The sequence below is a fragment of the Mycobacterium sp. NGS41 genome (assembly GCF_059812725.1).
Genome location: NZ_JCALDF010000009.1, coordinates 1 through 55,649, shown reverse-complemented (window position 1 = coordinate 55,649; position 55,649 = coordinate 1). Strand labels below are relative to the sequence as shown.

Annotated in this window: 54 protein-coding genes, 5 tRNA genes and 4 pseudogenes; 33 read left to right on the top strand and 30 right to left on the bottom strand. The window is 64.3% G+C overall.

Going from position 1 to position 55,649, the window contains the following annotated elements; genetic code table 11:
* Nucleotides 1-39: 39 nt before the first annotated feature.
* Together AC5Y21_RS10995 and AC5Y21_RS10990 are read right to left on the bottom strand one after the other, a co-directional pair.
* The gene (locus AC5Y21_RS10995; RefSeq protein ID WP_499912167.1) at nucleotides 40-930 is read right to left on the bottom strand and encodes an ArgK/MeaB family GTPase; all 891 of its coding nucleotides are present in this window, start codon (nucleotides 928-930) and stop codon (nucleotides 40-42) included.
* 20 nt (nucleotides 931-950) lie between these two features.
* Entirely contained in the window at nucleotides 951-2,090 is a 1,140-nt protein-coding gene (locus AC5Y21_RS10990) for a thiolase family protein (protein ID WP_499912165.1), read from the bottom strand.
* A gap of 205 nt (nucleotides 2,091-2,295) precedes the next feature.
* Here AC5Y21_RS10990 and AC5Y21_RS10985 point away from each other — a divergent pair, with 205 nt between their 5' ends.
* Nucleotides 2,296-3,159, top strand: coding sequence for a proline iminopeptidase-family hydrolase (locus AC5Y21_RS10985; RefSeq protein ID WP_499912164.1), 864 nt, complete (start codon nucleotides 2,296-2,298; stop codon nucleotides 3,157-3,159).
* Nucleotides 3,160-3,163: 4 nt separating this feature from the next.
* Here the strand turns inward: AC5Y21_RS10985 and AC5Y21_RS10980 are convergent, their stop codons facing one another.
* The 6 genes from AC5Y21_RS10980 to AC5Y21_RS10955 all read right to left on the bottom strand — a co-directional run bounded on the left by AC5Y21_RS10980 (nucleotide 3,164) and on the right by AC5Y21_RS10955 (nucleotide 7,995).
* Complete coding sequence (locus AC5Y21_RS10980; RefSeq protein ID WP_499912162.1) at nucleotides 3,164-3,511, bottom strand: class I SAM-dependent methyltransferase; 348 nt, start codon at nucleotides 3,509-3,511, stop codon at nucleotides 3,164-3,166.
* Nucleotides 3,508-3,771, bottom strand: a complete 264-nt coding sequence (locus tag AC5Y21_RS10975) for a class I SAM-dependent methyltransferase (protein ID WP_499912160.1) — start codon at nucleotides 3,769-3,771, stop codon at nucleotides 3,508-3,510. The genes AC5Y21_RS10980 and AC5Y21_RS10975 overlap by 4 nt, the downstream gene beginning before the upstream one ends.
* Before the next feature lie 78 nt (nucleotides 3,772-3,849).
* Nucleotides 3,850-4,617: an enoyl-CoA hydratase/isomerase family protein gene (locus AC5Y21_RS10970; RefSeq protein WP_499912159.1), complete on the bottom strand. Its 768-nt coding sequence runs from the start codon at nucleotides 4,615-4,617 to the stop codon at nucleotides 3,850-3,852.
* Between the two features lies 1 nt (nucleotide 4,618).
* Nucleotides 4,619-5,716, bottom strand: a complete 1,098-nt coding sequence (locus tag AC5Y21_RS10965; protein WP_499912157.1) for an acyl-CoA dehydrogenase family protein — start codon at nucleotides 5,714-5,716, stop codon at nucleotides 4,619-4,621.
* Nucleotides 5,703-6,614: an acyl-CoA dehydrogenase family protein gene (locus AC5Y21_RS10960; protein ID WP_499912155.1), complete on the bottom strand. Its 912-nt coding sequence runs from the start codon at nucleotides 6,612-6,614 to the stop codon at nucleotides 5,703-5,705. Before AC5Y21_RS10960 ends, AC5Y21_RS10965 begins: the two co-directional genes overlap by 14 nt.
* Nucleotides 6,592-7,995, bottom strand: a complete 1,404-nt coding sequence (locus AC5Y21_RS10955) for a class I adenylate-forming enzyme family protein (protein ID WP_499912152.1) — start codon at nucleotides 7,993-7,995, stop codon at nucleotides 6,592-6,594. The genes AC5Y21_RS10960 and AC5Y21_RS10955 overlap by 23 nt, the downstream gene beginning before the upstream one ends.
* Before the next feature lie 119 nt (nucleotides 7,996-8,114).
* Here AC5Y21_RS10955 and AC5Y21_RS10950 point away from each other — a divergent pair, with 119 nt between their 5' ends.
* The gene (locus tag AC5Y21_RS10950) at nucleotides 8,115-8,441 is read left to right on the top strand and encodes a 2Fe-2S iron-sulfur cluster-binding protein (protein WP_499912150.1); all 327 of its coding nucleotides are present in this window, start codon (nucleotides 8,115-8,117) and stop codon (nucleotides 8,439-8,441) included.
* Nucleotides 8,442-8,459: 18 nt separating this feature from the next.
* Entirely contained in the window at nucleotides 8,460-8,780 is a 321-nt protein-coding gene (locus AC5Y21_RS10945) for a hypothetical protein (RefSeq protein WP_499912148.1), read from the top strand.
* Between the two features lie 44 nt (nucleotides 8,781-8,824).
* On the opposite strand, the gene AC5Y21_RS10940 is transcribed toward AC5Y21_RS10945, so the two are convergent.
* Genes AC5Y21_RS10940 through AC5Y21_RS10925 form a run of 4 tightly spaced genes read right to left on the bottom strand, consistent with a single transcriptional unit; the run spans nucleotide 8,825 to nucleotide 12,814 of the window.
* On the bottom strand, nucleotides 8,825-9,817 hold the full coding sequence (locus tag AC5Y21_RS10940; protein ID WP_499912377.1) for a CaiB/BaiF CoA transferase family protein: 993 nt from the start codon (nucleotides 9,815-9,817) through the stop codon (nucleotides 8,825-8,827).
* Between the two features lie 47 nt (nucleotides 9,818-9,864).
* Nucleotides 9,865-10,821, bottom strand: a complete 957-nt coding sequence (locus AC5Y21_RS10935; protein WP_499912147.1) for an LLM class F420-dependent oxidoreductase — start codon at nucleotides 10,819-10,821, stop codon at nucleotides 9,865-9,867.
* Nucleotides 10,806-11,237, bottom strand: a complete 432-nt coding sequence (locus AC5Y21_RS10930) for a cobalamin-dependent protein (RefSeq protein ID WP_499912145.1) — start codon at nucleotides 11,235-11,237, stop codon at nucleotides 10,806-10,808. The genes AC5Y21_RS10935 and AC5Y21_RS10930 overlap by 16 nt, the downstream gene beginning before the upstream one ends.
* Nucleotides 11,237-12,814, bottom strand: a complete 1,578-nt coding sequence (locus AC5Y21_RS10925) for a methylmalonyl-CoA mutase family protein (RefSeq protein ID WP_499912143.1) — start codon at nucleotides 12,812-12,814, stop codon at nucleotides 11,237-11,239. The genes AC5Y21_RS10930 and AC5Y21_RS10925 overlap by 1 nt, the downstream gene beginning before the upstream one ends.
* Nucleotides 12,815-12,948: 134 nt before the next feature.
* Between AC5Y21_RS10925 and AC5Y21_RS10920 the strand changes: the two genes are divergently transcribed.
* The gene (locus AC5Y21_RS10920; protein ID WP_499912142.1) at nucleotides 12,949-14,481 is read left to right on the top strand and encodes an amidase; all 1,533 of its coding nucleotides are present in this window, start codon (nucleotides 12,949-12,951) and stop codon (nucleotides 14,479-14,481) included.
* 26 nt (nucleotides 14,482-14,507) lie between these two features.
* Here the strand turns inward: AC5Y21_RS10920 and AC5Y21_RS10915 are convergent, their stop codons facing one another.
* Together AC5Y21_RS10915 and AC5Y21_RS10910 are read right to left on the bottom strand one after the other, a co-directional pair.
* Nucleotides 14,508-15,314, bottom strand: coding sequence for a class I SAM-dependent methyltransferase (locus AC5Y21_RS10915; protein WP_499912141.1), 807 nt, complete (start codon nucleotides 15,312-15,314; stop codon nucleotides 14,508-14,510).
* A 61-nt stretch (nucleotides 15,315-15,375) separates the two neighbouring features.
* Nucleotides 15,376-16,089 (bottom strand): M15 family metallopeptidase, encoded by a 714-nt coding sequence (locus AC5Y21_RS10910; RefSeq protein ID WP_499912139.1) that lies wholly within the window; start codon nucleotides 16,087-16,089, stop codon nucleotides 15,376-15,378.
* A 106-nt stretch (nucleotides 16,090-16,195) separates the two neighbouring features.
* Here AC5Y21_RS10910 and AC5Y21_RS10905 point away from each other — a divergent pair, with 106 nt between their 5' ends.
* The 4 genes from AC5Y21_RS10905 (at nucleotide 16,196) to AC5Y21_RS10890 (ending at nucleotide 21,162) form a co-directional block, all read left to right on the top strand.
* On the top strand, nucleotides 16,196-17,122 hold the full coding sequence (locus AC5Y21_RS10905; RefSeq protein WP_499912138.1) for a TIGR03564 family F420-dependent LLM class oxidoreductase: 927 nt from the start codon (nucleotides 16,196-16,198) through the stop codon (nucleotides 17,120-17,122).
* Nucleotides 17,123-17,264: 142 nt separating this feature from the next.
* Nucleotides 17,265-18,362, top strand: coding sequence for an FAD-dependent oxidoreductase (locus AC5Y21_RS10900; RefSeq protein ID WP_499912137.1), 1,098 nt, complete (start codon nucleotides 17,265-17,267; stop codon nucleotides 18,360-18,362).
* Nucleotides 18,363-18,902: 540 nt separating this feature from the next.
* A complete protein-coding gene (locus AC5Y21_RS10895) occupies nucleotides 18,903-20,564 on the top strand; it encodes a pyruvate, phosphate dikinase (protein WP_499912135.1) in 1,662 nt (553 codons plus the stop codon).
* Nucleotides 20,557-21,162, top strand: coding sequence for a MarR family transcriptional regulator (locus AC5Y21_RS10890; RefSeq protein ID WP_499912134.1), 606 nt, complete (start codon nucleotides 20,557-20,559; stop codon nucleotides 21,160-21,162). The genes AC5Y21_RS10895 and AC5Y21_RS10890 overlap by 8 nt, the downstream gene beginning before the upstream one ends.
* A gap of 38 nt (nucleotides 21,163-21,200) precedes the next feature.
* Here AC5Y21_RS10890 and AC5Y21_RS10885 read toward each other — a convergent pair.
* Nucleotides 21,201-21,268, bottom strand: a tRNA-Phe gene (locus AC5Y21_RS10885).
* A 173-nt stretch (nucleotides 21,269-21,441) separates the two neighbouring features.
* Between AC5Y21_RS10885 and AC5Y21_RS10880 the strand changes: the two genes are divergently transcribed.
* Entirely contained in the window at nucleotides 21,442-22,983 is a 1,542-nt protein-coding gene (locus AC5Y21_RS10880; protein WP_499912133.1) for a rolling circle replication-associated protein, read from the top strand.
* Here the strand turns inward: AC5Y21_RS10880 and AC5Y21_RS10875 are convergent.
* Entirely contained in the window at nucleotides 22,935-23,249 is a 315-nt protein-coding gene (locus tag AC5Y21_RS10875; protein WP_080677204.1) for a hypothetical protein, read from the bottom strand. The two genes, AC5Y21_RS10880 and AC5Y21_RS10875, sit on opposite strands and share 49 nt — an antisense overlap.
* A 215-nt stretch (nucleotides 23,250-23,464) precedes the next feature.
* Nucleotides 23,465-24,046, bottom strand: coding sequence for a TetR/AcrR family transcriptional regulator (locus AC5Y21_RS10870; protein WP_499912131.1), 582 nt, complete (start codon nucleotides 24,044-24,046; stop codon nucleotides 23,465-23,467).
* Nucleotides 24,047-24,112: 66 nt separating this feature from the next.
* Here AC5Y21_RS10870 and AC5Y21_RS10865 point away from each other — a divergent pair, with 66 nt between their 5' ends.
* A complete protein-coding gene (locus AC5Y21_RS10865; protein WP_499912129.1) occupies nucleotides 24,113-25,306 on the top strand; it encodes a cytochrome P450 in 1,194 nt (397 codons plus the stop codon).
* A 12-nt stretch (nucleotides 25,307-25,318) separates the two neighbouring features.
* On the opposite strand, the gene AC5Y21_RS10860 is transcribed toward AC5Y21_RS10865, so the two are convergent.
* On the bottom strand, nucleotides 25,319-26,005 hold the full coding sequence (locus AC5Y21_RS10860; RefSeq protein WP_499912128.1) for a TetR/AcrR family transcriptional regulator: 687 nt from the start codon (nucleotides 26,003-26,005) through the stop codon (nucleotides 25,319-25,321).
* 798 nt (nucleotides 26,006-26,803) lie between these two features.
* Here AC5Y21_RS10860 and AC5Y21_RS10855 point away from each other — a divergent pair.
* Both AC5Y21_RS10855 and AC5Y21_RS10850 read left to right on the top strand, forming a co-directional pair.
* A complete protein-coding gene (locus tag AC5Y21_RS10855; protein ID WP_499912126.1) occupies nucleotides 26,804-29,872 on the top strand; it encodes an MMPL/RND family transporter in 3,069 nt (1,022 codons plus the stop codon).
* 14 nt (nucleotides 29,873-29,886) lie between these two features.
* Nucleotides 29,887-30,780: an alpha/beta fold hydrolase gene (locus tag AC5Y21_RS10850; protein WP_499912125.1), complete on the top strand. Its 894-nt coding sequence runs from the start codon at nucleotides 29,887-29,889 to the stop codon at nucleotides 30,778-30,780.
* 115 nt (nucleotides 30,781-30,895) lie between these two features.
* Here the strand turns inward: AC5Y21_RS10850 and AC5Y21_RS10845 are convergent, their stop codons facing one another.
* Both AC5Y21_RS10845 and AC5Y21_RS10840 read right to left on the bottom strand, forming a co-directional pair.
* A complete protein-coding gene (locus tag AC5Y21_RS10845; RefSeq protein ID WP_499912123.1) occupies nucleotides 30,896-31,318 on the bottom strand; it encodes a DUF6188 family protein in 423 nt (140 codons plus the stop codon).
* A 45-nt stretch (nucleotides 31,319-31,363) separates the two neighbouring features.
* Nucleotides 31,364-31,975 carry a TetR/AcrR family transcriptional regulator gene (locus AC5Y21_RS10840; RefSeq protein WP_499912121.1) on the bottom strand — a complete coding sequence of 204 codons (612 nt, stop codon included), beginning with the start codon at nucleotides 31,973-31,975 and terminating at the stop codon, nucleotides 31,364-31,366.
* A 404-nt stretch (nucleotides 31,976-32,379) separates the two neighbouring features.
* Here AC5Y21_RS10840 and AC5Y21_RS10835 point away from each other — a divergent pair.
* Nucleotides 32,380-32,980: pseudogene (locus AC5Y21_RS10835) on the top strand (TetR family transcriptional regulator).
* Nucleotides 32,981-33,048: 68 nt separating this feature from the next.
* On the opposite strand, the pseudogene AC5Y21_RS10830 reads toward AC5Y21_RS10835, so the two are convergent.
* Nucleotides 33,049-33,303, bottom strand: a pseudogene (locus AC5Y21_RS10830) (NUDIX hydrolase); the annotation flags it as partial.
* Here AC5Y21_RS10830 and AC5Y21_RS10825 point away from each other — a divergent pair.
* From AC5Y21_RS10825 to AC5Y21_RS10810, 4 genes are read left to right on the top strand one after another with little or no spacing between them, the layout of a single operon-like run.
* A complete protein-coding gene (locus AC5Y21_RS10825) occupies nucleotides 33,283-33,690 on the top strand; it encodes a plasmid replication, integration and excision activator (protein WP_499912120.1) in 408 nt (135 codons plus the stop codon). The pseudogene AC5Y21_RS10830 and the gene AC5Y21_RS10825 sit on opposite strands and share 21 nt — an antisense overlap.
* Nucleotides 33,687-35,033, top strand: coding sequence for a cell division protein FtsK (locus AC5Y21_RS10820; protein ID WP_499912118.1), 1,347 nt, complete (start codon nucleotides 33,687-33,689; stop codon nucleotides 35,031-35,033). The genes AC5Y21_RS10825 and AC5Y21_RS10820 overlap by 4 nt, the downstream gene beginning before the upstream one ends.
* Nucleotides 35,034-35,043: 10 nt before the next feature.
* Nucleotides 35,044-35,277, top strand: a complete 234-nt coding sequence (locus AC5Y21_RS10815) for a helix-turn-helix transcriptional regulator (RefSeq protein ID WP_499912116.1) — start codon at nucleotides 35,044-35,046, stop codon at nucleotides 35,275-35,277.
* Nucleotides 35,278-36,435, top strand: coding sequence for a site-specific integrase (locus tag AC5Y21_RS10810; RefSeq protein WP_499912115.1), 1,158 nt, complete (start codon nucleotides 35,278-35,280; stop codon nucleotides 36,433-36,435).
* A gap of 32 nt (nucleotides 36,436-36,467) precedes the next feature.
* Here AC5Y21_RS10810 and AC5Y21_RS10805 read toward each other — a convergent pair.
* The 3 genes from AC5Y21_RS10805 to AC5Y21_RS10795 all read right to left on the bottom strand — a co-directional run bounded on the left by AC5Y21_RS10805 (nucleotide 36,468) and on the right by AC5Y21_RS10795 (nucleotide 36,757).
* Nucleotides 36,468-36,544: transfer RNA gene (locus tag AC5Y21_RS10805), tRNA-Phe, on the bottom strand.
* A gap of 26 nt (nucleotides 36,545-36,570) precedes the next feature.
* Nucleotides 36,571-36,647 (bottom strand) — tRNA-Asp (locus AC5Y21_RS10800).
* A gap of 36 nt (nucleotides 36,648-36,683) precedes the next feature.
* A tRNA-Glu gene (locus AC5Y21_RS10795) sits at nucleotides 36,684-36,757 on the bottom strand.
* 124 nt (nucleotides 36,758-36,881) lie between these two features.
* On the opposite strand from AC5Y21_RS10795, the gene AC5Y21_RS10790 reads away from it, so the two are divergent.
* Nucleotides 36,882-36,954 (top strand) — tRNA-Lys (locus AC5Y21_RS10790).
* 217 nt (nucleotides 36,955-37,171) lie between these two features.
* Complete coding sequence (locus AC5Y21_RS10785) at nucleotides 37,172-39,451, top strand: serine/threonine-protein kinase (RefSeq protein ID WP_499912113.1); 2,280 nt, start codon at nucleotides 37,172-37,174, stop codon at nucleotides 39,449-39,451.
* Nucleotides 39,452-39,460: 9 nt separating this feature from the next.
* On the opposite strand, the pseudogene AC5Y21_RS10780 reads toward AC5Y21_RS10785, so the two are convergent.
* Nucleotides 39,461-39,904: pseudogene (locus AC5Y21_RS10780) on the bottom strand (SAM-dependent methyltransferase); the annotation flags it as partial.
* Between AC5Y21_RS10780 and AC5Y21_RS10775 the strand changes: the two are divergent.
* The 3 genes and pseudogenes from AC5Y21_RS10775 to AC5Y21_RS10765 form a co-directional block, all read left to right on the top strand.
* Nucleotides 39,902-40,207, top strand: a pseudogene (locus AC5Y21_RS10775) (tRNA-specific adenosine deaminase); the annotation flags it as partial. The pseudogenes AC5Y21_RS10780 and AC5Y21_RS10775 sit on opposite strands and share 3 nt — an antisense overlap.
* A 43-nt stretch (nucleotides 40,208-40,250) precedes the next feature.
* Nucleotides 40,251-40,619: an ArsR/SmtB family transcription factor gene (locus AC5Y21_RS10770; protein ID WP_499912111.1), complete on the top strand. Its 369-nt coding sequence runs from the start codon at nucleotides 40,251-40,253 to the stop codon at nucleotides 40,617-40,619.
* 10 nt (nucleotides 40,620-40,629) lie between these two features.
* Nucleotides 40,630-40,833 carry a zinc transporter Slc39a7 gene (locus AC5Y21_RS10765; RefSeq protein WP_499912108.1) on the top strand — a complete coding sequence of 68 codons (204 nt, stop codon included), beginning with the start codon at nucleotides 40,630-40,632 and terminating at the stop codon, nucleotides 40,831-40,833.
* A gap of 10 nt (nucleotides 40,834-40,843) precedes the next feature.
* Here the strand turns inward: AC5Y21_RS10765 and AC5Y21_RS10760 are convergent, their stop codons facing one another.
* On the bottom strand, nucleotides 40,844-41,878 hold the full coding sequence (locus AC5Y21_RS10760) for an oxygenase MpaB family protein (protein ID WP_499912106.1): 1,035 nt from the start codon (nucleotides 41,876-41,878) through the stop codon (nucleotides 40,844-40,846).
* A gap of 68 nt (nucleotides 41,879-41,946) precedes the next feature.
* Here AC5Y21_RS10760 and AC5Y21_RS10755 point away from each other — a divergent pair, with 68 nt between their 5' ends.
* The 5 genes from AC5Y21_RS10755 (at nucleotide 41,947) to phoU (ending at nucleotide 47,951) form a co-directional block, all read left to right on the top strand.
* Complete coding sequence (locus AC5Y21_RS10755; protein ID WP_499912104.1) at nucleotides 41,947-42,588, top strand: TetR/AcrR family transcriptional regulator; 642 nt, start codon at nucleotides 41,947-41,949, stop codon at nucleotides 42,586-42,588.
* Nucleotides 42,589-42,725: 137 nt separating this feature from the next.
* Complete coding sequence (locus AC5Y21_RS10750) at nucleotides 42,726-43,748, top strand: acyl-ACP desaturase (protein ID WP_499912101.1); 1,023 nt, start codon at nucleotides 42,726-42,728, stop codon at nucleotides 43,746-43,748.
* A 7-nt stretch (nucleotides 43,749-43,755) separates the two neighbouring features.
* The gene (gene dusB / locus AC5Y21_RS10745; protein ID WP_499912100.1) at nucleotides 43,756-44,889 is read left to right on the top strand and encodes a tRNA dihydrouridine synthase DusB; all 1,134 of its coding nucleotides are present in this window, start codon (nucleotides 43,756-43,758) and stop codon (nucleotides 44,887-44,889) included.
* 183 nt (nucleotides 44,890-45,072) lie between these two features.
* Nucleotides 45,073-47,211 carry an LCP family protein gene (locus AC5Y21_RS10740; RefSeq protein ID WP_499912098.1) on the top strand — a complete coding sequence of 713 codons (2,139 nt, stop codon included), beginning with the start codon at nucleotides 45,073-45,075 and terminating at the stop codon, nucleotides 47,209-47,211.
* Nucleotides 47,212-47,267: 56 nt separating this feature from the next.
* The gene (gene phoU / locus AC5Y21_RS10735) at nucleotides 47,268-47,951 is read left to right on the top strand and encodes a phosphate signaling complex protein PhoU (RefSeq protein WP_499912096.1); all 684 of its coding nucleotides are present in this window, start codon (nucleotides 47,268-47,270) and stop codon (nucleotides 47,949-47,951) included.
* Here the strand turns inward: phoU and pstB are convergent.
* From pstB to AC5Y21_RS10715, 4 genes are all read right to left on the bottom strand, one after another.
* The gene (gene pstB, locus AC5Y21_RS10730; RefSeq protein WP_499912094.1) at nucleotides 47,948-48,724 is read right to left on the bottom strand and encodes a phosphate ABC transporter ATP-binding protein PstB; all 777 of its coding nucleotides are present in this window, start codon (nucleotides 48,722-48,724) and stop codon (nucleotides 47,948-47,950) included. The two genes, phoU and pstB, sit on opposite strands and share 4 nt — an antisense overlap.
* Before the next feature lie 60 nt (nucleotides 48,725-48,784).
* Nucleotides 48,785-49,903, bottom strand: coding sequence for a phosphate ABC transporter substrate-binding protein PstS (gene pstS, locus AC5Y21_RS10725; protein WP_499912092.1), 1,119 nt, complete (start codon nucleotides 49,901-49,903; stop codon nucleotides 48,785-48,787).
* Between the two features lie 115 nt (nucleotides 49,904-50,018).
* Nucleotides 50,019-50,957: a mycothiol synthase gene (gene mshD / locus AC5Y21_RS10720; RefSeq protein WP_499912090.1), complete on the bottom strand. Its 939-nt coding sequence runs from the start codon at nucleotides 50,955-50,957 to the stop codon at nucleotides 50,019-50,021.
* Nucleotides 50,954-51,724: a winged helix-turn-helix transcriptional regulator gene (locus AC5Y21_RS10715; protein WP_499912375.1), complete on the bottom strand. Its 771-nt coding sequence runs from the start codon at nucleotides 51,722-51,724 to the stop codon at nucleotides 50,954-50,956. Before AC5Y21_RS10715 ends, mshD begins: the two co-directional genes overlap by 4 nt.
* 192 nt (nucleotides 51,725-51,916) lie before the next feature.
* Here AC5Y21_RS10715 and lmeA point away from each other — a divergent pair, with 192 nt between their 5' ends.
* From lmeA to AC5Y21_RS10685, 6 genes are all read left to right on the top strand, one after another.
* Nucleotides 51,917-52,723, top strand: a complete 807-nt coding sequence (gene lmeA / locus AC5Y21_RS10710) for a mannan chain length control protein LmeA (RefSeq protein ID WP_499912088.1) — start codon at nucleotides 51,917-51,919, stop codon at nucleotides 52,721-52,723.
* Between the two features lie 60 nt (nucleotides 52,724-52,783).
* Nucleotides 52,784-52,903, top strand: a complete 120-nt coding sequence (locus AC5Y21_RS10705; RefSeq protein WP_499912086.1) for an Ms5788A family Cys-rich leader peptide — start codon at nucleotides 52,784-52,786, stop codon at nucleotides 52,901-52,903.
* A 190-nt stretch (nucleotides 52,904-53,093) separates the two neighbouring features.
* Entirely contained in the window at nucleotides 53,094-53,927 is an 834-nt protein-coding gene (locus tag AC5Y21_RS10700) for a sulfurtransferase (protein WP_499912084.1), read from the top strand.
* Between the two features lies 1 nt (nucleotide 53,928).
* The gene (locus AC5Y21_RS10695) at nucleotides 53,929-54,231 is read left to right on the top strand and encodes a DUF1416 domain-containing protein (RefSeq protein ID WP_499912081.1); all 303 of its coding nucleotides are present in this window, start codon (nucleotides 53,929-53,931) and stop codon (nucleotides 54,229-54,231) included.
* A gap of 203 nt (nucleotides 54,232-54,434) precedes the next feature.
* On the top strand, nucleotides 54,435-55,043 hold the full coding sequence (locus AC5Y21_RS10690; RefSeq protein WP_499912079.1) for a heme-binding beta-barrel domain-containing protein: 609 nt from the start codon (nucleotides 54,435-54,437) through the stop codon (nucleotides 55,041-55,043).
* 422 nt (nucleotides 55,044-55,465) lie between these two features.
* Nucleotides 55,466-55,649 (top strand): alpha/beta fold hydrolase (locus tag AC5Y21_RS10685; protein WP_499912077.1); only part of this gene is annotated, 184 nt, incomplete at its 3' end.

The following is a 55,649-nucleotide window of genomic DNA, read 5'->3' as shown; positions in this document are numbered from 1 at the left end:
GACGCAAAAGCACCCGTTTCGGCACGAAATCGGGGGCTTTTACGTCTGCTCACCCTTGGAAACCAAGCGTTCCGCTGCGGTATAGGGATCGTCGTGGCCGTCGACCACCGACTCAGCGAGCCCGTCGAGATCCGGGCTGCTCCGCAGCCGGGTTTGCGCCAGCGACAGGATTTGGGCCCGGGCCCGAGCTAGCCGTCGGGCGCGGCTGTCGGCGCGGTGATGATCGTCGATCGCGGTCACGAGGTCCGAAACACCTTCTCCCCGTGCGGCAATGAGGCTGAGGATGGGTGCTTTGGTCTCAGCTCGCAGGTCCCGCACGGTCTGTTCGGCGCCCTCCCGGTCGGCCTTATTGACCGCCACGATGTCAGCGACTTCCAGCACACCCGCTTTGGCGGCCTGGACCGCGTCGCCGGCCCCGGGATTGAGGACGACGACGGTCGGGTCCGCGACGGCGGCGATCTCGATCTCGGATTGGCCCACGCCCACGGTCTCCAACAGGATCACGTTGTATCCGATCGCACCCAGCAGGCGGATAGCCGCCGGAACCGCGGCGGCCAGGCCGCCGATATGGCCGCGGCTTGCCACCGAACGGATCAGCACGTCGGAGTCGTTGATATGCGCGGCCATTCGTATCCGATCGCCCAGCAGCGCACCACCGCTGAACGGCGACGAGGGATCCACGGCCAGCACAGCCACTCGGCAGCCACGCTCCCGGTACGCGCCGACCAGTGCCGCGATCGTCGTCGACTTGCCGGCGCCCGGCGGTCCGGTTATGCCTATTACACCGACGTCGCGGGCCGCTCGCGCCTCGGGACCACCAAGGCTTGCCAGTACTTCGTCGCGGCGGTCGCCTTCGACAAGACTGAGCAACCGACCCGCGGCACGCGGAGAACCGTTGCGCGCACTGGCAATCAGATCGGCGATGTCCATCTTGCGGCCTATTCGACTCCTTAGGGCGCAGCGACCTCGATGACGGTCGCGGAACCCATCCCGCCGCCCGCGCACATAGCGGCGACCCCTATGCCGCCGCCGCGCCGACGCAGTTCGTACACCAGGGTGACGAGCATCCTGGCGCCGGTCGCCGCCACCGGATGTCCGAGCGAGCAGCCGCTGCCGCTGACGTTGACTTTGTCCGGGTCCAGATCGAGCAGCTTGACGGTGGCCACACACATTGCCGCGAATGCCTCGTTGATCTCGAACAGGTCTACGTCGGAAACTGAAAGTCCGGCCCGCTTAAGCGCTTTCGGAATAGCGTCGACGGGTGCCAAGCCCGTCGAGGCGGGATCGACACCGACCGAGGCCCAGGAAACCACGCGCGCCAGTGCGGGCAGTCCCAGCTCGTCGCTGGCGATGGTTAGCACCGCGGCGGCGTCGTTGGCGCCGCAGGAGTTGCCGGCGGTAATAGAAAAGCCATCGATTTCGGGATGCAGCGGCTTGAGGGCAGCCAGTTTCTCCATGCTTGTGTCGCGGCGCGGGTGCTCGTCGACCGAGAACATGCCATGCGGCGTCTGAATCGGGACGATCTCGTCGACGAAACGGCCCTCGTCGATAGCGGCGATCGCGTTGCGGTGCGACCGCAACGCCCACGCGTCCATCTCCTCGCGGCTCACGCCAGCGGCCACGGCTGCGTTCCAGCCCACGGTGATCGACATGTCCATGTTGGGTGCGTCGGGCCGGTCTGGATGGGTCGGCGGGAACCAGTCGACCCACTCACCGTCCATCTGAAACCTTGACCGCGGCGACGTGGATGCCGAGTTCACACCACCGGCGATGATGAGCTGATCCATCCCCGCGCGCACACTTGCCGCCGCACTCTGCACCGCCGCCTGACCCGCCGCGCAGTGCCGATTGTTGGCCAGGCCGGGAACCGTGGGCAGTCCCGCGGTTATGGCCGCGTGCCTCGCGACAACGCCGCCGCCGTAAAGACCCTCGCCCAGGATGACGTCGTCGACCTGCGCCGGATCCAGACCCGCCGCGGCCTCGGTGACTACGTGGTTGGCAAGGTCGAATGCGGTGGTGTCGCGCAGCGTTCCCTTTCGCGCGGTTCCGATGGGGGTGCGCAACGCGGACACGATGACGGCTTCAGGCACAGGTCTTCTCCACTTCGGCGGCATTTCAACAGGCATGCGCGGGGCCGGAGAGCCGACCGCACATTCATGAGAACACTATTCTCTCAGTTTGAGAGTATGAGTTGCAAGGTGGGTCACCATTGCAGCCGAGCAGACGCAGAATCGCACATACGTGCATCGAATCGTGCGATTCTGCGTCTGCTCGCCAATAAATCAGGAGGCCAGCTTGGAGGGAACGATCGCGGTCCCCGGCGGAAACGTCTGGTTCAAACGGATCGGCGGCGGCGCGGGCCGTCCGCTGCTCGCGGTTCATGGCGGACCGGGCTTGCCGCACAACTACATCACTTCGTTGGAACGTCTGGCCGACGAGCGGGAAGTCATTTTCTGGGATCAGCTCGGCTGCGGGAGATCCGAATGCCCGTCGAATACGAAACTTTGGACGATGGAACGCTCGGTCGCCGAGATGGCTGCCGTTCTGGAAGCCCTCGGCCTGAACCGCTTCCACATCTTCGGCAACTCGTGGGGAGCGATGCTGGCGCAGCAGTACGTCCTGGACGCGGCACCTGCTGCGGCCAGTCTCACCATCTCGAACAGCATCGCGTCAATACCGCAATTTTCGGATATGGTGGCCCACAAGAAGTCCCGCTTGGATGCGGCAACGCAATCCGCGATAGACCGTCACGAGGCCGCCGGCACGACTTCGTCGGCCGAATACCAGGCCGCGATCCGTACCTGGAACGAGACGTATCTTTGCCGTCTGCATCCCTGGCCCAACGAACTAGAGGAAGCCTTCAAGAACATGGGCAATGAGATCTTCGGTACCTTGTTCGGGCCGAGCGACTTTCATATCGTCGGAACCATCCGCGACTGGGAGGTGTTCGACCGGTTGACCGAGATCACGGTGCCGACCCTGGTGATCGCGGGCAGGTTCGACCAGTGCGCGCCAGAGCACATGCGGGAAATGCACCAGCGCATTGAAGGGTCACGGTTCGAGCTTTTCGAGTCGAGCTCGCACATGCCGTTCATCGAAGAGCCGGACCGGTTCGATCAGGTGATGCGCGAATTCCTTCGGCAACACGACGACGTGTGATTCGCTACGAAGCCCTTGTTGCGACCGCTGCCTTGATGATGGCCGTGTGCACGGTGTGCCATTGCGGGCGACTGAATCCCGCGCGCAGCAGAAGCTCGGTTGCACGGCGGGGCGTTCGCGCTTTGCCCCGCCGAGTGATCGCGAGCGTCGGGATCAGCCGTCGGGAAAACTGGTCGACCAGAACCAGATGGCCACCCGGCCGCAGCACCCTTGCGCATTCCGCGAGCCCGGCGGCTTGATCCGACCAATGGTCAAACGACGTACTGCTGACCACCACGTCCATCGACGCATCGCTGTGGGGCAGGTGCTCGGCCATCCCGGTGACGAATGTCAGTCGATCGTCGTGGGTCAACCATTTGGCGGTTCGATCATGTTGGGAGCAGAGTCAATTCCGTCAAGTTGTTGGGCTCCCGGATAGCGGTTGGCTAGCAACCGGAGGAGGCATCCGGTCCCGCATCCCACATCGAGGACGCGCTGTGGTGACGCCACTGTCGTCGTTGTCAAGGCGGCGGTGCGGTCGCTGATGATGTGGTGCAAACGACCGCGCCAGCCCTGGTCATACGACGTGGCCCGATCATCGAACTCTGCGACGTCACGATAGGGCGGTACCACGGCATTCTAGAGCGCGAACAGACGCAAAAGCACCCGCAGCGCCCCCGAAATGGGGTCTTTTGCGTCTGCTCGCCCGACTTAGTTCTTGGCCGCATTCAGCTTGGTGATGATCGAGCGGAAGTCCTCGGTGGTAAACGACTGATGCTCAGCCGAAAGGGCGTAGTCCAGACTGGCGAGCACGGCGCGCTCCAGGTGAATATTGAGCACCCGCTTGGTGCTTTCCACCGCTTGCTGTGGCAGCTCCATGATGCGCTTCGCGCAGTCCATCGCCTCGGCGACCGGATCGGCGACCACGTGGTTGGCCAGGCCGAGTTCGACGGCCCGGTCGGCGCGAATCCGCGTGCCCGTCAACGCATATTCCTTCGCCAGCATCAGGCTGATGTGCAGCGGCCAGGTCAGCGGTCCGCCGTCAGCGGCCACCAGCCCTACCTGCACATGGGGGTCGGCGAGGTAGGCATTTTCGGCGATGTAGACGATGTCGCTAAGGGCGACCAGGCTGCAGCCCAGCCCGACGGCAGGCCCATTGACCGCAGCCACCACGGGAATTCGGCACCGAGCCATGCCCAGCACGATCTCGCGCCCGTCGCGAATCGTCTTGGCCCGCAGATCGGCGTCGTTCGCCAGCTCGGCAAGATACGAGAAATCGCCGCCAGCCGAAAATGCCCGACCGGCACCGGTAATCACCGCCGCGCGGGCGGTGGGATCGTCGGTCAGCCGCTGCCACAGCCGCGCGAGCCCGACGTGCAGGTTGTCGTTGACGGCATTCAGCGCATCCGGGCGGTTGAGCGTGATGATCCGCAGGCCCCCCTCGGCGCGAACGTCGATTTCACTTGGCATGTCGTACATTTCAGACTCCCAATCCGAGGATCCGCGAAGCGATGATGTTCTTCTGTATCTGCGAAGTCCCGCCCATGACACTCTGCGCCCGACTGTACAAGTACGCGCTGAGCAGGTCTGGGTCGCGGGTTCCGGTGACCGCCAGCGCGGCGTGCCCGACGGACTGCTCAACCCAGGTCATCAGCAGCTTGTCGAGCGACCCTTCGGGCCCGTGCGAAACGCCGTCCAGCTGTTCGGACAGCCGCCGGCGGACGTGATGAGTCAGCATCTCCGACTGGACCGCTGCCCATGAGAGTTCCTCAGGTACGGGAGCTTGGACGGCGCTGTTGCGCGCCGCCAGATCCCGGACCAGTTTGCCGTATCTGGCCGCGTATCCCAGGGTGGATGGCTCACGTTCGTGGCCGACGACCGTCATGGCAACCGCCCAGCCGTCGCCGGGAGCGCCGACCATCTGGTCCGCGGGCACATTTGCGCCGTCGAAGAACACCTGGCCGAACTCGTTGGTCACACCGTTCATCATGCGCAGCGGACGTTGTTGGATGCCAAGCTGTTTCATCGCGATCACGAACGCCGACAGACCACGATGCCGTTTAGCCGCGGGGTCGGTTCGGGCCAGCAACAGACACCAGTCGGCGACGTCGGAGTAGCTGGTCCAGATCTTGTGTCCGTGCACCACATAGTTGTCGCCCTCCCGGGTGGCAGTGGTGGTCAGCGACGCCAGGTCCGAACCGGCGCCAGGCTCGCTGAAGCCCTGGCACCACCGCTCGCTGCCGTTGATGATGCCCGGCAGGAAGCGCCGGCGCAGCTCGTCGCCGCCGTGCCGGCCGATGCCGTAAACCAGGTAACCGACACTGGGGCGCGGTGGCGCTCCGGCGCGCACGAGTTCTTCGTCGACGATGACGTCGTACACCGCCGGCAGCTCCTGACCGCCGTAGTCGCGGGGCCACGACAACCCGAAGAAACCGTTGTCGTAAAGGGCCCGATGCCAGTCGGCCATGCGTACCCAGTACTCATCACCTGAGCCGGAATACTCCTTGGCGTGCAACGAAAGCCAGGATCGGAGCCGCTCCCGGAAGGCGGCCTCTTCAGCCGAGTCACGAAAGTCCAAGATCGATCTCCTTCAGCGCTACCGGCCACAGTTCGGTCGAGGTCAATGCGCGGCGCAGATAGACGTGCACCAGACAATCCCAGGTATTGCCGATGCCGCCGTGCACCTGCACCGCGGTCTCACAGACGGTTCGGGTGGCGCGCGCGCAGTAGACCTTTGCCACACGTGCGGCCTGAATGGCCTGCGCTACAGGGAGTTCGTCGACGGCCCAGGCCGCATGCCGCAGCACGCTCACCGAACCTTCGATCAGCGCCACGGATTCGGCCAGCAGGTGCGCCACCGCTTGGTAGGACCCGATCGTATTGCCATACTGTTCACGGATTTTCGCGTAGTCACAGGCGACGGCGTGCGCACCACGCGCATCTCCGACCAGGTCCGCCGACGTGGCGACCAGCGCCAAGGCCTGCCATCGTCCGGCGACTTCGTCGGACACCTCGCCGATAGCCTGCGGCGTTCCGACAATCACCGCCTCGGCCCGGGTCAGATCCGCGCAGACACTATCGGTGTCTAGATCGGCGGCCAGCACGGTGGTTCCGGACAGCAGCAGGGCGCGTTGGCATCCGCGAGCGTCGATCGCGCGATCATCGACGGCTACGGTTGTCAGCGTTGCTGCGGCGCCCGCACCGATGTGCCGGGCCAAATCGTCGGCCAGCACCGGTCCGAGGAATGGTGCGTCCACCAGTCGGCGCCCGAATTCCTCAGCGACAATTGCCACTTCGACGCCGGAGGCGCCGTCGGAGCGCAACGATCGCCACCCGGTTGTCTGAATCTGCCGGTCCAGACGCCCAATTCGAGTTTCGTCGCCGAGATCTTGCACCGCTCCCGGCCCGAGATCATCGGCCAGCTTGGCGGCGGCGTCACGTAGTTGCTGCTGCTCAGCTGTCAGCCGTACATCCATAGCGCTCCTTGAGAACTCGGCGCAGCACCTTGCCTGACGGCAGGCGCGGAATATCGTTGACAAAGATGACTCGGCGCAGGCGTTTGTAGGATGCCAGCTTCTGGTCCACCTGGGCTACCAGGTCGGCGGCCTCGACGGGAGCTCGCGCCGCGACGGCGGCGACCACCGCTTCTCCGTTCGCGCCGTCCGGGACGCCGAACACCGCGCAGTCTTTGACGGCCGGATGACCGTGCAGCACCATTTCGATTTCGGCCGGCGCGACCTGGAAGCCGCGCACCTTGATCATTTCCTTGAGACGGTCAGTGATCCGCAGCCAACCCTCGGCGTCGAGCCAGCCGACGTCCCCGGTCCGGTACCAACCGTCGTACAACACGTCCGCGGTCGCCTCGGCCGGGAGGTAACCGGCCATCAGCGAATTGGACCGCGCCTGAAGCTCACCAACCTCTCCCGGACCCACCGGAACACCGGTTTCCAGAGACACCACCCGAACCTGTACCCCCGCCACCGCTTTCCCGACGGCGTCCAAGCGCGTTCCGGCCAGCGGATTGCACGCGATGACCGGCAGTTCCGTGGTGCCGTACGCGGGCACCCACCCGATGCCGGTGCGCCGCGTCACCGTTTCGGCGATGCTGGCGCTGACCGGCGTTGCGCCCCACATGATGAACCGCAATGACGAGAGATCGTAGGACTCCAGCTCAGGGTGCGAGGCGATGGCCAGGGCAATGGGCGCAACCGCCATTTCGACTGTGATGCGGTCCTTTTCGATGCACCGCAGCATCCGCTCGACGTCGAATCGCGGATGCAGCCGCATCCACGCGCCGGTGCGCAGCGCGGTGAGGATATTGAGCAGTCCCAGAATGTGTGACGGCGGTGTGGCGACCTGGATCCGGTCGCGACCGGTCAGCTGCAACGCGCCGCGCCAGTGCCGTACCGCCGCGTCCAGCGATGCGTGGGTGTGCCGGACCGCCTTCGGCAGACCGGTGGTACCCGAACTGAACACCAGCAGCGCATCATCGTCGGCCGGCGGAACCCCAGCTGTCGATTCCCCGGCGACGACCGGTTCGTCCAGGTGCAGCATCGGCATCAAACCGGCGAGCACCGGGTGGTCGCCGACAGCATGACCCGGGTTTGTCACCGCCAGCGCGTGGTCGACCTCGTCGCGCTTCCACGCAGGGCTTATGAGCACAGCCGCCGCGCCGAGCCGCCAGATTGCCAGCACGACAGCGATGAACTCCGGCCGATTGGACGCCATCACCGCGACCCGTTCACCTGCGGTAGCGCCCCTCTTGGTCAGCGCTACGACCAGGCCGTTGGCCAACGCGTCGAGTTGAGGCAGGCTGAACTGCCGTTCCTCGCACACCAGCACGGTCGGCTCAGTCACGTCCCGTCCTTCCTCGGCAGGCCCGGCTGTCCCGACATTCAGTCTTGAGAAGAAACTATCGCTAAGAGAGAATAGTATTCTCTATACTGAAGAACGCAAGTACGGAAGGGGTGGTCACGGTGACGGTCACCCGGATCATCGAGGAGATTCCACGGGTGACAGATCCGTTGAACGGCGGCACCGTAACGATCCACCTCGATCGCAAGAAGGTGACCGTGCCGCTGGTTCCCGGCGAGACCCTGTTGCAAAGCGCGCGACGGGCCGGCCTGGAGCCCCCGTTCAACTGCGAGGCCGGCAACTGCGGCACCTGCATGGCCCGGCTCACCGAGGGCCACGCGACGATGCGGGTCAACGACGCACTCGATGACGACGAGGTGGCCGACGGCTACATTCTGACCTGCCAGGGCGTACCCGATACGCCGTCGATCACGGTGCAATACGAGTAGTCGCAGAGAGGCGGCCACATGGCCAAGGGGATCATCCACGTCGAGACTCGACCCAGTTCGCCGGATCGCGAGCAGGAATACAACACCTGGTACGACGAAGTCCACCTGCCCGAACTCGTGGCGCTGGACGGATTCGTTTCGGCACGCCGACTGCGCCCGGTCGGCGGCGACGGCCCCTACCTCGCACTCTATGAAATCGAGGGCGATGACCTGCAAGGGATCCTGAACAACATGAGGGCCAACGCCCGGCAGCTGCACATGTCCGATGCGCTGCAATTGGATCCGCCGCCGGTGATGCAGTTACTCGAGGTGACAACCGAGTACGGCCCGACGGGTTAGATGCAGCGGGCAATGTATGTCGCCGCAGCCAGTCCAGCGCGGGCTTAGCCCCCGTCGTGTTCAGGCAATTTCGGCGGAGGACGATATTCGGGCTGATAGCCCCCCACGTGAATCGGGTTGCCAACAAGCCGGAAATCACCCGCCTGCACAACCACTTCCGGCGTCACCTTGAGTGCCTCGGGCAGGGTCCGGACGGCGGCCACCGGCACACCCAGCGGCCGCAACCGCCGCTCCCAGCCGACGGCGGTGTCGGTCGCCAGCGCTGATGTGACGACCGCCAGCACCTCGTCGCGGTTGGCCACGCGTTGGGTCATCGTCTCGAAACCGTCGATCCTTGCTTCGGTGGCAAAGGATTTCCAGAAGCCGTCATGAGTGATGAATAGCGCCAGGTAGCCGTCGGCGGTTGGGAAAAGTTGCGCCGGAACGTAATACGAATGGGCACCGTACGGATGGCGCTGCGGCTCGGTGCCTTCGTTGAGGTAGGCGGCGGCATGGTAGTTGAGCTGGGAAAGCATGACGTCGCGCAGCGACACGTCCACTTGCCCGCCCTGGCCGGAGACGATCTTGGCCAGAAGCCCCAGTGCCGCAGACATTCCGGTGGAATTGTCGGCTGACGAGTAACCGGGCAGCGTCGGCGGACCATCCGGTTCGCCCGTCAGAGCTGCGGTTCCGACAGCCGCCTGAACGACGTAGTCGAATGCCGGAGCGTCGCCGCCGTACAGACCGAAACCGGTGATCGCCACACAGACGATCCGCTCATTCCAGCGTCGCAGCGCCTCGTAGGTGAGGCCCAGCCGGCGAATGGCGGACGGCTTCAGGTTCACCAGCAACGCCTGCGTCTCGGCTACCAGCTCGCCCAGACGTTGTTGTCCCGCATCGGAATTCAAGTCAAGGCAGATACTTGACTTGTTGCGGTTGAGGCTGGCGAAATAGCTGTCTCCCACACTGCGGGAGATCTCGCCGCCGGGCGGCTCGATCTTGAGGACCTCGGCGCCGAGGTCGGCGAGCAGCATGGTGGCATACGGTCCGGCCAGCATGGTGCCGACCTCGAGGATACGGATCCCGGCCAGTGGCCCCGCGGAGCTCACCGCAGTTCCGTTGCGAGCTCGGCGATCATCTCCCGGGTCCGGCGTTTGGAAGCGACGAGTTCGTCGCGGTTGTCACCGATCGGCAAGAGCCGCACCGAGAGGTCGGTAACGCCGGCGTCGGCGAAAGAGTGGAATCGCCGCAGAATCTGTTCCGAGTCGCCGGCCGCGCACAGATCGCCGACATCGCGGGCATCGCCGCGTTCCAGCAGGCGCTGGTAGTTGGGCGACACCTCGGCCTCGCCGAGGATGCGGTTCGCCCGCTCCTTGGCCTCATCGACTTTGGAAGGCCCACACAGGCATACCGGGATGCCCGCGACGATGCGCGGCGGGAGACGCCCGGCGTCCGCGGCGGCCTTGGTGATCTTCGGCGCGATGTGATCACCGATCGCACGCTCGTCCGCCATCCACAACACGGTGCCGTCGGCGAGTTCACCGGCAAGCTGCAGCATCACCGGCCCCAGCGCGGCGACCAGCACCGGCATCGGGGTATCTGCCCCGATCGCCGTCGGATTGTGCACGGTGAACGAATCGTTTTCGACGTCAACCGGTCCCGGCCCGGCAATGGCGGCGTTGAGCACCTGCAGGTAGTCGCGGGTGTAGGCGGCCGGCTTGTCATAGGGTAAGCCGAGCATGTCTCGGATGATCCAGTGGTGCGACGGGCCGACGCCCAGAGCCAGCCGCCCACCGGCCACCGCATGTGTCGAGAGCGCTTGGCGGGCAAGGGCAATCGGGTGTTGAGCCTGCAGCGGGACCACTGCGGTACCCAGCTCGATGCGCGAGCTGTGGGCGGCCATCAGCGACACCATGGTCAGACAGTCGAAGTCGTTGGGCACCTGCGGCATCCACGCGGTGTCCAGCCCTGCGGATTCGGCCCATTCGATATCGGAGGCCAGCTTGGCCACCTTACGGGCCATGTCGCCACGCTCGGCGCCGATCATCACTCCGACGCGCACTGTTCCTCTTTTTCTGACGTGGGCTGGGAAGTGCCGGTCAGTGCGCGGATGTCGCGCACCAGGTCGTCCAGCGATGTCCCGGTGGGGAATACCGCCGCGGCACCGGCGGACAGCAGCTTGGGCACGTCGGCGTGTGGGATCGTTCCGCCGACGACGACGGCGATGTCGGCGGCATCGGCCGCGCGCAACGCCTCGATTGTCCGTGTGGTGAGCGCCATATGAGCACCCGACAGGATGCTGAGCCCGACGACGGCCACGTCTTCCTGAACGGCGATCGACGCGATGTCTTCGATGCGCTGCCGGATCCCCGTGTAGATGACCTCGAATCCGGCGTCGCGCAAGGTGCGGGCAACAATCTTGGCGCCGCGGTCGTGCCCGTCGAGGCCGGGCTTTGCCACCAGAACCCTCACGGCCATCAGAACACCACCGGTTGCTGAAATTCGCCCCACACGGCCTTCAGCGCGGAGACCATCTCACCGACCGTGCAGTAGGCGTTCGCGCAGTCGATCAGGTTATGCATGAGATTGTCGGTTCCTTCGGCGCTGCGCGCCAAGGCCGCCAACGCGGATTGCACCGCGCCGCTGTCTCTTTCGGCTTTGACTTTGGAGAGGCGCTTGAGCTGCAGATCACGGCCCTCGGCGTCGAGTTCGTAGGTGACGACATCGTGTTCGGGTTCCTCGGTCACGAACCGGTTGACCCCGACGACCGGACGAGCGCCGGATTCAATGTCCTGGTGGATCTTGAAGGCCTCGTCAGCGATCAGGCCTTGCAGGTAACCGTCCTCGATGGCGTGGACCATTCCGCCGTGCCGCTCGAGGTCGGACATGATCTCGATGATGCGGGCCTCAGTCGCGTCGGTCAGCGCCTCCACGAAATAGGAGCCGCCCAGCGGATCCGCGACGCTGGCCACGCCGGTTTCGTGCGCGAGGATCTGCTGGGTGCGCAGCGCCAGTGTCGTGGTTTCCTCAGTGGGCAGGGCGAACGGCTCGTCCCAGGCCGCGGTGAACATCGACTGGACACCGCCGAGTACGGCGGCCATCGCCTCGTAGGCCACTCGGACGATGTTGTTGTGCGCCTGTGGCGCATACAGCGAAGCGCCCCCACACACGCAACCGAAGCGGAACATCGACGCCTTGTCCGTCGTCGCACCGTAGCGTTCCCGCACGATCGTCGCCCAACGTCGGCGTCCCGCACGGTATTTGGCGATCTCTTCGAAGAAATCGCCATGGGTGTAGAAGAAGAACGAGATCTGCGGCGCGAACTGATCGATCGTCATGCGGCCCCGTTCCACCACGGTGTCGCAGTAGGTGACGCCGTCGGCCAGGGTGAACGCCATCTCCTGCACCGCGGTGGCCCCGGCGTCGCGAAAGTGCGCCCCGGCCACCGAGATCGCGTTGAATCTGGGAACCTCGGCCGCGCAGAACTCGATGGTGTCGGCGATCAGCCGCAACGACGGCTCCGGCGGCCAGATCCAGGTCCCACGCGACGCGTACTCCTTGAGGATGTCGTTCTGAATGGTGCCGGTGAGCTTCGCCCGCGGTATCCCTTTCCGCTCGGCCGCCGCCACGTAGAAGGCGAGCAGGATCGCCGCCGTGCCGTTGATCGTCATGCTCGTGCTGAGCTTGTCCAGCGGAATGCCGTCGAACAGGATCTCGAAGTCCGCGAGGGTGTCCACCGCCACGCCGACACGCCCGACTTCCTCGCTTACCTCGGGATCGTCGGAGTCGAACCCGCATTGGGTGGGCAGGTCGAGCGCCACGGACAGCCCCGTGCCGCCCTGGTCCAGCAGGTAGCGGTAGCGGCGATTGGATTCCTCGGCGGTACCGAACCCCGAGTACTGCCGGAATGTCCACAGCTTGCCGCGGTACCCGGACGCGAAGTTACCCCGGGTGAAGGGAAACTCCCCCGGCGGTGGAGGCTCTGTCTTGTGGTCCTCCGGGCCGTACACCGGCGCGAGCGGAATGCCCGACGCGGTCTGGGCTGCATTATCCATCAGTGGATAACGTACTTGCAAAAAAAGAGAATGCCAATACCGTAGCGCTGACCTGGCCGAATACCTCATTACGCAACGGTCGTGACGGCCCGCGGGCGCCCCCTAGGCTGCTGATGAGGATGACGGAGGTCGACATGACGGGTTCTCGGGCTGTCAGGCCCTCAGAAGCAGACATCGACGCCGCGGCCAGGCACTTCGGTTTCCGCCTCGACGCGGCCGCACAACGGGACTACACGGCGCTGGTCGCCGCCGCCCTGATGTCTTATGACGCGGTTGACCAGCTCTACGACGAGCTCGCGCGGCCGCAAGTGCCCGAGCGTGCCTACCGATTTCCCGAGCCGGCCGACAACCCCCTCGGTGCCTGGTACGTCACCGCCGAGGTCGCGTCGGGTGCCGAGGGGCCGCTGTCGGGCCGGTCGGTGGCGATCAAGGACAACATCGCGGTAGCCGGGATTCCGATGATGAACGGCTCGCGGGTGGTGGAAGGTTTCATCCCCAGCCGCGACGCGACCGTCGTGCAGCGCTTGCTCGACGCTGGGGCGATCATTGCCGGCAAGAGTGTCTGCGAGGAGCTGTGCTGCTCGGGCTCGAGCTTCACCTCGGCCAGCGGACCGGTGCGCAATCCATGGGATCCCGCCCGTGAGACCGGCGGATCGTCCAGCGGCAGTGGCGCTTTGGTCGCCGCCGGCGCGGTGGAGCTGGCCCTCGGCGGCGACCAAGGCGGATCGGTACGGATCCCGGCATCGCTGTGCGGCATCGTCGGTCTCAAGCCGACGTACGGCCTGGTGCCCTTCACGGGCGCGTTTCCGATCGAGCGAACGCTCGATCACCTGGGCCCGATGACGCGCACGGTGGCCGATGCCGCACTTCTGCTCACCGTGCTCGCCGGACCCGACGGCCACGACCCGCGCCAAGGACCTGAGATGCCCGCGGTCGACTACCGGGGCGCGCTCACCGGCGATGTGGCCGGCCTGCGGGTGGGCGTGCTCGTCGAGGGCTTCGGGCAGCCCGGCGCGCTGCCGGAGGTTGACGAGCTGATCCGGTCGGCAGCGCAGCGGTTAACCGAGATCGGCTGCTCGGTCAGCGAAGTCAGTGTGCCCTGGCATCGCAACGCACTGCACGTCTTCGCCGTCATCTTCACCGATGGCTCGAGCTATCAGATGCTGGACGGCAACGGTTACGGCCTCGGCGTGCAAGGACTCTATGACCCAGAACTCATGGCGTACTGGGCAAGACAGCGAGCCGGCAAGGCCGATCAATTCGACGTCACCATCAAAGCAACGGCTGTGGCCGGACATTACGGCCTGAACCGGTTGGGCGGCGCATACTATGCGAAGGCGCGTAATCTACTGCCGCACTTGCGTGCAGCCTACGATGCGGCCCTTAACCAACACGACGTACTGGTGATGCCCACCGTGCCTGGCACGGCTGACACACTGCCCGGCGGCGGCCTTGCGGATTTTGCACTGCTCGAACGCACCCTCGGCAAGGCGTTCAACACCGCGCCGCTGAACGTCACCGGCCATCCCGCGATCTCGGTGCCCGCCGGTCTAGTTGACGGCCTGCCCGCCGGAATGATGATCGTAGGCAAGCGATTCGACGATTCCACCGTCCTGAAGGTCGCGGCTGCGTTCGAATCCCTCTGCGGCGGCTTCCCCACTCCATAGCGCAAGGTGGGCGAGCAGGCGCCATGCTAAGCGCGGCAGAGGATTTCGCCGTTTGGGATCGCCAGCCAACCATCCGGGTCCTTAGCCCACGCCAGCCACGCCCCGGAGATCTCCTCGAGTTCGGCGATTGTGGCCATGCCCGACTCCACCAGCTGGCGCGACAAGTCCGACTGAAGAATACGGTCGGCCCACATCCCGCCCCACCATTCGCGAGTGTCGTCCGTCGCGTAGCACCACATGCTGCCGGTGGGGGTGATGTCGTCGAAGCCCGCGGCACGCGCCCAGGACAGCAGCCGTCGGCCCGCATCCGGTTCCCCGCCGTTGACGCGGGCTGCGCGCTGGTAAAGATACAGCCAGCGATCCAGCGCCGGAAGCTGCGGGAACCAGATGAAACCCGCGTAGTCGGCATCGCGGGCCGCCACGATTCCGCCCCGCACGCATACCCGTCGCATCTCGCGCAGCGCCTGAACCGGATCGGCCACGTGCTGCAGCACCTGGTGAGCGTGGACGACGTCGAACGTGTCGTCGGGAAAGTCGAGCGCGTGCACGTCGGAGATCACAAACGACACGTTCGGAACGTTGCGCGCTTTCGCCTCAGCGCGGGCCAGGTCCAGCGCAGCGTCTGTTGGCTCGACGGCCGTCACCGATCCGGGTGCGACTCGGTCGGCAAGGTCGGCGGTGATCGTCCCAGGGCCGCAACCGATGTCGAGTACAGACATTCCCGGCTGCAGGTGCGGCAACAGGTAGCCGGCGGAGTTCTCCGCCGTGCGTTGCCGGTGACCGCGCAGCACCGACTCGTGATGTCCGTGCGTGTAGACAGCCCGTGGGTTCATGGCGTGAGCTTACCGCTGCTTGCTTAATTATGAGATAGAATTCTCACTATATAAGACGCACCTAATCTACAGGGGCGTTGAGATGCGGGCGGTCTGCGCCGGCGCCGGGCCCGTCGAAATGCCACCACTCTCCCTGGTAGACGGTCAATCCGCCGTAGTTCATCGCATCCCGTAGACGCTTGCGGTTCGCCTGCGCCTCCACGCTGACGCCCTGGGTCGCGAAAGCGTTTGCGCGTGAGGAGAAGTCGTCGAAGTCGGTACCCATGTCGGCCAGGCAAGGCCCGTTCGCCTCCTGCCGCTCCGGCGGGCATGGTGTTTGCGGGAAGGCGAATGTCACGTCCACCGAGCGCCCGGCTTCGTGACTGTGCGCATACTGCCCGGGGCGCGCCACCCAGGCCGGGTTGGGGACAACATTGAACATCTTGACCTGGACGTCGTGCGGCCGGTAGCAGTCCCAGAACACCAGCGCCTGCCCCTGCGGGCGCAGGGCCGTCGCGGCGGCCGCGAGGCCGGGAGCCATCGATTGGTGCACGAGGCATCGGGCGTCGGCGGGATACAGCTGAGTGTGGGTGAAGTTGGTGGTAGTCGCGTAGCGCAGGTCGATGATCGCGTCGGGAACCACGGTGCGGACATCCACGAGCCCGGCCGCGTGCGCCGCGTCGCTCACTGGCGGCACACCTGGACCCGACGGGTCAGCGGCGGCGACCCCCAGACCCAGCGGCGCGACTGGTCCCACGCAGGCCACGAGGAGAAGTACCTGCCGAAAAAAGCCCATCCCGGCATTGTCCGCCAATCGACGTCGTCGCCGACGTAACGCCACACGCTGGTGTTACGTCCACCCACCCGTTGCCAAACGGAGCCGGTTGGCGTAGGAGAAACACATGCGCATGAGCCTGATCGCGAACCTATCCAACAAGACCCCCGTCGAGAGCTGTATCCGTGAGCTGACCAAGGCACGCGACGACGGGTTCGCCCGACTCTGGCTGACGCAGATGCCATTCGACGTCGACCTGCTCACCGTGCTGGCGGTCGCGATGCACGAGGTAAGCGACATCGAGGTCGCCAGCGGGGTCGTACCGATCCAGAACCAGCACCCGATGCTGATGGCCCAACGTGCGTTGACGCTCAACCTCATCGCGGGCGGGCGATTCACCCTCGGTGTGGGGGTCACCCACCGCACTGTGACCGAGGGAATGTGGGGAATCTCCTGGGACCGCTCGGTTCGACGCTTGCGCGAGTTCCTCGATGGCCTGCTTCCGCTGCTCGCCGGCGAACCCGTCAACACGACGGGCGAAATGCTGACAACCAGAGGCGCGCTGCAGATTTCCGGTGCACCCACGCCGGAGGTGTACGTCGCGGCACTGGGTCCGCAGATGCTTCGGCTGGCCGGCCGGCGCACCGCCGGAACCATCACGTGGATGACCGGACCCAAAACGCTCAAGGAGCACATCGTGCCTACCCTGCGCACCGCGGCTGCCGAGGCCGGGCGCCCCGACGGAGCTGTCAGCGTCGCCGCCGCGCTACCCCTCGCCGTCACCGACGACGTGGCCGCCGTGCGTTCACTGGCGGCGGAGCAGTTCGCCATGTACGGCCACCTGCCCTCGTATCGGGCGATGCTGGATCGCGAAGGCTATGCCGGACCGGAGGACGCAGCGCTAATCGGCGACGAGGCGACAGTGCGCGACAGGCTCGACGACGTCCGCGCGGCAGGTATCGACGAGTTCGTCGCGATCCCTTTCGACGCATCTCCCGAGGGGCGGGACAGAACACGGGCCTTCCTGCACGACTGGGTTTCTCGATCAACCTGAGCACAGATCGCTAGTCGTCGCGGTTCCGGCCTGTGTACGCAGCCGACCGCACGAGATCTTATCGTAACCTTAGATTCTCCTTATTTTCCTTATTTTTGGGTCTAGTGTCGTGTCCCGAGATGGCCCGACTGAGGGGAGACTCGTGAACGAGCTCGGTGAACGCGCGGTGGTATGCGGGGCGGGGATGGCCGGATTGCTTGCCGCTCGGGTGCTCGCGGAGTTCTACAAGACCGTGACGATCGTCGAACGCGATCAACTACCCAACGGTGCGGTCCAGCGCCAAGGCGTGCCCCAAGGTCGGCACTTTCATGCCCTGTCGATCGGCGGCTCGCAAATACTAGAGCGACTTTTCCCCGGGCTGCTCGACGAACTCAAGGCCGCCGGCGCAACGGTCTGCGCTGACGGCAACCTGTCGCGGGTCTCTTTTACGGCGGGAGGACACGAGCTCAACCGGTCAGGCCAGTTCGCTGACCCGACTGCGGTAGTCATGTTTCTCATCAGCCGGGGGCTCTTGGAATATGCTGTCCGGCAACGTATTCGCGACATCGCTAATGTGGTCGTCCTGGACGGTCACGACGTGGTCGGGCCTGTTGCGGCGCGGCGCCACCAGATCACCGGAGCTCGGGTTGTCGACCGCGACACCGGTGCGGAGGAGGTTCTGGATGCCGACCTAGTCATCGATGCGATGGGCCGCAGCGCACGTACACCGGCGTTTCTGGAAAGCCTGGGCTATAGCCGGCCCATCGAGCAGCGCGCGGTGATGCATGGCAGCTATTCCAGCCAGCTACTGCGCATCCCGGACGGAATGATCGCCGAGCAATTGATCTTCGTCTGTCCGGAATCGAGCCGACCGACCGGTGGCGCGTTAGCGGCCTATGAGAACGGCACCTGGATGCTCTCGGTCGGATGCGTCGACGGGCGTCAGCCGCCCAGGGACTCAGCCGGCTTGATCGCGTCTTTCGCTCAATTCGCACCCCCTGCCGCCGTGGCGGCTTTGCGTGCCGGCCAACCCCTGGGTGAAGTCTCCGTGATCCGCCATCGCGGCGCATGGCGACGCTACGACAAGATGTCCGCACTGCCCACCGGCTTTTTGGTGTTCGGCGATGCGATTTGCAGCCTAAACCCGATCTACGGCCAGGGCATGACCATGGCGCTGCTGGAAGCAGTCGCGTTGCGCGACTGCCTATCCCACGGTGATGCCGATCTGATCGGACGATTCCTCGGGGCTGCCGTTCGATGAATCCGCCCCGTCTGGGCGGCAAACCAGGCCAACGACCTCTACATGACCAAACCGGAGGGCCGGCGGTCGCTATCGCAAAGGCTGGTCACATGGCGCATCGGCAAGACACTCGCCGCGGCCGAAAATGACCCCGCGCTCACAGAGAGAATCTTCCGGGTGACCCAATTCATTGACCCGCCCTCGACACTCCTGCGTCCCAACTTGATGACGCGTCTCGCCACCAACTTACGGCCAAGAACACGACGCGAAGTGACGACCACATATCGCGAGGCTCTCCGTTGAACACCGACCTGCCGCTCACCGACGGTGGCAGTGCAAGTCCGCGAAGCCGACCCGAGTTCGGGAAGGCGCTTTCAATCCTTTTCTCTCCGTCTACGTTTCACATCGTGGGCGCAGATTGCTGAGGCGAGCAGACCGCCGGGTGGTGAAGTGAGCGGATCGCCCAGCATTGCGGTTCGACTGCGTCCGGGCACCCGTCGTCTTGCGCAACTATAGTTGGGCTGAGCCACCGGCACCGGCTCAAACAAGAGAGAGAGGCCGATGATCGGCACCGCGTCTGACGCGGCAGCAGACAAACCACGCGATGGCTTTACAACCTCCCCTGTCGTTCTGCTGTCGGGTGAAACCGCGCCTTCCCGAGAGCTGCTCGGTAACAAGGGGTATGGCATCGACCTGATGCGTCGGCACGGCCTTCCCGCGCCACCCGCGTTCTGTATCACCACCGAGGTCTGTCGACGGTATTTCGCTGACCCCGAGCACACGATAGAGACCATCTGGAACGACGTCCTGTCGGCGATGCAATGGCTGGAGAACGAGACCGCACGCCGGTTTGGGACCGGGCCGCGCCCGCTGCTGGTCAGCGTCCGTAGTGGTGCCGTCCAATCCATGCCGGGCATGCTGGACACCGTGTTGAACTTGGGCATCGACAACACCGTTCACGACGCTCTCGCGGAATCCTTCACTCCCAGTTTCGCCGCCGACATCCGCGACCGGTTCTGCGCGCTATATCGACGAATCGTGGCCACAGACGAGGCGACCGATGTCCCCGACGACCCGTACGCGCAACTCAGGGGCGCGATCGAGGCCGCATTCAGGTCCTGGAACTCGTCGAGGGCGCAGACCTATCGACGTCACCACGGCCTGGATGAAACCGGCGGCACTTCGGTTGTGGTGCAGGCGATGGTCTTTGGCAATATCAACGCCGCCAACTCGGGTACCGGAGTCCTGTTCTCTCGCAACCCGATGACCGGTGCCGACGAACCGTTCGGTGAATGGCTGGCCGGCGGCCAAGGAGAGGACGTCGTCTCAGGCACCACGGACTGCCAGCCCGTCAGCGCACTCCGCGCCACGTTGCCGGGCGTGTACGAGGAACTACTTTCCGCCGCGGCCATTCTGGAGCAGCTCGCCCGCGACGTTCAAGACATCGAATTCACCGTGGAAGACGGGCGATTGTGGCTGCTGCAAACCCGCAGTGCCAAACGCTCCGCGCAAGCCGCCGTCCGACTGGCACTCAAATTGCACGAAGAGGGACTCATCGACGCTGTCGAAGCGCTGCGGCGCGTCCACCCCACCCACGTGGAAACGCTGTTGCTACCGTCACTACAGCCCGAAACACGTTTGAACGCAACCCTACTCGCCAAAGGGCTGCCCGCCTGCCCCGGCGTGGTATCCGGGCAGGTCTACTCCGATGTTGACGCGGCAATCGATGCCGCCGAGGCAGGCGAAGACGTCATCCTGGTGCGTTGCACCACCAGTCCCGATGACGTCCAAGGCATGCTGGCCGCGCGCGCCATCGTCACCGAGGTCGGCGGCACCACGTCGCATGCGGCAGTGGTGAGCCGCGAGATCGGACGTCCTGCCATCGTCGGGTGCGGAGTGGGTATCACCACCGCCCTCGAAGGCAAGCGGGTCACCGTCGACGGCACCGAAGGTGAAGTTCGCGAAGGCATCTTGGAGCTACGCGCCTGGTCGATGACCGACTCCCCGGATCTGAAGCAGTTGGCTGACCTGGCGCGTCGGGTCGGCCCGCTGCGCGCTCATGTCGACGGGAATTACTTTCGGCTGCAGGATAATTCCGCTGCCGCTGTGCGAGAAGCAATGGCCGCAGGTCACACCGACGTCGTTTCCCCCAATCCCTTGATAACCATGCTGACCGCGCTGCGGGCGGCCAGTGCGCTCGACGGGGGAAGCATCCGTGCTTGAGCTGAAAGTCCTGCAGGCCGTCCGCCTCAAGGGCAGGGTCAACCCGGCGGATCTCGCCACGACGATCGACGAGGATGCCACAGAAATCTCTGAAGCCGTTGCCTCACTTTGTGATTCGGGTCTGCTGGCGGCGGACAAAACGGTACGGCTGTCCCCACGGGGCCGTGAGCGACTCGCTGAGCTGCTGGCGCAGGAACGCGCATCCGCAGACACAGCCGCCATTCTGGCCGAATACGACAAATTCCGTGGTGTCAATGCGAAATTCAAGGCACTGGTGACGGATTGGCAACTCAGACACGGTGAGCCCAACGACCATCAAGACCTCGAGTACGACAGCGAAGTACTAGCACGACTGGACGACCTCCACGCGAAGGTGGTGCTGATCATCGACTCGATAGCCGACGATCTTCCCCGGCTGGGGTTCTACGGCGACAAGCTGACCAGCGCGTACCAGAAGGTTCGCGGCGGCGACACGACCTGGCTGACCCGGCCAATCGTCGACTCCTATCACACGGTGTGGTTCGAGTTGCATGAAGAACTGATCGGAGCCGCAGGTCTCACCCGCGAAGGCGAAGCGGCCGCCGGTCACGCGGGATAGTCTCGCGCTCGACGGCGTCGCTCCGCAGCCTTGCGCGATGGTGGCCAGGGGCGGGATCGAACCGCCGACCTTCCGCTTTTCAGGCGGAAGGAATGGCCGTTGACCTGCGGTTTAACGACGCCCATACGTCAAATGCGGCGCGCTGAGCGCGTCTGACGCACGGTGTTCGTCCGACGATCGGACACAAACCGGACACGCTGACAGCACTCCCGACAGGGAACCTATGATCGCCCGTCACTCAGTGATGCGCGACGAGGGCTCCCGGGGAGCAGGTACCCGATGCCCAGCGCCAAAGGGTCGACCACACGTCCAACGAGCACGGCCGCAGAGCGACCGACTGATGCAACTGAGACCACCCGAACAGCCAGCCGGAACACGACCGGAGCCGCGGACGCCGGTAGACCGCGAGTGCTCGAGGCCGCCAAGGCCGCAGGGCGCGAGAGCGGCAGCGGTCGGTCGAACGGCGGGAGCGGCGTAGGCCGTGTTCCGGCTGGGACCAACGGGCTTGTTATATGTCCCAAAAGTGTCCGCGACACCGGCGAGGGCAGCGTTGATGCGCAGCTGTCGGCCGCAGATGCGCTGGGGCTGCGGTTCCAGAACTCCGACTTGGTGGCCTCGGCGGCAGCGCTGTTTGAGCCGGCACAGCCATGGGCAGGCGGGCAAGACCGTCTCGCGGTGGAACCAGAGTCCGGCCGGTTCCGGATCACGATCGGCCCCGGTGTAGTCCGCCTCGGCTGGACCAGTCCTGTGCGTGCGGAGAAGGCATCGGAGCGGTCAGTCGACCGTCACCGGCTGGATGTGGCCGCCGAGGAGGATCGCATAAATACGGGCCGTAACATGTCCAACTCGCCTGGGCGAGCGATCACGGAATGGTCTCGCAAATCTCGTGCCGCGATGTGCCGCGCCTTCGCCGAGCTCGACTACACACCGCTGGTGGAATGCGGCCGTGTGCCAGCGATGGTGACCCTGACCTACCCAGGCGAATGGCAATCCGTTGCGCCAGACGGCGCCAGCGTGAAACGGCATATGGCCTTGTGGCGCAAGCGGTTCCAACGCGAATGGGGTGAACCGGCCCGGTATATCTGGAAACTGGAGTTTCAACGCCGCGGCGCACCACACATTCACATGTGGATGACTCCGCCGCCCGCTGTGGGGCGATCAGGCCGCACGTTCCGCGACTGGCTGTCACAGGAATGGGCAAACATTGTCGGCCATCCAGATCCGGAACAACGCGCGCGTCACTTGCTCGCCGGCACGGGGATCGACGTTCTCAACGGATTGCGTGCGTGCGATCCCAAGCGCCTGGCCATTTACTTCACCAAACACTCTTCGCCGAATAAGTTGGGCGATAAGGAATATCAGCACATTGTCCCCGAAGCCTGGCGGCGGCCGGGCTACGGGCCGGGTCGCTTTTGGGGGGTCCACGGGTTGCGACGAGCGACCGCGATTGTGGAGATCAATAAGGATGCGTACCTGACCGCAAGAAGGATCATCCGTCGCTGGTCTCGTTCACAAACCAGCTACGGTAATTCCACGCAACGCTTCCCCACCGCGGTCGTTCCGCGAATGGCGCGCTTCGTAGTTCGACGAGTGGACAGTCAGACTGGCAAAGTACGCCATCGGAGGGTCCGCCGGCGACGGCTTCTTTGTAACCAAGGCGGAATTGCTGGCGGCTACGTGCTTGTGAATGACGGACCGGCGTTCGCATCCCAGCTTGCGAAGGCGTTATCGGTAGAGAAAGGCTCATCCGGACCCAACCGCGACCTGCCGCTTCATGTCGTGCCTGAGGGCCCTGGCTCGTGGTCGTCGGCTTTGAGCTGAGCATGAACGAGTCTATTGCGCGCAATGCCCATGCCCTTCAGCGCTTCGAGCAGCGCAGCAATGATGTCCGAGACGACGAGTTTGTCTTCGCCGTCTGACAGCCCGTAGTCATAGAGTTGCCAACGGTATTTATGATCTTCCAAGCGTGGCCATAGGTCGGCTACAACTGGCACGAATTCATCTACTAACTCAGCCAATTCTGCGCGGAGAACTATGAAGTCGCCGGGTTTGCCGGCGTTACCCGGGATATCGGATGATTCGTTCACTCGGTGGACCTCTGCGTCGGTCGGCGATGGTGCCGACACATTTTGTGCGCAGACTATAGGACGGGGGCAGCACCGCTGCACGATGGCGCGAACTCCTTACCTGCTAGTCCTTCTCACCCGGGCGACGACGACCCAACACGCATTTCCGCAAGCCGCAGGGCCGTCGAGCGAGGTATTCACATACGAGACGTACGGTGACACGTCTGCGGGGGCACCTAGCGTGGCCGTAGGCCGATAAACACGACGTCGTGAATTGTTCGCGCGATCAGATCTTCGTTGAGCGCATCGTCTGTGATGAGGTAGGTCAGCGCGCTGGTGGTGACCGCACCGAATAGGGCGATGGCGGCAGCTCTCGGCTTGTCGAGTGCCACGAGTGAGCCGTCGGCGGCACCCGCCCGAAGCAAGGTCTCGACGGGTTCGAAGTAGGCAGTGGTGATCATGTCCGCGATGGCGGGCATGCGGGCGGCGCGGCCCAGTTCCCCGATGAGGGCGCGACAGACCGCGGGCCGCTGGGCCATCACGCGCAGTTGAGCATTGATGACGGCGTGCAGGCGTTGGGCGGCGGTGCCGTCTGCCTCGACGATCGCGGTGACCTCGTCCGCGACGTGTTGTAGGACGTCTTCGAGCAGGAAGGCGAGTATTTCTTCTTTACCGGCGAAGTAGTAGTAGAGCGTGGCCTTGGCGATGCCCGTGGTCGCGGCCACGTCTTCGATCTTTGTGTCGTTGAGTCCGCGCTCGGCAAAGAGTTCGGCCGCAGCCGGCAACCGTTCGGAAATCTGAGCGGGAATCTTACGCATAAAGTCCTCCCCTCGGTTTAAACTCTCAGTCTAAACCGGTGTTCTGCAATGTGGCAGGAGACGCTCATGTCGACCGTACAACTTCGCTACGACCCCTTTGACCCGGAAATTCAGGATGACCCCTACCCCGTCTACCGGCAGCTACGCGACGACGCACCCGTCTACCACGCCACCGATACCAACACGTGGGTACTGAGTCGCCACGCAGATGTCATCAGCGCGCTGCTGGACCATCACAGCTACTCGTCGGTCGACGGAGTATTTCCGACTCCGCCGGGCTCGACTTTTCGCGAATCGCTGCTGCCGATGATGATTTTGATGGATCCCCCGCGACACGATCAGCGGCGGGCATTGGTGAGCAAAGCCTTCACACCACGCCGAATCGCGGCGCTGACGTCCGCGATCGAGGACCTCGCTGATCACTTGACGGGCGGCCTAATCCAGGAAGCAGGTTCGGCCGATTTCGTCGCCGACTTCGCAGCTGTACTACCAGCGATGGTGATCGCTGATTTGCTCGGTGTGCCGCGCGAGGACCGCACACAATTTCGGCAATGGTCGAACGCGCTGGTGCAATCCAATCCCACCCACGGCGAGACCGGCGAGGCTTTGGCAGCCGCGGCCGCGATCTATGGGTACTTCACCGATTTCCTCGCCGACCGCCGCCGCCAACCGCGCGACGACTTGATGTCAGCGTTGGTGTGTGCCGAGATCGACGGAAAGCACCTCAGTGACGACGAACTGCTTGGCTTTTGCCTGCTGCTGCTGATCGCGGGTCATGAGACGACGTCGAATCTGCTGGCCAACGCCGCGGTGGTACTGGCCGACTATCGCGACACCCGCCGCCAGCTGGCTGGCGATGAGAGCTTGCTCGGGGCAGCCGTTGAGGAGTTGCTGCGGTATGACTCACCGGCGCAAGGACTTTCGCGAACGTTGACCCGCGACGTCACAGTGCATGGCGTCAGGATGTCCGCCGGTGAATCGGTGCTGTTGTTGTTCGGCTCGGCTAATCGTGACGAACGCGTGTTCGCCGATCCCGACGTATTTGATATCGGGCGCAAACCCGAACACCAAGTGGCATTCGGCAGGGGCATTCACTTCTGCCTCGGCGCGTCGTTAGCGCGGATGGAGGCCCGGATTGCGTTGCGTGCCCTGCTGGCCCGGGTGCCCAACTGGGAGGTCGACCTAGAGCGCGCGCAACGCCTGCGGTCGGGCCCCATCCGAGGTTATCTGTCGTTGCCGATCTCGTGGTCGCCAAATTAGCCGCGCTGCAGGCTAGTCGGAGCCGCTGCGGCGCGAAACTGGTTTACGGCTGACGGCCCGCTGTGCGGGTTTATCTGCCTGGCGGCGGTGCGCGACGAGGAAGTCATCGACGATGCGCTCGCAGTCTTGACGATCGATGGCACGCAGCCCGGTGAGGCGGGCGAACGCCACAGGCCCGATGAGTTGACACAGGATCAGCTCCATGTCGAAGTCATCCAGGTCGGCGCGATCTTCGGGGCTTTGCAACAGGGCAACGAACGGTTGTCGATATTGGTCGATGATCCGCGCGCGCAGCGCGTGTCGGTCCTGGGTTTCCTGGGTGCCGTCGGGTGTTGGGCCAAGCGCGACCCAAGCCAGGGTGGTGACATGCAGCGGGGCTTCCTGGAACAGCGTGGCCTGTCGGCTCAACAGTTCGATGAGTTGGTCGCGCATAGATCCCGTCGCCGGTGGCGGGTGGACTTGCGGCAGGAGCCGCTCAAATGTGGCGGCCAGCAGTTGGGTGGAGCTGCTGAAGTGGCGGTACAGGGTCGTGCGCGCGACTTTGGAGGCTTTGGTGACCGCGTCGATGGTGACGGCTTCGATGCCGCCGGCGCTCAGGAGTTTGGTGGCCGCATCCAATAGTCGGGTTCGTGAGCGCAGCCGGCGCGGGTCAACGTCGTCATCGTCGTCGACCGGGAACTCCAGGGTGTCACGCTCCACGTAGTCACCGTAAACCTCACGCCTACCCGGCCCGCACCGAATCGCCCCAGCATCGGTCGATTGATCCGGACCCTAGGCAACTAACGCTTCCTATAGTAGCGTAGCGCTACTACTAGTACACTTTCTTGAAGGGGCTGGCGCGGCGAGGGAGGAAGCATGATCGGGCAGTGGGTCGGACGATTCCTGGTTGAGCAGCTTCAGGGCGCGGCCACCACAGGCCGGTTCGTGTGGCGGACGAACGAACTCTGCCGACGGCCGCGAGGGGGAATCGTGCAGACGGGCGGGGCAGGGCGGCGATGAATGTGGCGCTTGCGGTAACCAAGACGCGTGTGTGGGCGCTGGGGGTTCGAGATTTCAGGTTGGCCCGCCGCACTATCGCCAGGCGCCTACGCCCACGGCCGCCGGTTGACGACCAAGGCCGCGTTCGTCCCCGTCACTACCCCCCTCGCTCGTGCTCTTACTTGGACGACGAGTTGATGAACCGGGAAATGTATGACCACGTACGCGAAGAGCCGATCAGGTTGATATCCCGACTGGGATTTCGCCTGCGCCGTTCATGAAACTATCACTGTGCGGGGTGCAAAGTTCTTGCCAATCAACTGTGCGCAAAGGGATCATGTATCGCTGTACCGGACATGCTGGACGGTCGACGGCGCGTTGGTCACCGCCGCAAGCGGCTGGTTGCGCGGCGGCGATCAGAGAGCTTCGGACACCGGTGGCGGTTTCGTAAGGCAGGCGGAAGGGTACTGGTAGTACTGTTGCGATACCGTTGGTTTCTTTTGAGGTAGCGGGCGGGGGATGCCGGATTACGGGTGGGTTTCTACGGGTGTGGCGACCTTGAGTCGCCCCGTTCGGAAGCGACTTCAAAAAGTGGCGGCCGGTGAAGGCGCATACAGCGATCGGCTCGCCCGCTTAGCGGGTTTCAGCATCCGGCATAAGGTGCTGATCATCGGCATGTGGGTGGTGACCGCCGCCGCCCTGGCGGTGCTGTTCCCGCAGCTGGAAACCGTTGTTAGACAACAGTCAGTGAATCTCATACCGCGCGATGCGCCATCGCTTCAGACGGTAGACCGCATGGGCGCGGCCTTCGGCGAGCAGGGATCCAAGACGACGATATTTGTCGCGATGGAGGATCCGGCGGGCCTGACTGCGCCGGTGCGCGGTCGCTACAACACCATGATTTCGCGGTTGCGTGCCGACTCGGAGCACGTACGCCTGGTTCAAGACTTGTTGGCCGACCCAGTCACCGCAAGCCAGGCAGTCAGCCAAGACGGCAAAGCCTGGTATGTACCGGTGGGAGTGGCCGGAACGCTGGGCGACCTCAAAGCAGCCGAATCGGTCCAGGCGGTCCGCACGATCGCCGCCCAAGCATTCAGCGGCTCACCCACCAATGTTCGCGTCACCGGGCCCCCCGCCACCTTCCGCGATCAAATCGCCTCGGCCGAAGAGGATTTGGTTATCATCTCGATCGCGACGGCAGGCCTGATCGCAATGATTTTGCTGGTCGTGTATCGGTCGGTGTTTACCGCCTTGCTGCCGCTGCTAGTCATCGGCGTGAGCCTGACGGTGGGGCGCGGAGTGCTATCCGCGTTGGGCGAATCGGGCATGCCGGTATCACAGTTCACCATCGCCTTCATGACGGTGATCCTGCTGGGTGCCGGCACCGATTATTCGGTGTTCTTGATCAGCCGATATCACGAGCAGCGGCGCCAAAACGTTCCGCCGGATCTGTCGGTGATCAAGGCGACCGCCACCATCGGGCGCGTGATTTTGGCTTCGGCCGCCACCGTGGCGTTCGCGTTTCTGGCCATGGTATTCGCGAAGTTAAGCGTATTCGCCGCGTTGGGTCCGGCGTGCGCGATCGCCGTCTTTGTCGGATTTGCGGCCACGGTGACGTTATTTCCCCCGGTGTTGGCGCTGGCGGCCAAACACGGCATCGGTGAACCCAAGGCAGATCGCACTCGCCGCTACTGGAACTGGATCGCCGTGGCGGTGGTCCGTCGACCCGTGCCGCTACTTGTCGCCAGTCTGGCGCTGGTGCTAGGCCTGGCGGCCGTCGCGCTGACTATGCACATCAGCTACGACGATCGCCAAGGACAGCCGGCGACCACGGCCAGCAATGAGGGGTATCACCTGCTGGACCGCCACTTTCGCAAGGACGTCATCATCACCGAATTCATGCTGGTCGAATCGCCCACCGATATGCGCACCAGCCAGGCCCTGGCCGACCTGGATGAACTGGCGTCTCGGGTCTCGCAACTGCCCGGCGTCACCAAGGTCTCCGGTGTCACCCGGCCCACGGGCGCGCGTCTGGACCAGGCTCAACTGTCGTGGCAAAACGGCCAGATCGGCGACAAGATGGCCGGCGCGGTCGCCAAGGGAGACGCCCATAAGGATGACCTGGCCAAACTCACCCACGGCGCCGACCAGCTCGCCGGCGGGCTCGCGCAACTGGACACCACCTTGCGCACGGCGTTGACCCCGTTGACCGGAATCCTCACCCAGGCCCAATCCAGTGGATTCCAAGTCCAGCGGTTCCGTCCGCTGCTACAGCAGCTTTCGGGAACCGCCCCGGCCGTCGACCAAGCCATCCGAACCGGTCCGGGACTGCGCCAGCAAGCCGACCAGGCCCAAAACGCGATCGCCGCCATCGACCCGCTCATCGGTGCGCTCAACACCTCCCCGTGGTGTGCGACCACACCGGAATGCGCCCAACTACGCGACCAGGTGCAGATCCTGGTGACCCTGCGCCATACCGGCTTCTTCAACCAGCTCGCCAACCTCGGCGACCTGTACCAGCCCAGCAGCGGCACCGCGGCCGGCACCGTGGCCGACGTCCAAAACACAATCACGTCGCTGGACAAGACGTTCGGAGCGCTCGGCGACCCCGCCGACCTGGCCGGCAACATCCGCCGCCTCCAAAGCGGCATCAGCCAACTCGCCTCCGGCGCACAGGCCCTCGCTACCGGCGTCCATACCCTCGCCGACAACAACATCGAAATGCTGTCGGGCATGAGCCAAATCGCCACCCAACTGCAGAATTCCGCACGAACCACCGCCGGCTCCGACAACGCCAGCGGCTTCTACCTTCCCACCAACGCCTTCGAGAACCGCCAATTCGCCGACGTTGCAAAGCATTTCCTGTCGCCCGACGGCAAAACCGCACGTTTCACCATCGAATCCAGTTACGACCCCTATAGCAGCGACGCGATGAACCTCGCCCACAAAATCACCGAGGTCGCCGATGCCGCACGACCCAACACCTCGCTGGCCAACGCCACGGTGTCGATGGCCGGCTTCCCCGCCGTCAACTCCGACATCCAACGCCTGCTTTCCGCCGACTTTCATCAGCTGGCCTTTGCGACCCTCGTCATCGTCGGCCTCATCTTGGTCGTATTGCTGCGCGCCCTGGTCGCGCCGCTCTACCTGTTGGGTACCGTCGTGCTCAACTACGGCGCCGCGCTCGGACTGGGAACCCTCGTCTTTCAATATGGCCTCGGCAAGGAAATCGCTTGGCCCGTACCGCTTCTGGCGTTCATCATCCTGGTCGCCGTCGGCGCCGACTACAACATGCTGCTCATCTCGCGACTACGCGAAGAATCAGCCCACAACATTCGCGTCGGCGTCCTGCGAACCGTCGCAAACACCGGCTCAGTAATCACTTCGGCCGGGCTCATCTTTGCCGCCAGCATGTTCGGCCTGATCGTCGGCTCCATCGCGATCATGATCCAAGCCGGATTCATCATCGGCTGCGGCCTACTACTGGATACCTTCGTCGTTCGCACCCTCACCGTTCCCGCGATCGCCACACTGCTGCGCGAAGCGAGCTGGTGGCCGCAACGCAAACCCCTGACTCACAACGGCTGACCACATCGGACCACATGACGATTAGCCAGGAGCGTATCCGCACAAGCGACGGGATCACCCTCGTGGCCGATTGCTACCGCCACGCCGCGACTCGCCCCGTCGTGCTGCTGCTCCATGGCGGCGGTCAGAATCGTCACGCGTGGGCCACCACCGCTCATCGACTCCATTCCCACGGCTACACCGTCGTCGCCTACGACACACGAGGTCACGGCGACAGCGACTGGGACCCCAGCGGACAATATGACGTCGAACGGTTCGTATCCGATCTGATCGCGGTACGAGACCACGTCAGCCCCGACAGTGCCCCCGCCATCGTCGGCGCGTCGCTGGGCGGGCTGATCATCCTCGCTACCCACCTGCTGGCCCCACCCGACCTCTGGGCAGCCGTTGTCCTGGTCGACATCACCCCGCGAATGGAATTTGATGGGGCCCATCGCATCGTGTCATTCATGGCCGCACACCCCGACGGATTCGGCACGCTCGGTGATGCCGCCGATGTCATCGCCGAATACAACCCACGTCGCGCGCGACCCGAAAATCTCGACGGCCTGCAAAAGGTTCTGCGCCAACGGAGCGACGGCCGGTGGATCTGGCGCTGGGACCCGGCCTTCATCAGCTCCAACTTCGATGTCCTGCAAGGCAATCTGATAACGGGCAGCGAGGAGTTCGACGCCATCAGTGGATTTCTCGCCGAAGGAGCACGTCGAATCACGGCCCCAACGCTGCTAGTACGCGGCGCACTTTCAGACGTAGTCTCTCAGGACACCGTCAACGAATTCGTCCAGCTCGTCCCGCACGCCGAAACGACGGACGTCACCGGGACCGGTCACATGGTTGCCGGCGACAACAACGATGCGTTCACCGCCGCCGTCACCGACTTCCTCGACCGCACAATGGGGATGACATGAAGATCCAATCAATGGACACGGCCCGCCCTGCTATTGATCTCGTTGAATTCGACGAATCGGGCTGCCATTACGACTAAGCGCTCCAGATTGTTCCCTACGCCCCGCATGTAGTGATTTACGTAGTATCTGAGTCGTCGTCTTCGGCAGAAAGGTCGTGCCGAACCGCTCGGACTCGGCCCCGAGGCAGACACGCCACGTAGCCATGGCCTTTGCCATAGAGTTCCCACGCGGTCGCTGCTGCATCTGGGAGGACATCGATGCGGTGTCCGCGGGAGAACCCGAGATGGAGCGACCCGTCATCGTCGAACCAGGCCCGCGTGCATACCGCTCCGGCAAGGTCCAACAACGTCCGCTCTTCCGGCGAAAGGTGGGCGGGGTCGATCAACACCTCTTCCTCGGGCCAGGCTCCTACTGCAGGAAGCGTCAGCCGCATCGGACGGGAGATTACGAGCTCGCTGTAATCGTCGAGGTCGAGTACCAGGCCACCTTGCAGTGAGACTCGCTGAACAGTGCACTGCTCGATCCATTGTGCAGGCATAGCCGCTCCCTTCGACACGTCAGCGGAGCCACACTTATAAGACTTCTAGTATCGCAGCGATACTGCCGGTATTGCTAGAGATCGTTGGCGCCCGCCCACATCAAGAACAAGTCGCATAGCTCCGACGATGCACTCGCGTGTCTGCTCCGCTTTTGCCCGGCCGCCGACGAAGGCCATCAAGTTGGCCAGCCAGATATCAGCGATGAGCCCTGCGATCTGTCGCTCGTGGATTCCTTCCATACCGCCACTCAGCGCCCGCGCCAGCATGCTCTCGATCAGATCGGCGGCATGTTGGGCCGCCAGAGCTTCATCGGTGCCAGCAGCAACGAATGCGCGAACCACGGCCTCGGTGAGCTTCACATTTTGCTGCCATTCGTCGTGAAGCCGCCGAGTCAAGGATTCCACTCGCCGAATCGGGGACGCCGCACACGTGCTCCAGTCGCGTTCTTCATCCAGGCGCACGAATTCGCGGGCGAGCAGCGTCACCAGCAGATGGGTCTTCGACGTGAAATGGTCATACACCGACCCGACCGTGACGCCGGCTTGCTTGGCGACCGATTTGAAGTGGACCGCCTTGAAGCCGCCCAACGCTGCGACCGCCCGGGTGGCGTCGAGGACTGCGGCGCTGCTCGCGGTGTGTGCCCCTGGACGAGACATCGCGGCCTCTACCTCAGCCAACAAGACACAGACCTCTACTGGGGGATGGACTTAGCAATCCGAGGCTTGCGGGGCGCCATTTCTCAGCGGAATGCCGACAACCCGGACAGCACCAAGAATGGCAGGCACGAGCGCACTGTTTGGCGACGGATCTAGCCAGCGCCGAATTTGCGCCATGCCGAGCCGGTGTGAAACCTGAGCCCGATTGGCGGGCGCCTGTGGCCACGGCTACTCGCGAATTTTCGTGAGGCGACCGCCATTCCCGTGCAATCCGCGGCACCCGCCTCGGTCCCCGACATCGCGACACCAGCAAACAACCCCTAGTACTGTTGGTTTCGCTACGCTACTGTTCGTACCATAACGCAGAAGGAAGCCTGGAATGTCGGATTGACGAAGGCGATGTCATGCCCTCCGCAAACACTGGCTCGTTAAGGGACCGACGCCGCGCTGAGTTGCTCTCGCAGATCCAGGGAACCGCACATCAACTTTTTGCCGAACGTGGATTTGCTGCGGTGACCACCGAGGACATCGCTGCCGCTTCCGGGATATCCATCAGCACGTACTTCCGCTACGCGCCTTCGAAGGAAGATCTGCTGATCGCCCCCTTGCGGCAAACGGTCGCTGAAATCGTTGCCGCTTATGGCACTCTGCCATCGGACCAATCAGCAGCCGACGCGCTGATCGCGTTGTTCGCCGAAACCGCGTGGGCCGAAACCAATCCGAAGCCGCACTACTGGCAACAAGCCATACTGACCGCCCCCCACCTACTGAGCAAATCGGCACTGATCAGCGATAACGATGGCCGCAAGTTCATCGAACTCGTCGCTGCACGGATGGGCGTCGATGCAGGGTTGGACATTCGTCCCTCGCTGCTAGTCCACACGGCCTTGGCCACTGCACAATTCATACTTCGACGCTGGCTGAATGAAGACACTAAAACGAGCCCCACCGCTCCACGTGGAGTTGGAACGGGCCTTGAGGGTTACGTTGGCTGGATTCGAGTGAGTGCAGACCGCTGTGGAAGTCCGGGCCAGACGGTTGCCAGCTGCCCACAATCTGGTCCGTCATAACCTTTAACCTTCAACGACATTTACTCCATCATGGGCGCGGGAGTGCGGATCTTCATCGAATGCATCTAGAACCCGCACTGCGAAGGCAGGGCTCATCTCAGACTGAACTTGTTCTTTCGTCATCCAACGGACTTCCCGAGCTTCGGCGGTCGGGTGAGCGTCGCCCGCGGCAGGACTGCACCGGTAGACCAGGGCGACAATGCCCTGAGTGAGGTTTTTGTAGGCGCCGGTGAGACGTTGCACTGTGACCTTCATCAGCAGGTCTTCCCACACAAAGCGTTCGTGGTGTCCGACGTGACGCCGGTGATCGATTACGAGCGGTCAACGAAAGACAACAAGGTTCAGGCGACTGATCGAGAATCAGGCCTGCCGTTGTGGCAGGTGGAAGTCCTCGACGGCGATCCGGCCGCGAGCAAGCGGGCACGCACCCTGACCGTCAAGTTCGCAACGCCCAAGCAGCCTGTGTGCCCACCGAACACTACCGGAATGCCTTTCACACCAGTCATTTTCGAGGGGCTGTGCGTGTTGCCGTACGTAGACCGTTCGAGCGAATCCGGCCGCATTGCGTGGTCGTTTCGGGCCTCGGGCATGACCGCGGACACCGGCAAGGCGGGGTCCTCAGCGGCAGACCGGGCGTCAGCATGAGTCAGTACGGCCCCGTAGTACCTAGCGATCCGTATTCGATTCCAGATCCCGACGCCGGGACGGACCTCTTTGACCTCACGCACCTGCTGACGGTCGGCGCCACGTGGCTCACCGCGGTGACCGGCGTGGTCACCCTTTCGCTCGTCGTTTGGAGACTGCGTTCGCCCGCCACATTTAGGCGCTATGTCGCAACCCCTGCGCGGCGGGCCCGATGGCTGCTATGGGCGTTGATTTCCTGGCCACGAGTTGCCAAGGCCTGCGGGCTGTCGACTTCCGAGCGGGTGGCAGGTACGGACTCGCAGGGCAAGACCACAACGAAGACGGTTTGGACCGACCCTCGCCTTCTCGGAGTGAGTATCTCCGATCACTGCCTGCACATGACCGTCCGCACACGAACGGGCCAGACAGTCGATGACCTCGAAACCGCGGTCCCCGCAATCCGCGACGCTGTCGGGGCACATTCCGCCCGTTCCACGGTGGTTGCACCCGGGACGGTTCGCATGGAATTGGTTATGCGACAACAGCTGTCGGCCATCGAAACTGCTAGACGGCCAACCTGCACCGAGGCAACTGCCGTTAAGATTGGCCGACGCGAGAACGGCTCGGCTTGGATTCTCCGCGTCGCTGGCCTCCACACCCTCACTGTTGGGTGCTCAGGGGCGGGCAAAGGCTCCATTTTCTGGGGCATCGCAGGCGGACTGGGCCCAGCCGTCAAGTCAGGAACCGTCCGGCTGTTCGCCGTCGACCTCAAGTACGGGATCGAAGTGTCAGTCGGCTCCGCCCTATTCAGCAAGATTGCGACAACCGAGGTCGAGGCCGCGACCTTGCTAAACAAGTTGGAGGAGCTGCTGGATAGCCGTGGCCGCAGGATGGCTGGCCGAGCACGGTCGCACACACCGAGCGCCGCCGAACCGCTAGTTGTGCTGCTTATAGATGAATTGGCGGGCTTGACCGCGTACATGACGGACGCCGCCCTGAGGAAGCAAGTTGCGGGCTCGCTCTCACGCATTCTGACGAAGGGCAGGGCCGTAGGCATCGTGGTCGCCGCCTTCATGCAGGACCCTCGCAAGGAGATTCTGCCCATGCGCGGGTTGTTCACCCAGACCGTTGCATTGCGGCTGCGTTCACGCGACGAAGTCGCGATGGTTCTGGGTGATGGCCTCGCTGATGCCGCACCCGCGCACCGCATCAACCCGAGTGAACCTGGGACCGGATACGTCATCGCCGAAGACGGATCAACGATGCGAGTACGTGCCGACTACTGGCGAGATTCGTTAATCCGTTCTGTTGCACAAGAATACGGTCTCACTTGCCAAAGACCCGCTGGTCCCGCAGATAGCTGAGGAAATCGCCATGGCAACTCTCGGCATCAACACCACCGCTCCCGCGATAGCGACTTTTCCACAGCTTCTGACAGCGGAGCAGGTGGCCGAGCTGCTTGGTGTATCCGCTGCGACCGTGAGCCGATGGGGCGCGTTACGCGAACATGGCGAAGACGTGGGACCACCCTGCTACACGCTATCCGATCGCGTAAGACGTTGGGACGCAACGGAAGTCCGCGCGTGGCTCAAGCAGGTGCGCCGCTAAGTGGCCGGATCAGTACCGCGCGGCATCCGAAAGCGGACGAATTCAGCCGGCCAGGCGCGCTACCAAGTGCGCTACCTGGTGCGCGATCCAAACTCTCCGTCAGGATGGGTCGAGACGTCATCGACGTTTGCCACCATGCGGGAAGCGCGCGCGTTCAAGGCCGATCGCGACTGCGAGGCGGCGATTGGCGCCCGACGATTCGACCCCAGACTTGGCCGCGCCAGCCTCTCCGCTATCTGGACGCAATACAGCGCATCGAAGCAGCCAGCCGTTTCCCCCAAGACGTGGAGCGGCTACGCGCAGCATTGGGAGCTACGTATCAGCCCGCGCTTCGGCCATGTCCCGGTTGACGAGATCAGCCGGAAGGACGTGCAGCAGTTCATCGGCGGCCTCACCGTGGGCCCGTGGGCCAAACTCGCCACGCTCCGGCTGCTGCGCTCGATTCTCGACATGGCTCACGAGGACGGCCGAATTCACATCAACCCGGCCCAGGGTGTGTCATCCGGTCGGATTCCGGCGCGGGAACGTCACCGCTACCTCTCCGCCACGGAAGTCGCCGCCCTGGCACACGCCTGCGGCGACCAAGGCGACATCGTCACAATCCTGGCCTTTACCGGTCTGCGCTGGTCCGAACTCGTCGGCCTGCGCGTCGGCGACATCGACCTCGAAGCACGCCGCCTCTACGTCCGCCAAGCCGCCCCGGACGTAGAGGGCCGAATCATCGTCGGGCCGCCGAAAACTCGCGCAGCCGTCCGAACCGTCCCACTCCCCCGAATCGTCATCGACGCGCTCAAGCCACGAATCGAAAACCGCTCACCCAAAGAACAAGCGATCACATCACCAAACGGCGGCTTCCTGAGATCAAACAACTGGCGTAGACACACCCACTGGAAGAAAGCCCTCAAGAAAACCGGCCTGGCGCCGCTGACGATCCACGACCTCCGCCACACCTACGCCAGCCTCGCCCGGAAATCCGGGGCCGACCTCCGCTACGTCCAGAAGACCATGGGGCACTCGACGCCGACCGTCACCGCCAACATCTACAGCGACCTCTACTCAGACGAACTCGACCACGTCGCTACGAATCTCGACCGGCTCAATGACGTCGCCAAAGACCGGGCGAACGGACAGGAACCGGACACACCGAAACATCCATAGAGTGCTGTCATCGCGTCCGTGCAGCTCAAGATTGGTGGCCAGGGGCGGGATCGAACCGCCGACCTTCCGCTTTTCAGGCGGACGCTCATACCGACTGAGCTACCTGGCCGGAAGGCAGCGTGTGCCTCGCCGTGCTGGCGACCCTGACGGGACTCGAACCCGCGACCTCCGCCGTGACAGGGCGGCGCGCTAACCAACTGCGCCACAGGGCCTTGCTGTACTTCCGCTCCGCGTTCCCGCGTCACGGGTACCCCCTACGGGATTCGAACCCGCGTTACCGCCTTGAAAGGGCGGCGTCCTAGGCCGTCTAGACGAAGGGGGCCAGAACCGAATCTCTCCGGGGCACTCGCAACGTGGTCACCGTTGGGAGCCACGCCAGCTTAGGTTACCGCAGCTCGAATCCTCAAACGAGTGCCGCTCAGCAACCCAGTATCCTGAGTCTCCGCGCCCCTATAGCTCAGTTGGTAGAGCTACGGACTTTTAATCCGCAGGTCGTAGGTTCGAGTCCTACTGGGGGCACCGCAACGGTCATATCGGCCGCCAATGTTTCTCACAGACGATTCGATGCACAACCCGCGGTCGCCTTTGGCAAACACTCTGATCCATGGACGACGGTGGTAGCCAGCGGTTTAGGATGCCCCTACAGCGTCCGGGCGCGCGAACGACCGACCGCATTTCACTGCGGAAGGTCGCCGGGCGGTGACCAATGAGTGGGTGCCCGGACAGGAGAGCGTCGATGAGCGATACAGGGCCGCAGATTGGGACTCAGTTCGGGCCTTACCGTCTCACGCGGTTGATCGGCAGCGGCGGCATGGGGACGGTGTATGAGGCCCAAGACACCGTCATGGACCGCGTCGTCGCATTGAAGCTGATTTCGAGCACCTACGCGCAGGATCCGGGCTACAGACAGCGGCTGCAGCGCGAAGCCCGTATTGCCGGGCGCCTGCAGGAGCCGCACGTGGTGCCGATCCACTCCACCGGCGAGATCGACGGACAGCTGTATGTCGACATGCGGCTGATCAACGGCACCGACTTGGACACCATGCTGAAAAGCTCGGGACCGCTGCCGCCGGCGAAGGCGGTATCGGTCGTGCGCCAAGTCGCCTCAGCCTTGGACGCCGCCCACGCCGCCGGGGTACTGCACCGCGACGTGAAACCGGGAAACATTCTGATCACGGCCGACGACTTCGCCTATCTGGTGGACTTCGGGATCGCCAACGCCGCTACTGAGCAGAAGTTGACCCAGGTAGGCGAAACGCTCGGAACTTGGACCTACATGGCGCCGGAAAGGTTCAGCGGCGACGAAAATCAGGTGACCCCCAGGGCTGACACCTACGCCCTGGCCTGCGTATTGTTCGAAGCTCTCACGGGAACGCCGCCATTTTCCGGCGATCGCGCGACTTTGGTGGGCGCGCACCTGAGCGAGCCCGTCCCCCGCGCCAGTTTGCGTGTTGGGCTCCCGCCGGAGTTGGACGACGTGATCGCCCGCGGCATGGCCAAACGGCCCGAAGACCGATACGCCTCGAGTGGTGAGTTTGCCCGCGCCGCGGAGGCGGCCGTCGCGACTTTGGGCTCTGCGACGGCTAGCTTCAAGTTGCCGCAGACCGCTGTTGCGCCCGCGCCGACTCCCCCCGTGCAGCACAAGCCGCCGGGGCAACACCACACGCCGCCCGGGCAATACCCGCCGCCGAACTGGGCGCAGCCCTCAGCTCCCAACCAATACGGTCCGGGTACCGGACCCGTTGGCCCGCCGACCGGTCCTCCCTGGCCACCACCTCCACCAGCGCGCCGGAAGCGGGGCCGGTGGCTCCTGGTCGCGGCGGCAGCTGTCGTGGTCCTGGCACTGGTGGCCGGCCTCGGGATCTGGAAGCTGACCAGCAAGTCATCGCAGGCGCAGCATGTCGACCTCAGCAAACTCGATGTGGGACGCTACGGGACGAAGCCGCGGCCACTGCCGGGCCCCACGACGAAAGAGGAAGGCCTGTTTCTGGAGTCGTATCGGCTCCTCGAGGGCATCGCAAATCCCTACGATGTCGATCCCCTGCTGGATCACGCCTACGGGAATGCCCTGGTCGATCCAAAGACCGCCGCCACGTCGATCGCCGGCACCGGAACCCCGCTCGTGCAACCAGTATTGGAAAAGTACGGCATGATCACGGCCTATCTCGCCGAGGGGGTTTCCAAGCGCCTCTTGGACTTTACCCGCGAGAAGTCCGGAGACCTGCTGATGATCATGTTGACGAGCTTCCCCAACGAGGACTCAGCGGCGCGCGCCGCCCCGGAGATGGACGCCGTCGACTTCGCGGTCAACCCGGAAAATCAACCGGCCACGATCCCCGGCTATCCAAAGGCCAAAGCACATTATCGGCCTGCCTCCCCTTCCCTCGCGGCGACCATGGCCTCGGGCAGAGTGGTTGTCTCCATCGCCGCTCGCAGCGACTCAACGCCGAAACTGGACTATCTGATTCAGCGGGTGAAACGCACCCTGGACCTGCAAATGCCGCTGATGGCCAAGCTCGTTCCCGGCGTCGAAGCCGGACTCACTACGCTACCGCTCGATCCGGATGACATGCTCAGTCGAACTTTCGTCGCCGGAGACCAGCCGAAAGTGTCGGTGAATTTCGGGAGCATCGGTCCGCGCGGGGCCAGCCTGTGTGCGGACAGCCAAGCCCGCAAGGACGGCCTGTTCGCACAGGCCGGGATCGACCGGTGCGCCTTCAGTACTGACGGCCAACTGGTGCGAGCCAAAAACGAGAACGCGGCGAAAAGCATTATGCCCAAGCTGTTGGACGCGGCCAGGGCGGAATTCGTCGACCACGACGTAGCGCCGCCGGACGGCCTCAAGGAGGCCCGGTGCGTGGAACAGAAGGAAGCAATCTGGGCCGACAGCGGCAAAATTCGATTCGTGTGCTTTGTGTCGTTCGGGCGCTATGTCGCCACCGTTTGGAGCAACGAAGAAAAGGATGTCCGGCAGCGCGCCGCCGCCCAGTACGCGATGCTGGTCAACAGCGCGTAGGCCTTTCACCTATGCCGTTAGTGCCGACCTGGTGTAGGTGACATCGCCGAAGGCCGCGGCGATCTCGTCATCGGGATAGGCAAAGCCGTTGGCGGCGTGCAGCTCTGCCACCGTCAGCGACGACGTCCGCCAACCGCGCTTGTTCAGGTAGTCGATGATGTGGCCGCGCTGGCCGTGATAGACGAGATCGTTGAAGTCGACTTCGAAGCCGAGTTCGGCCATCCGGTCGTGATGTTCACGCCACAGGTCGTGCCCGAAAATCGTGGTGTCGGGCACGAATTCGAAGGCAAGCCGGCTGCCGGGCCCGCTGAGCGCGGTGATGTTGTCGAACAAGGCGTCCTGGGCCTCGTCGGGCAGGTAGACCAGCAAGCCTTCGGCGCTCCACACCGAAGGTGCTTGCGGATCGAACCCCGCCGAGCGCAGCGCAGCGGCCCAGTCGTCGCGCAGGTCGATGACCTGGTCGACGCCACCATCTACGCGATGGCCCACCCGTGCCCGATGTGCCTGGGCTCGCTTTACTACTGCTCGCCCAAAGAACTCATCTTCCTGGTCATGCGGGAGAATTACGAGCAGTACTACCTCGACGACCGCAGATATTTCGAAGTCGCCACCTTCTACGACGAATTCGCCAAGAACTGGGACCAACGGCGATTGCCCATGCGTTATGAGCCCAAAGACGACGCGGTGGGCGTCTACCGGTTGTGGAACGAGCGCAACGGCGGCGAGCGGAGATCCACCGTGGTTCCGCCCGGCTGAACCGATCCTGGCGGCGCAGCGGAGCTTAAGCTATTATCTGCGTATGCATGCAAATAACGCTACAGATCGGCTGCCCGACGACCAGGCCAGCTTGGTGGTCGAGGTGTTCCGCATGCTTGCCGACACCACGCGCGTGCAGGTGTTATGGTCGCTGACGCATCGCGAGATGTCGGTCAATGAACTAGCCGAGCATGTGGGCAAGCCGGCGCCGTCGGTATCCCAGCACCTCGCGAAGTTGCGGATGGCGCGGCTGGTGCGCACCCGCCGCGAGGGAACCACCATTTTCTACAGCCTGGAAAACGATCACGTCCGCCAGCTCGTCACCGATGCCGTCTACAACGCCGAGCACGCCGGCCCGGGGGTTCCGCGGCATCACCGCGCCGACGGCGAGCTAAAAGCTATCTCACAGTAAGGAACAGAACATGACTGAGCAGCACACCCACGATGCCCCGCATGCCCACGAACACCACCACGGCGACGAGGCTCACACGCACGCGCACACCACCCATGACCACGACCACGTTGCGCACGAGCATCCGCACTCACATGAAGACGGGACCGAGCACGTCCATCAGCACGTGCATCAAGCCGGCCTCGAAGACGTCCACAACCACGCCCACGGCTGACGCGGGCGGGTCAGACCGTCGGGCAGTAGTGCTTCGGGTTGTCGCGCTCGTCGAGCGGCGGCAGGTTGCGGGCAGGCGTCTGCACCAGCGGTTTGTCCGCCGGGATCCGCCCAGTGGCGCGATCGAAGCCGGCGCGGGCGCGAGGGTGCTTGCGGTACCGGAACGGTACGAAAGCGAAAATCACCCGCACGACGTCGCCTAACCGCCGGTGTAGCCATTCGTCGCGACGCGACCACTTGTAACCCATCAGCTCCCGAACCGGCGGGTCGTACAGACCGACGGTCAGCCAGACGAAGAACGGCGCCAGCAATTTACGCTGCGCTGCCCATAGCTTGTTCGGGATCCATTGGGCGAAGGGAGGTTTGGCGAGTTCGGTGAGGTCGAGCACCGCGCGTGCCGCGTAATTGTCCTCAAGCACGTTGCGGCACATGTGATCCCAGTAGACCTGGAACTCCTCCCAGGACGCGGGCACCGGCCGCATGCTCATGCCGTACATGCGGTACCAGTCGACGTGTTCGTCGAACAGCTGGCGCTTCTGCGCCTCGGTCAGCCCGCCGCAGAACCGCTCGGCAACGTGAATAGTGCCGATAAAGAAAGTCGCGTGCGCCCAGTAGAAGACGTCAGGGTTGAGCGCGTGGTAGCGGCGGCCCTGCTCATCCATGCCCTTGATGGCGACGTGGTAGTCGCGCACCTCGGCACCGGTCGTCGGGGCCCGGTCGCCGTCGAAAACCACTCCGCCGATCGGATACAGCGACCGCATCAGCCGCGGCCAGCGCTCGCGGAAGAACGTCGAGTGATCGATGACGGCCGCACCCAGCTGCGGGTGCATGTTCTGCATGGATCCCGCCCATGGACCCTGCAGCATCCCGCGCCAGTCGCCGAAGTAGCGCCACGTCAGGGAATCCGGTCCCAGCGGAATCGGCGGTGCGTCGTAGCCCAGTGGCGATACCGGACATCCTCCCGCCACTTCGCTGTGTTCACCGAGGCTGTCATCACCAGCTATCGCGCTGGTCAGCGGGCAGGTTGCGGACGTATCTTGAGTCACTGGCTAATTCCCCGTGGATTTCGGTAACTTTGACTACATGCGTTGTCACTTTTTAGCTTAGGAGCGATGTGCCATCCGGTCAACGACGAAGCCGTTGGTCCGGCGTGCCCCTGGAGAACCGTCTCGCCCTGCGCCGAGACGATCTCCTCGCCGCCGGCGTGCAACTGCTCGGCAGCGACGGCGGGCCCGCGCTTACCGTCCGCGCGGTGTGCCGCAAGGCGGCGCTGACCGAACGCTATTTCTACGAAAGCTTTTCCGACCGCGACGAATTCGTGCGCGCGGTTTACGACGATGTATGTGCGCGCGCGATGGAGACCCTGGCCTCGGCGAAGACGCCTCGGGAAGCCGTCGAGCAATTCGTGGCGCTGATGGTCGACGATCCAGTGCGCGGGCGGGTGCTGCTGCTGGCGCCGGCGGTAGAACCGATACTGACTCGGTCGGGCGCGGAATGGATGCCCAACTTCATCGAGCTGCTGCAGCGCAAGCTGTCCCGGATCCGTGATGCAGCCCTGCAGAAGTTGGTTGCCACCAGCCTGATCGGCGGCCTTACAGCTCTGTTCACCGCATACCTGAGCGGACAGCTCGGGGTCACCCGCGAAGAATTCATCGACTATTGCGTCGACATGCTGCTCAGCACGGCCGCGGCCTACGTTCCCCGCCGTGAGCTGCAGGAAGCCAATCAATCGGTGCAGTCCGCACCCCGCGACTGAGGTCCCCGCCAGCCCGTCAGCACCCGGTGCGGGAACACCTTGAACTTCGAGATGACGCGCCGCGCGGCAAACTTGATGCTACTGGGATACACAGATATATTGACTGCTACCACTAGACACAGATAACTGGAGGGCCCATGTCAGCCGAGCTGACAAACCTACAGCTGTTGCACGAACTCGAACCGGTCGTCGAGAAACACCTCAACCGGCACCTGAGCATGCACAAGAACTGGAACCCACACGACTACATCCCGTGGTCGGACGGGAAGAACTTCTACGCGCTCGGCGGGCAGGATTGGGATCCTGAGCAGAGCAAGCTCTCCGACCTCGCCCAGGTGGCGATGGTGCAGAACCTGATGACCGAAGACAATCTGCCGTCGTATCACCGCGAGATCGCAATGAACTTCGGCTTGGACGGCCCCTGGGGTCAGTGGGTCAACCGGTGGACCGCCGAAGAGAACCGGCACGGCATCGCGCTGCGCGACTACCTGGTGGTGACCCGCGCGGTCGACCCTGTCGAACTGGAGAAGTTGCGCATCGAGGTGGTGAATCGGGGCTTCAGCCCGGGTCAGAACCACCAGGTTCGGGACGACCTGTTCGCCGAGAGCCTGTTCGATTCGGTCATCTACGTCACGTTCCAGGAGCTGGCGACCCGGATTTCGCACCGCAACACCGGTAAAGCCTGCAACGAGTCGGTCGCCGACCAGTTGCTGGCCAAGATCTCGGCCGACGAGAACCTGCACATGATCTTCTACCGCGATGTCAGCGAGGCCGGCTTCGAAATTGCCCCCAACCAGGCGACGAAGTCGCTGCACAAGATCCTGCGCAACTTCCAGATGCCGGGCTTCCAGGTACCCGAGTTCCGCCGCAAGGCCGTGTTCATCGCTGTCGGCGGGGTGTACGACCCCCGCATCCATCTCGACGAGGTGGTCATGCCGGTGCTGAAGAAATGGCGCTTCTTCGAGCGTGAAGACATCACCGGTGAAGCCGCCGAGTTGCGCGACGACCTTGCGCTGCTGATCAAGGAACTAGAGGCGGCCTGCGACAAGTTCGAGGTGTCCAAGCAACGCCAACTCGACCGGGAAGCCCGTACCGGCAAGCGGACCACAGCGTTCGAGCTGCATCAGACCGCCGGCAAGTTGGCGATGAGCCGGCGGTAGCCGCGCGGTGCGCATCGGACCCATCGAGCTCGCCAGCCCGGTTGTGCTGGCACCCATGGCCGGTGTGACGAACGTCGCATTCCGGACGTTGTGCCGTGAGTTGGAGCAGTCGAAGGTCGGTACCGTCAGCGGACTCTACGTCTGCGAGATGGTGACGGCCCGCGCGCTCGTCGAGCGGCACCCGGTCACCATGCACATGACGACGTTCTCCCCGGACGAATCGCCGCGATCACTGCAGCTGTACGCGGTCGATCCGGTCACCACGTATGCGGCCGCCAGGATGGTCGCCCACGAAGGTCTGGCTGATCACATCGACATGAACTTCGGCTGCCCGGTGCCCAAGGTGACCAAGCGCGGCGGCGGGTCCGCGCTGCCGTACAAGCGGCGGTTGTTCGGTCAGATCGTGGGTGCTGCGGTGCGCGCCGCCGAAGGCACTGAGGTACCGGTGACCGTCAAATTCCGCATCGGCATCGACGACGACCACCACACGCATCTGGACGCTGGGCGCATCGCCGAAGCCGAAGGCGCGGCCGCGGTGGCGCTGCACGCCCGGACCGCGGCGCAGCGTTACTCCGGCACGGCCGATTGGAACCAGATCGCTGCGCTCAAGGAGCAGGTGCGGACGATTCCGGTGCTCGGCAACGGGGACATCTACGACGCCAGCGATGCGCTGACCATGATGGCCGCCACCGGATGCGACGGCGTTGTCATCGGCCGTGGCTGCCTGGGCCGGCCGTGGTTGTTCGCCGAGCTGTCGGCCGCGTTCACCGGCAGCCCGCCACCCACTCCACCCACGCTCGGTGAGGTCGCCGACATCATCCGCCACCACGGCACGTTGCTGTCCGAGCATTTCGGCGAGGACAAGGGCATGCGCGACATCCGCAAGCACATTGCCTGGTACCTGCATGGCTTTCCTGCCGGATCGGACTTGCGGCGGGCATTGGCGCTGGTCAAGACGCTCGCCGAACTCGACGGTCTGCTGGACGGGCTGGATGGCAGTATCCCGTTCCCGAGCGCCGCGAATGGGCCCCGGGGCCGTCAGGGCTCACCGGCCCGCGTGGCACTGCCCGAGGGCTGGCTCAACGATCCCGACGACTGCACGGTGCCCGCCGCGGCGGACGTCATGCACTCGGGCGGTTGAGCCGAAACACACTCGAAATCGCGCACGGGCCGATAACTCAGTACGATGTGAGCCTTGCTGCATTGTTCGGTTGCGGTAGCGCGGCCGGCGGCGCTGAGCCAGTGGTATAGGGCCAGCACTGCGCCTGACCGCAGCGCTTGGTACCACTGACGTCCGCATCAAAGTTTCGGAGGCCGGCTGGACATGGGTGACGGCGAGCACGACGCCACTCTTGGCCCTCGGCGCGCATCGGGCGCGGGCAGCGATGGCCAACCAACTCCCAACCCGCGGCCAACGCATGCCGCTGCGCCGTGGGAGCGGTTTTCCACGCCGCAACCCGACAACGGCGCCCACCTGTGGCAGCCTGAGCCCCCGGTCGAGCCCCAGGTAGAGCCTGCGACGGACACCCAGAAAGTCGCCTCTCACGCCGACGGCGCAATCAGCGTTGCGGACCTGATCGCCAAAATCGGCGCCCCCCGGCCTGACCGGCCCCGGCGCCGTCACGTCGCCCCGGAGACCGACTCCTCCGAAGCTGTCGAAGCCGCGGAAGCCGTCGATGACGGACCCGACACACAGGTCATCGAGACCCCGGCGTACTCGCTCGACCTCGTCTCCGAACTTCCCGAGCTCGGGACGGCCAACTACCCGAACGATGACGACGACTTCGACGCCGTGTGCGCGCACACCGCCGAGGAGCGCGGGGCAACACCGAAGCTGATCGGCAAGGCATCCGAGGCTCCGGCGGGTCCTCAGGCCGAGAACGACCCCGGCCCCAAAGCCAAATCCCACCGCCCGATGCTGGTGGCCGGACGGTCGCTGGCGGCGTTATTCGCCGCGGTGGCGCTGGCCATGACCGGCGGGGCATGGCACTGGAGCAACTCCAAGAACGACCGCCTCAAAGCCGTCAGTGCGCTTGACCCGCATTCGTCCGACATCATCGATCCCGACGGGCAGTACGGCGATGAGAACTTCCTGATCGTCGGTATGGACTCCCGCGCGGGAGCGAACGCCAATATGGGAGCCGGTGACACCGAGGACGCCGGGGGCGCGCGGTCGGACACCGTGATGCTGGTCAACATTCCGGCCAACCGGCAACGGGTCGTGGCGGTCTCGTTTCCGCGTGACCTCGCCATAACCCCGATGCAATGCGAAGCCTGGAACCCCGAAACCCGCAAGTACGGACCCATCTACGACCAGAAGACCGGAAAAATGGGCCCGCGCATGGTGTACACCGAGACCAAGCTGAACTCGACGTTCTCCTTCGGCGGCCCTAAATGCCTGGTGAAGGAAATCCAGAAATTGTCGGGCTTGAGCATCAATCGGTTCATCGCCATCGACTTCGTCGGTTTCGCGCGCATGGTCGAGGCACTCGGTGGCGTCGAGGTGTGCACCACCACCCCGCTGAAGGACTACGAGCTGGGCACGGTGCTCGATCATGCCGGGCGCCAGACCATCAACGGGGCAACCGCGTTGAACTACGTGCGAGCCCGCCAGGTCACCACCGAAAGCAACGGCGACTACGGACGCATCAAACGTCAGCAGTTGTTCGTGTCGTCGCTGTTGCGTTCGCTGATCTCGGCAGACACCCTGCTCAACCCCGCCAAGCTCAACAACGTCGTCAACATATTCGTCGCCAACAGCTACGTCGACAACGTCAAGACGAAAGACCTGGTCCAGCTGGGTCAATCGCTGCAGCACATGGCGGCCGGCCACGTCACGTTCGTCACCGTCCCGACCGGCGTGACCGACCAGAACGGCGACGAGCCGCCGCGCACGGCCGATATGAAGGCGCTCTTTGCGGCCATCATCAACGACGATCCGCTGCCGCTGGAAAACGATCACAACGCCCAGAGCCTGGGCCGGACGCCGACGACCGCGCCCAGTACCAAGAAGGCGCCGCCGCCCAGTGCCACTCCCGAAGGCCACCGCGAGCAGGTCACGACGACCTCGCCGAGCGAGGTCACCGTCCAGGTCTCCAACTCGACCGCGCAGACCGGGCTGGCCAGCGTCGCCAGTAACCAGCTCAAGCGCAACGGCTTCAACGTGATGACGCCGGACGACTATCCGAGTTCACTGCGGACCACGACGGTGTTCTTCTCCCCCGGCAACGAACAGGCGGCCGCCACGGTCGCTTCGGCGTTCGCCACGTCGAAGGTCGAGCGGGTCACCGGCATTGGGCCGGTTGTTCAGGTAGTCCTCGGCCCGGACTTCAGCTCGGTGACCGCTCCCCCGCCCAGCGGCTCGTCGGTCACCGTGCAGATTGAGCGCAACTCCAGCAGCCCGCCGACCAAGCTGCCCGGAGACCTTGCGGTGATCAATGCCGCCGACACCACCTGCGAGTAGGCGTTTCGGCACCGCCTGACGGCGTTTTCCGCCATTGAGAACGTAGGCTTGACCACATGCGGACCGCGTATCATGAGCAACTCTCGGATTTGTCCGAGCAGCTCGGCGACATGTGCGGCCTGGCGGGGATCGCCATGGAGCGGGCAACCCAAGCCTTGCTGCAAGCCGATTTGGTGCTGGCCGAGCAAGTGATCTCCGACCACGAGAAGATCGCTGCGCTGAGCGCCCGCGCCGAAGAAAGCGCCTTCGTCCTACTGGCTTTGCAAGCGCCGGTCGCCGGCGACCTCCGCGCGATCGTCAGCGCCATCCAGATGGTGGCGGACATCGACCGGATGGGCGCATTGGCCCTGCACGTCGCGAAGATCGCGCGGCGGCGGCATCCGCAGCACGCGTTACCTGAAGAGGTCAACGGATATTTCGCCGAAATGGGCAGGGTCGCAGTCGAATTGGGTAACAGCGCGCAAGAGGTGCTGTTGTCGCGAGACCCGGAGAAGGCCGCCCGGATCCGCGAAGAAGACGATGCGATGGACGATCTGCACCGGCATTTGTTCAGCGTGCTGATGGACCGCGAGTGGCGCCACGGCGTCGCCGCCGCCGTCGACGTGACACTGCTGGGCCGGTTCTATGAACGATTCGCCGACCATGCCGTCGAAGTTGCACGGCGTGTCATCTTCCAGGCGACCGGCAAGTTCCCGGACGAAAGCTCAGGGTCTCCAGTTAGCCCGCCGACGGTGTCTTAGCCGAAGCGGCCGGAGATGTAGTCCTCGGTGGCCTTCTGGTTCGGGTTGGAAAAGATCTTCTCGGTCTCGTCGATCTCCACCAGCCGGCCCGGCCGTCCCACCGCTTCCAGGTTGAAGAACGCGGTGTGATCGCTTACCCGTGCGGCCTGCTGCATGTTGTGGGTGACGATGACGATGGTGTAATCCTGCTTCAGCTCACCGATCAGGTCTTCGATCGCCATCGTCGAGATGGGGTCGAGTGCCGAGCACGGCTCGTCCATCAGCAGCACGTCGGGTTGCACCGCGATGGCGCGCGCGATGCACAGCCGCTGCTGCTGCCCGCCGGACAACCCGCCGCCGGGCTTGTCCAACCGGTCCTTGACCTCATCCCAGAGGTTCGCGCCGCGCAGCGAGTATTCGGCAGTCTCGTCAAGCACCTTGCGGTTGCGCACACCCTGCAGCTTCAGGCCCGCCACCACGTTGTTGCGAATCGACATGGCCGGGAAGGGGTTCGGCCGCTGAAACACCATCCCGATCGCCCTGCGCACGCCGACCGGGTCGATGCCCGGGGCGTAGATGTCTTCGTCGTCGAGCAGTACCGAGCCCTCGACCCGGGCGCCGGCGATGACCTCGTGCATGCGGTTGAGCGTGCGCAGCACCGTCGTCTTGCCGCAGCCCGAAGCGCCGATGAACGCCGTCACGCTACGCGGCAGAATCGATAGCGACACATCCGAGACGGCGTGAAACGCCCCGTAGTAGATGTTGACCGACTTGAGGTCCAGCCGCTTAGCCACTAACTGCTCCTGCCTGTGCCCGCGCCGCCCCCAGCGGGGACGCCGCGCAGCGTCAATTGGTTACTGCATTGCGTTGATCGCGGTGACCAAGCGCTCCTTGACTTTATCGGGCAGCGGAACGTAGCCGCGTGAGGAAAGGCCGCTCTGACCATCGTTGGCGGCCACGGTGAGAAACGATTTAATCGCCACGGCGGTGTCCGCGTCGTATCCGCCCGAGCACACGATCTGGTACGTGGCCAGGATAAACGGGTAAGCGTTGGGCTCGTGAGTGCCGTAGACCGAGTACAGATCGAGCACCAGATCGTTGCCACTTGCCACGAACTTGGCGGCGTTGACGCCGTTGCGGGCCGTGTCGTTGGTGAGCGGGACCGCTCCACTGCCGTTGTCGATCTGGGCGTACGGCATGCCGGCCTGGTCGGCGAACCCCTTCTCGACATATCCAATTGCTCCCGGCGTGGACCGTACCGCCTGGATGATGCCTTCCGAATTGGCGGCTCCCTGCCCGCCACTACCCTGGAACCTGGTGCCGACGCCCTGGATCCAGCTCTGTGGCGCGGCGACGGTCAGATACCGCTGCAAGTTGTCGGTGGTTCCAGAAGGATCCGTCCGATAGACCGCCGTGATCCGGCCGTCAGGCAGTGGTACGCCGCGATTGAGCGCGGCCAGCGTCGGATCGTTCCAGCTCGTGATCATGCCGCTGAAAATCTTGGCCAGCGCATCACCGTTGACGACCAGGGTTTGAACGCCGGGCAGGTTGTAGACCAGGGCGACCGGGCCGAATACCAGCGGGAGGTCCCACGCCGGGTGTCCATTGCAGCGTTTGGCGGCCGGGGCGATCTGCTCCGAAACCAGCGGCGAGTCAGCGCCGGCGAAATCGACGTGACCGGCGATGAACTGCTCGCGGCCCGGACCCGAACCGCTCGGTGTGTAGGACACCTTCTTGCCCGGGCACGCCTGGGCCCACGCCTGATTGAACGACTCGATCGCGTTCAGTTGGGCGCTCGAGCCCTCGGCCGTGAGCGCACTCTTGCCGCCGCAGTCCACTGCCGCGACGTGTCCTCCCGAGTGGACTGACGTCGAAGCGCCGCGGCGGTGGTTGTCGCTGCTGCAGGCAGTCAACGCCGCGACGGTGACGACACACGTGGTGACCGCCAGCGCCACCGCCCTGTCGAGCCTCACCGATCTCGCTTTCCTCAGCGCTTTTCGTTGCGTCGTCGGGTCCTGGCTGCCGGCCGACTCCCTGAGAGGAGGTTGCCAAGTCACCCCGAAAGTATGCGCGTGGGCTGGGAGGGAGTTATTCAGCGGGCGTCTGGCCCTCGCCGGCGGCCGCATAGGCGGTATCGACGCTGTAGGTGGTGAAGCCCAGCCGCTGGTAGGTGCGTACCGCCGCGACATTGTCCGACTCCACGTAGAGCATCACGATCGGTTCCGTCGATCCGGCCAGTCGTTGCGCCAGCGAGGCCAGACCTATTGAGGTCAGCACCTTCCCCAGCCCGCGGCCCTGCGCCGACGGGTCCACGCCGAGCACGTAGACCTCGCCCAGGCCCGGGTGGTCGGCGTGGATTTTGGTCCAGTGGAAGCCGAGCAGCCTGTCCGCGTCGTCGCTCGAGGTGTCGCCGAAAGCCAGAAACAGGCCCTCCGGGTCGAACCACGGTTCGTTTCGCCGCTCCTCGAGCTGCGCAGCACTCCACCCGCCCTGTTCCGGGTGGTAGTCGAACGCGGCGTTGTTGACCCGCAGCAGCTCGGCATCATCGGCGGTGCCCGCGTAAGTGCGGACCCGCAGTCCAGGCGGGATCATCGGTTCAGGCATATCGCGCAGGGAGCGCCGCATCTGGACCAGTTCGCGGACCTTGACCAGGCCCAGCGCGGAGGCCGTCGCGCGGGCCGGTTCGAGCGTGCCGTGTGCCCAGAAGTGGTTGCGGTTGCCGGTCTTGGTCAGGGCCGCGCGTGCCATCGCGGCGCCCATACCGCGGCGACGAGCCTGCGGGTGCACCACCATCTCGGCCATCGCGACCTCGCCGTCGCGTGCTGAGCTGAGATTGAGGTAGCCGCTGATCGCCTTACCCGGTCCGGGTCCGGCGATCAGATGATTGGTGCGCTCTTGGCCGAGTTCACGCAGCACCTGTTCGCCGACAGGCGCAACGCCATCGAATTCAGTTGCTGCGCTGACGATTTCGCGCACTCGCTGCTGCTCTTCGGCGGTCAGCGCGGAGCGCCACTCAGGTTCGGTCACTGAGTGTGCAACGGGTCGACCAGTGGTTCCGCGACACCGTCTCGTTCGGGCTCGGCGCCGTCGTCTTCGTCGGGCTGGGCGATCGGCGTGCGTCCGCGCGCGGGCCGGACCGCCTTGTAACCGACGTTGCGTACCGTGCCGATCAGGGCTTCGTGCTCGGCGCCCAATTTGGCGCGCAGACGACGTACGTGCACGTCGACGGTCCGGGTGCCACCGAAGAAGTCATAGCCCCACACCTCGTGCAGCAGCTGCGCGCGGGTGAACACCCGGCCGGCATGCTGCGCCAAGTACTTGAGCAGTTCGAACTCTTTGTAGGTGAGGTCAAGCGGGCGACCACGTAGCCGGGCGGTGTAGGTGCCTTCGTCGATCACGAGCTCACCCAGAGTCACCTTGCCCGCGCTTTCCTGGTCGGCGAGCCCGCCGCGCCGGCCGATCACCAGCCGCAACCTGGCGTCGATCTCGGCCGGGCCGGTGGTGGGCAACAGGATCTCGTCCAGTCCCCAGTCGGCACTGACAGCTACCAGGCCGCCTTCACTCACGACAGCCAGGACCGCGCCCGATCGACCCGCCGTGCTCAATAGCCTGCACAGACCCCGGCCAGCCGACAGGTCCTGGCGGGCGTCGACTATGACGGCGTCCGCGGCGCCCGCCTCCAGCAACGACGACGGCTCCGGCGGCGCCGTCCGCACTGTATGCGGGAGCAGCGTCAACGCCGGCAGCACCGGATCAGGATGCAGCTCCGAAGTCAGCAGCAGTAGCTCCAACAAGCCCTCCAGCGCTTGTGGGGAAGGCGTCTCCCAAGTTGATAACGCCATGCGGCCCCAGATGGCCACAGTGGCCAGGTCATCTAACGATAACTTGCCACCTGGTCTTTCGCCCGACGACGATGCCGCCGCGTCAGCGGCGGCTGAGGAGTCGGGTGTGCGGCCTGGTCCGCCCGGATGAGCCACAATGTTCGAATGCGCAGGATGGTGGTCAGTCTGACCGCGGTGGCGGTCGCCGTGGCCGTCATCGTCGGCGGTGCCATCGCTGTCGACTACGGAGCCAGCATCTACGCCGAATACCGGCTGTCGGCCAATGTCCGCAAAGCGGCCAGTCTGGGGTCTGACCCATTTGTCGCCATCCTGGCGTTTCCGTTCATCCCGCAGGCGATACACCGCCACTACAACGAGCTGGAGATCAAGGCCAACGCCGTCGACCACGCCATGGTCGGCAAGGCGACCCTCGAAGCCACTATGCACTCGATAGACCTGACCGACGCGTCCTGGCTGATCAGGCCGGACGCCAAGCTGTCGGTCGGCAAGCTGGAGAGTCGCATCATCATCAGCTCGACGCATCTGGGCCGCTATCTGGGCATCAGCGACCTGATGGTCGAGGCACCGCCGCAGGAGACCAACGACGCCACCGGCGGTACCACCGAGTCGGGCATATCCGGCAATCACGGGCTGGTGTTCAGCGGCACACCGAAATCGGCCGGCTTCGACCACCGAGTCAGCGTCTCGGTGGATTTGTCCATCGCGCCCGACGACCCGGCGACATTGGTGTTCACCCCCACCGGTGTCCTGACCGGTCCCAATACCGCCGACCAGACCGTTCCGGACGACAAACGAGACGCGGTGCTCCACGCCTTCGACGCGCGGCTGCCCAACCAGAGGCTGCCATTCGGGGTAGCGCCCACCGCTGCGGGAGCGCGCGGCTCCGACGTCATCATCGAGGGCATCACCCGGGGAGCGACGGTGACACTCGAAGGGTTCAAGCAGTCATGACGCGCGCCAACGACGTCTGGGACGTGCGTCAGCCCTGGTAGCGCTGTTGGCTTGATCACTATGTCATTGGGTAAGCTGTCCGTCGTGTCATCCCGCATCGAGCCCATGCTCACCAGGCGTCGCGCAGTCGATCTGTGCCGCATCGCGGGTTGTTGCTGTTGCTGTTGCTGTAGCTGCTGAGTAGCCGCGCTTTTCAGCGCCGCACTCGGAGCAGCCTCGGAGTCCTACCGTGGCTTTGCCTCCCCCGTTTGCCGTGTCCAAGGAGTACCCAGGAGTAGCACCGTGTCGAGCAGTAACATCCCCGCCGCATCACGCGGCATTCAATGCGCTAACCAGGCTGTTTAGCAGGAAATCGAAAGGAACACCCACCATGGCACGCTCCGACGTCCTGGTCTCCGCCGACTGGGCTGAGAGCAATCTCGACGCCGCCAACGTCGTCTTTGTCGAAGTCGATGAAGACGCCAGCGCCTACGACGGCGGGCACATCGCCGGCGCGATCAAGCTGGACTGGCGCACCGACTTGCAGGACCCGGTCAAGCGCGACTTCGTCGACGCACAGCAATTCTCAAAGCTGCTGTCCGAGCGCGGCGTCTCCAATGACGACACGGTGGTTCTCTACGGGGGCAACAACAACTGGTTCGCGGCCTACGCGTACTGGTACTTCAAGCTGTACGGGCACGAGAAGGTCAAGCTGCTCGACGGCGGACGCAAGAAGTGGGAGCTCGATGGGCGCCCGCTGTCCAGCGACCCGGTCAGCAGGCCCGAAACGTCTTACACCGCCGCGGCGCCGGACAACTCGATCCGGGCGTTCCGCGACGAGGTCATCGCGGCCATCAGCGTCAAGAACCTGGTCGACGTGCGCTCGCCCGACGAGTTCTCCGGCAAGATCCTGGCGCCTGCGCATCTGCCGCAGGAACAGAGCCAGCGGCCCGGGCACATCCCCGGTGCCATCAACGTGCCTTGGAGCAGGGCGGCCAACGAGGACGGCACCTTCAAATCCGACGAGGAGTTGACCAGGATCTATGCCGACGCCGGCCTGGACGGCAGCAAGGAAACGATTGCGTACTGCCGGATCGGGGAACGATCCTCGCACACCTGGTTCGTTTTGCAGGAATTGCTCGGGCATCAAAACGTCAAGAACTACGACGGCAGTTGGACGGAATACGGCTCCCTGGTGGGTGCCCCGATCGAGTTGGGAAGCTGATATGTGCTCTGGACCGAAGCAAGGCCTGACGTTGCCCGCCAGCGTCGACCTGGAGAAGGAAACGGTGATCACCGGCCGCGTCGTGGACCGTGATGGCCAGGCCGTGGGCGGCGCGTTCGTCCGACTGCTGGATTCGTCGGACGAGTTCACGGCTGAGGTGGTCGCATCGGCCACCGGCGACTTCCGGTTCTTCGCCGCCCCCGGATCTTGGACGTTGCGGGCGCTGTCGGCGGTCGGCAACGGCGACGCCATTGTGGCGCCGTCGGGTGCGGGCATCCACGAGGTGGACGTCAAGATCGCCTGACGGGCTGCTCGCCGCAACACTCCCGGGACGAATAGACTCGTTCCCGTGGTGCTCTTCTTCGAGATCATGCTGGTGGCGGCGACACTCGTCATCACTTGGTTCGCGCTGTACACGCTGTACCGGCTGATCACTGACGAGTCGTGACCTCCGACGAGGGCCCCGAATCGGTTGGTCCTGCGGGCTCGAGCGATGCGGTCGCTGGAATGTCTCAAGCAGCCGAACGCTCAAGGCTTACCGCCGCCCGCAATATCCCCGCCTTCGACGATCTGCCGGTGCCCCCCGACACCGCGAACCTGCGCGAGGGCGCAAATCTGAACGACGCCCTGCTGGCGTTGCTGCCGTTGGTCGGTGTGTGGCGCGGCGAGGGTGAGGGCCGCGGACCCGACGGGGACTACCGATTCGGACAGCAGATCGTGGTCTCACACGACGGTGGCAACTATCTAATTTGGGAAGCCCGCTCGTGGCGTCTCGACGACACGGGCGAGTATCAGGAACCAGGCTTGCGCGAGACGGGTTTTTGGCGGTTCGTTATCGATCCCGATGACCCGAGCGAGTCGCAGGCGATCGAGCTGCTGCTGGCTCACTCCGCCGGTTACGTCGAGCTGTTCTACGGGCGCCCGCGTAACCAGTCGTCATGGGAGTTGGTTACCGATGCGCTGGCCCGCAGTCGGTCCGGCATCCTGGTGGGCGGCGCCAAGCGGCTCTACGGCATCGTCGAAGGCGGCGATTTGGCTTACGTCGAGGAGCGCGTGGACCCCGACGGCGGACTTGTGCCGCACCTGTCGGCGCGACTGTCCCGATTCGTCGGATAACGCGTCCTGACATGGAGCGGCCCCCGAGCAATGCTCTGGTTGGACAAGACCGGAAGCTCGGGGGCCGGGTGGCTGCGGGGAATTCGCCAGCGCGCGTTGGCCGCTAGCTTCTCCGAGCCAGTGCTGCTAGCGCGCAGCCACCTCACATGTCCATGAAGCTATCAATTTCGCGGACCACCTCCTTCCTTGTGTGTCTCGACCATAGCATTCGGGTATCCCCGCGCACGTCAGAGACTATTTTTGGGCGGCTTCGGGTTGTAGCCGGGTTGGCACGGGGTCGGCGCCCAGTAGACCCCTGGGCGCCGGGGTGACGCCGGGGTGGTGCGCTTGGGCCCGGCGCTTTGACATGCTCTACCCATGACGGGGGCTGCGGCCTGCTTTACGATGCGGTTCTGGGCTCACGGCGCTGAAGGAGGATCGCCATGGCATTGCCGGCATTGGTCCTCGTACATGGGAGCGGGTTCGCAGCCGATTCGTGGGAGCTGACAGTCGCGGAGATCCAACGGATAGCACCGGAGTTAACCGTGCTTGCCCCCGACCTGCCGGGACGGAGAAACAAACCCGGTGACCTGATCACGGCTTGTATCGACGAATGGGTTGACTCGG

Excerpts from the sequence above, each read along its gene's own strand:
- AC5Y21_RS10705 (WP_499912086.1), top strand. The coding sequence starts at position 52,784 with ATGTCATTGGGTAAGCTGTCCGTCGTGTCATCCCGCATCGAGCCCATG.
- AC5Y21_RS10880 (WP_499912133.1), top strand. The coding sequence starts at position 21,442 with ATGCCCAGCGCCAAAGGGTCGACCACACGTCCAACGAGCACGGCCGCA.
- AC5Y21_RS10920 (WP_499912142.1), top strand. The coding sequence starts at position 12,949 with ATGACGGGTTCTCGGGCTGTCAGGCCCTCAGAAGCAGACATCGACGCC.
- AC5Y21_RS10915 (WP_499912141.1), bottom strand. The coding sequence starts at position 15,314 with ATGAACCCACGGGCTGTCTACACGCACGGACATCACGAGTCGGTGCTG.
- AC5Y21_RS10865 (WP_499912129.1), top strand. The coding sequence starts at position 24,113 with ATGTCGACCGTACAACTTCGCTACGACCCCTTTGACCCGGAAATTCAG.
- AC5Y21_RS10930 (WP_499912145.1), bottom strand. The coding sequence starts at position 11,237 with ATGGCCGTGAGGGTTCTGGTGGCAAAGCCCGGCCTCGACGGGCACGAC.
- AC5Y21_RS10700 (WP_499912084.1), top strand. The coding sequence starts at position 53,094 with ATGGCACGCTCCGACGTCCTGGTCTCCGCCGACTGGGCTGAGAGCAAT.
- AC5Y21_RS10960 (WP_499912155.1), bottom strand. The coding sequence starts at position 6,614 with ATGGATGTACGGCTGACAGCTGAGCAGCAGCAACTACGTGACGCCGCC.
- AC5Y21_RS10850 (WP_499912125.1), top strand. The coding sequence starts at position 29,887 with ATGACGATTAGCCAGGAGCGTATCCGCACAAGCGACGGGATCACCCTC.
- phoU (WP_499912096.1), top strand. The coding sequence starts at position 47,268 with ATGCGGACCGCGTATCATGAGCAACTCTCGGATTTGTCCGAGCAGCTC.
- AC5Y21_RS10970 (WP_499912159.1), bottom strand. The coding sequence starts at position 4,617 with ATGTACGACATGCCAAGTGAAATCGACGTTCGCGCCGAGGGGGGCCTG.
- AC5Y21_RS10840 (WP_499912121.1), bottom strand. The coding sequence starts at position 31,975 with ATGTCTCGTCCAGGGGCACACACCGCGAGCAGCGCCGCAGTCCTCGAC.
- lmeA (WP_499912088.1), top strand. The coding sequence starts at position 51,917 with ATGCGCAGGATGGTGGTCAGTCTGACCGCGGTGGCGGTCGCCGTGGCC.
- AC5Y21_RS10925 (WP_499912143.1), bottom strand. The coding sequence starts at position 12,814 with ATGGATAATGCAGCCCAGACCGCGTCGGGCATTCCGCTCGCGCCGGTG.
- AC5Y21_RS10750 (WP_499912101.1), top strand. The coding sequence starts at position 42,726 with ATGTCAGCCGAGCTGACAAACCTACAGCTGTTGCACGAACTCGAACCG.
- AC5Y21_RS10945 (WP_499912148.1), top strand. The coding sequence starts at position 8,460 with ATGGCCAAGGGGATCATCCACGTCGAGACTCGACCCAGTTCGCCGGAT.
- AC5Y21_RS10905 (WP_499912138.1), top strand. The coding sequence starts at position 16,196 with ATGCGCATGAGCCTGATCGCGAACCTATCCAACAAGACCCCCGTCGAG.
- AC5Y21_RS10820 (WP_499912118.1), top strand. The coding sequence starts at position 33,687 with ATGAGTCAGTACGGCCCCGTAGTACCTAGCGATCCGTATTCGATTCCA.
- AC5Y21_RS10895 (WP_499912135.1), top strand. The coding sequence starts at position 18,903 with ATGATCGGCACCGCGTCTGACGCGGCAGCAGACAAACCACGCGATGGC.
- AC5Y21_RS10870 (WP_499912131.1), bottom strand. The coding sequence starts at position 24,046 with ATGCGTAAGATTCCCGCTCAGATTTCCGAACGGTTGCCGGCTGCGGCC.
- AC5Y21_RS10940 (WP_499912377.1), bottom strand. The coding sequence starts at position 9,817 with ATGCTGGCCGGACCGTATGCCACCATGCTGCTCGCCGACCTCGGCGCC.
- AC5Y21_RS10695 (WP_499912081.1), top strand. The coding sequence starts at position 53,929 with ATGTGCTCTGGACCGAAGCAAGGCCTGACGTTGCCCGCCAGCGTCGAC.
- AC5Y21_RS10995 (WP_499912167.1), bottom strand. The coding sequence starts at position 930 with ATGGACATCGCCGATCTGATTGCCAGTGCGCGCAACGGTTCTCCGCGT.
- AC5Y21_RS10690 (WP_499912079.1), top strand. The coding sequence starts at position 54,435 with ATGTCTCAAGCAGCCGAACGCTCAAGGCTTACCGCCGCCCGCAATATC.
- AC5Y21_RS10845 (WP_499912123.1), bottom strand. The coding sequence starts at position 31,318 with ATGCCTGCACAATGGATCGAGCAGTGCACTGTTCAGCGAGTCTCACTG.
- AC5Y21_RS10855 (WP_499912126.1), top strand. The coding sequence starts at position 26,804 with ATGCCGGATTACGGGTGGGTTTCTACGGGTGTGGCGACCTTGAGTCGC.
- AC5Y21_RS10740 (WP_499912098.1), top strand. The coding sequence starts at position 45,073 with ATGGGTGACGGCGAGCACGACGCCACTCTTGGCCCTCGGCGCGCATCG.
- AC5Y21_RS10815 (WP_499912116.1), top strand. The coding sequence starts at position 35,044 with ATGGCAACTCTCGGCATCAACACCACCGCTCCCGCGATAGCGACTTTT.
- AC5Y21_RS10770 (WP_499912111.1), top strand. The coding sequence starts at position 40,251 with ATGCATGCAAATAACGCTACAGATCGGCTGCCCGACGACCAGGCCAGC.
- AC5Y21_RS10785 (WP_499912113.1), top strand. The coding sequence starts at position 37,172 with ATGAGCGATACAGGGCCGCAGATTGGGACTCAGTTCGGGCCTTACCGT.
- AC5Y21_RS10910 (WP_499912139.1), bottom strand. The coding sequence starts at position 16,089 with ATGGGCTTTTTTCGGCAGGTACTTCTCCTCGTGGCCTGCGTGGGACCA.
- AC5Y21_RS10765 (WP_499912108.1), top strand. The coding sequence starts at position 40,630 with ATGACTGAGCAGCACACCCACGATGCCCCGCATGCCCACGAACACCAC.